Source organism: Aeromonas piscicola (assembly GCF_000820005.1).
GTDB classification, from domain to species: Bacteria; Pseudomonadota; Gammaproteobacteria; order Enterobacterales; family Aeromonadaceae; genus Aeromonas; species Aeromonas piscicola.
On sequence record NZ_CDBL01000052.1, the window covers coordinates 1 to 56,101 of the forward strand.

Here is a 56,101-nt window from a genome sequence, read left to right on the forward strand (position 1 = left end):
GATACCTCAGGTTCATCTGCGCAGCCGCTCCCATTTTCCCTTCGCTGTATCAATTCAACTTCATTCAAGAGCCCTTGGCGTCCCCTTCTTATCCACCTCAGTAGAATACGCAGAGCCAGACAGTGGTCATGTCGGGGTGAGTCCACTCCACCCTGTGTTTTTGGCGGGCGGGAATATTGATGTGATCGCCCGGGCCCAGTTGTACCGATTGCTGCTCCTGAGTCTGCGGATCGATGAACAACTGGCTGGCCTCTCCCTGCACGACCAGGACCCACTCATGTTCATCCTGATCGTACCACTCTCCCGGTGCCGTCTGATGGCCGTGGGAGAGAATACGCTCGATCCTAAGGTAGCGGTACGTGTGGTCATCGACTGATGGGATCAAGGTCTGTAAAGATGCAAAAGAAAGGCTATGTCCCAATTACGTGTTGCATGGGGCGCCCCCGCCCCAGCGCCTCATGCAAACAATCCCTGATTCCCACTCTCTTACCGTAGCGCTCCAGCATCCTGCGCCAACCCAGGTAATCCCTCAGGCAATGGGTCGCCACGCCATGGAACCGCTCCATCCACTCTTTCAGCCGACTGTGATATCCGTTCACGTGCTGGATGTGGTGTGCCCCCATAACTCGTTCACCTTGACGATTACGCACTATCTGGTGAGTTACACCCTGTAACGTGCTGAAACTGGCATATACCCCAGCGCCATCACTACAGAGCACCGCATCTGGGGCGATGAGGGGGGCCAATACCGCCTTGACCATTTGGACATCCATCTTATCCAGTTGGAAGTCCGCCAAGTGGCACGCCCTGTCTTGCACCACCATCACCGGGATATAATCCGGGCCGGTCCCACGGGTTCGCCCTTTACCACCACGATGCCTTGCCGGGCTGTCCCTTGAACGATTCGAGGAAGAAGGTTTCATCTACTTCCACAATCCCCTTCTCTCGTGTCGCCTGATGAGTGGCCATGGTCTTCAAAAAGCGGTGGCGCCACTGTTCTTGCAGACTCCGCAGCGAATGGCGCCTGACGGACGGTGAGCCCATCGATGAGTGCCTGGGCATAGTCTTCCCTGCACTCGGCCTTGCACAATCTGGCCAAGAGGGTGTTGGTGAGGATAGAACTGATGCGCAAAGACTATTTGCAGCGGTAGCGACGCAGCCCTCGGCTCCAACCCTGGGGGTTAAGTGGACCGGCTTGGCTTGACAGTGGGGGCAGCGGGTAACTGAGTGGCCAGGGAGGTCATGGGGTGTGGTGCCGTGAGCACATGCTGAGGCACACGCGCTGGCGTAAGGTAAGTAATGGGAAGAGAGACAACAGGTGTGGAAAGGCTTGGGCATCCATGATGGAGGCCCTCAAGGTGATGACTTACCTCGAGATTAGCCTTTCAGCACATAATTGGGACAGCGCCAAAAGAAAAGGGGACGGCAGTTGCCGTCCCCTCAAGTCATCTAGTCCAGTCCATGAACTGCAACGCTCCCTGCAATCCCTGACTTTATCCTGATCCTTCGGAATATCCCCTTCCCAATCCGTTGAGGTGTCCTGTGGCCATCCTAGCCTGGCAATCGATCCTGATTGCTGCACTCTCTCCATCCTGGAGGTGTCCGTTACCACATCCCGTGGTGTTCCTTGCGTCGTCCTGACAGATAACCATCCGGGTTATCTCGCTTCATCCTGAAGCTGTCCTGCTCGCATCCGGCGAGGTCCGGTTCTTCCTGAAGAGCCGTAATCCGTACCGCTCTGCCTCATCCCTAGGTGTCCACAACCACATCCTGTGGCGTCCTGTTCAATCCGTTTGATAACCTTCCCGGTTACCTGCCCCATCCTGAGGTGTCCCTGACCACGTCCTGTGGATTATTCCCTGCTTATGCGCTGTTCCTGCATCCTGCCGGACCAGCTCGTCCTTGTGAGACCCATATTAAGGGAACCGCATAGCGGAACAAGGGAGGCTGGGTGGTTATCGGCATGACCCTGCTTGGTTCAACCCAGCCATTAACAAGATAAATTCATACTAATCATTACCTTAGTTTGTTTCATTGGAAAGCACATGGATTCAAAGATGGCTTCGCGTACGGCTCGACACAGTGGCCTCTTACAGCGGCTATGGCGGATCTCTCACACGCAAAAACAGGGGGAAAACGATGGTACAAAGCGGCTCAATTAAGCGGGCAAGAGTTAAAAATTAGTTGAATAAATATGCTCAAAAAGAATACAAAAAAGCCGAGGCTGGGCTCGGCTTTTTTGGGGTTAGCTGACTCGGCTGCCAGGCGTGGGATATGCCTTTCGCAGCGATTCTGGCGCCAACACTTCCAGGTTGCCGCTCATGTTGTTCAACCAGGTGCGAAACTCCGGGGTGTCCTGCACTTCGGTTTCCACGACTACGCTGCGTTTATCGTAGCGGGTCATGCGCGGGTTGTGGCCAGGGATCTGTCCATCGACCAGAGTCGGGCAGTTGGCATCGATGCGGCCGACGAAGCGGATCGGGCCGCTGACATCCTGGTAGCCCTGATCGCGGATCAGCTTCTGGATATTGAAGTCCTTCGGCTGGGTTGCGCTGAAGTTGGTCAGTTCCACACCCTTGATGTGATCGAACGGTATGCCGTACACCTTGGGATCCAGCTCGGACAGGGTGCAGAGCAGGGTCGGACCGTCGGCTTGATTCAGGATGCCGAGGGGATTGATGCGGTCATAGCAGAGCCATACGGTACGCTCCTTGATGACACGCTGGATCTCGGCACTGAACTTGCGACCGCGCCAGAGGGCATCGCGGATCAGGGTACTGCGACGGATCTCAGGGTTGCCAGCAAACGGCCGCGGTGACTGATGCACGCTTTCGAGCCAGCGTTCGGCCAGTTCACTTTGGCTGTCGCGGATTACCTGGCTGGCTTTGTCGACCAGTGGGTTCAATTCGGTCAGCACACTTGCCGGCAGCAGTTGGCTTGCCTGATCACTCCAGGTTTTCAGGGCCACCGCCAGCGACAGCGGCATTATGTTGGCGAAGTCGTTGAGGCCATGGCGCTCAAAGCACCAGCCGTGGGGTTTGCTGCGTTCATCCGAAGTGAGGTCGAACAACCCCATGCCGGACATCTCCTCCAGGTCCCGTTGCACGGTACGCAGACTGACGTGTATGCCTTCCTCTTCCAGTTTTACCTGGAGTTGGCTGGCGGTCAGCTTGTAAGGGCGGTGCGGGATGCAACGCGCCAAGGTCAGTTGTCGTAACAGCTTCTTACTCATGGTGCATGCCTTCACTGGTTTAGCGTTGAGTGTATCCTAGCCATGGCATGCGACAGTCTATGTCGCAAGTTTTGCTGCGACAACTGTCGCCATTTTCATACAAATTGATTTAACTGCATGATATCAAAGCTAATACATGTTTTGGTGGGTAGCAATCGAGGCTTTTAATTGATGAAGAAATCGCAAATGAAAGTGCTGCCTTGCGGTTTTTGGGGAGAGGAAAAAATAAAAATGGCAGTAAGAGGCAGAAGATGATGTGGAGGGGCTCGTCCCCTCCACCAGATGGCTACTTGTTATCAGGCCAGCCAGGACCAGGCGGACTTGGTGATGGCGGCTCCCACCATGTAGCCGAAGACGGCCAGCGCGGCAACACCGGCCACCAGCTTCTGGTTGCGGGCCGGTCGCTTGAGCGCCATGACGCCGAGGCCTATGTAGACCACCAGTGCGATCAGCTTGGCCATCAGCCAGGGTTGCTGGCCCGGGCTCATCTGCAGCGTGACCGCCAACAGCACCCCGAACAGCAGCAAAAAGGTGTCGTTGACGTGGGGCGCTATCTTCAGCCAGCGCTGTTGCAGACGCGGGCTGCCATTGAGAGAGAGCATCCAGCGATAGACAAACAGCAGCAGGCTGACGACAGCCAGGGTCATGTGCAGATGTTTGAGCATGGGGTAATAGGCAATCATATTGCTTCCTTGTCGTTGTCGGGCAGACCGCTGTTCCAGTTGTGAGCGTGAATGCGCTCCTGTCCTTCCTGATCGTCTTGCAACAGATCGGAGAGGATATCCCGGTATTGCAGGCTCTTGTTGATATAGGTGTGTTCGTCGTCCAGGTAGTTGACCTGCTCCCGCAGCAACCAGTTGTCGTGCTGTTTGAAGGTCTGTCCTGCCCGCCAGGCCTGGTTGGCTCGAAATCCCAGCTGGGTCAGGGCTTCCACTCCCAGATCCACGGCGGAACCCAGGGTTTCCCGATACACGCTGCCCACGCCATGGCGCAGGATCTCGTGAGCGTGAGGTCTGTCCTGGGCTCGCGCCAGTATCTTAAGGTGCGGAAAGTGTTTCTTCACCATTTCAATCACTTCGAGCGAGGTGGCCGGATCGTTGATGGAGAGCACCAGCAACTTGGCCTTGTGGGCGCCGGCGGCATGCAGCAGGTCGAGCCGGCTGGCATCGCCGTAGAACACCTGGTAGCCGTACTTGCGCAGCATCTCTATCTGACTGGCATCCTGCTCGAGTATGGTGGTGCCTATGCCGTGGCCGTGCAGCAGACGTCCCACTATCTGGCCGAAGCGGCCGAAGCCGGCGATGATGACGGGGTGTTCCACCAGCTCCGGCTGTTCGTGTTGCGGTGTGTCGCTGTGGGTACGGTAATCGAACCAGGGCTGGATCACCCGATCGTTGAGGATCAGCAAGAGCGGCGTCAGTGCCATGGAGAGCGCCACCACCAGTGTCAGCAGCGAGATGGTGTCGCCGGGCAGCACCTTGTTCTGGGCGGCGAACGAGAACAGCACGAAAGCAAATTCCCCCCCTTGCGCCAGCGCCAGTCCGAAGGTCCAGCGTTGGCTCGGTGAGATGCGAATCACAAAGCCGAGCGCCATCAGCACCAGCCACTTGAGCGCCATCAGGCCGACCACCAGAGTCGGGATGAGCAAGGGGTGTTCGGCAAACAGGCTGAAGTTGATGCCGGCGCCCACCGACATGAAGAAGAGGCCAAGCAGCAACCCCTTGAACGGCTCTATGTCCGCCTCCAGCTCGTGGCGGTATTCGCTGTCGGCCAGCACCACGCCGGCTAGGAAGGAGCCAAGGGCGGGGGAGAGCCCCACCGACTCCATCAGCACTGCGATGGCGATCACCAGCAGCAGGGCGGCGGCGACGAAGATCTCCCGCATGTGGGATTGGGCTATGGCCCGAAACACCGGCCGCATCAGGTAGTGGCCACCCAGCACTATGCCGGCGATGGCCGCCACCACCAGCAGGCCGTGCTGCCAGCCGGCCAGCTCAGAGCCGCCATTGCTGGCCACCGGCGCTATGGCGAGCAGTGGCAGGATCGCCAGTATGGGAATGACGGCAATATCTTGGAACAGCAGCACCGCAAAGGCGGAGCGGCCGCTCTCGCTCTGCATCAGCTTGCGCTCCTGCAGGCTCTGCAGAACGATGGCCGTGGACGATAGCGCCAGGATGAGACCTATGGCCAGCCCCTGTTGCCAGGGCAGACCGATGAGATGAGCCACCCCGGTCAGCGCCCCCGTGGTGAGCAGCACCTGCAGGCCGCCGGTGCCGAGTATGGGTCCCTTCAGTTGCCACAGCAGGGCCGGGCGTAGCTCCAGCCCGACCAGAAACAGCATCAGCACTACCCCGAACTCGGCGAAGTGCATCACATCCTTCTGCTCTCCCACCAGCCCCAGCAGGAAGGGACCTATGATGATGCCCGCCAGCAGGTAGCCGAGCACGGAACCCAGCCCCCAGCGCTTGGCCAGCGGCACGGCGATCACCGCCGCAGAGAGGTAGATAAGCGCATCAAACAGTAATCCGTGACCCATCAGCCGGCCCTCCGTTCGCATGTCTGGCCTGACTCACAGGGTCGGCAAAATGACAGGCAGTGTTTCATGAGAGTACCTCCAGCAGATCCCGCAGATAGGGGCTGCCGCCGAGCTGGGCCGGGGTTAGCTGCTCGTCGCGCAGGGCGCACAACAGCTGGCGATAATCCTGGCCACAGCGGCGCAGCGCCTCCGGATCCTTGATCTTGTGAAAGGAGTGCAGAACGAACGGTGGCAGCCAGCTCATGCCGCACAGCTGTGCCGTTTGCTGGAACGGCAGCAGGAAGTCGAGCAGCGGGCGGCGGTTGTAGCCTTCGCTGCAATAGGAGTCGGGGGCGCCCCCCGTGGTGATGGCGCTCAGCCACTGCTTGCCATTGAGGGCGTGTGCCTCGGGGCCGTAGGCGTAACCATACTCCAGCACCAGATCCATCCACTCCTTCATGATGGCGGGGCAGGAGTACCAGTAGAAGGGGTGCTGAAAGACGATGATGTCGTGTTCCGACAGCAGGGCCTGCTCCCGCTTCACGTTGATGAACATGTCAGGGTAGTGCTGGTAGAGGTCGTGCACCGTGACCCCCTCCAGATCGGAGACGGCCTGCAGCAGCTGCTTGTTGGCCCGGGAGCTCTGCAGGGCCGGGTGTGAAAAGATAACCAGAATGCGTTTCATGAAGTCATAACCTGAAGATGGGCCTGATACCGGTGAAAAGAAGATGCATTGAGTTGCGACGTTATCAAGAAGCGCAATAGCCCGCCAGTTCCGGGATCAGATCGCGCAGCGCCGGATTCAGGGTCTGATGGGCGGGATAGCAGAGTCCGATGCGCCGAAACATCCGCGGCCCGTTCACTGCGACCGTGCACAGGCCGGGTTCGTCGTCCACCAGGCCGTCGGGCAGGAAGCTGATGCCGACGCCCGCCAGCACCAGCGCCATCACCAGCCCCTTGCTTTCGGCTTTGGCCACCAGGTTGAGGGTGAGCCGGTCGCAGGCCAGCAGGCCTATGGTCTGCTGATGGGCCTCACAGGGCGGGCACTCAATAAAATCATAATGTTGCAGCTCAGTCAGCGCGATGCGGGCACGGCTGGCGAGGGGGTGGTCGGTGCGCACGCACAGCACATAGTCCTCTTCCCACAGGGGCAGGAAGATCTCGTCCTCCCGGCGCAGCGCATCCAGGGTCAGCCGACAGTCGGCGGGGCTGGTGTAGTCGGAGAGGGTGAGATCCAGCTCGGGCAGCACGCCCTGCACCCGCTGCAGCAAGCCGGCCAGCCGGTGGCGGCTCAGATCCGGCATGATGGCCATGTTGAGTCGTGCGCGCGTCGCCTTCTGGCGAAACAGCTCCGGCAGGCGGCGTGCCTCTTCCACCAGCTTGACCGCATGGGGATAGAGGTAATGGGCCGGATCCTTTGCCTCAACCCCCTTCTTGCCCCGGGTGAAGAGGCTGTCGCCGAGCGCCTCTTCCAGCTGGCGCAGGCCGGCCGAGAGGGAGGGTTGGCTGACGTGGCAGCGCAGTGCCGCCGCCGTGATGTTTTTCTCTTCATAGATGGCGATGAAGAAGCGCAGCAATCTCAGATCCAGCATGAGCTCAACCATAGTTTTTTCAGATGATAACCAGCGGAAAACAATATTTATCACTGATGGATGCAGCGACTATAGTGACTGAGTTCCGTGCTGGCCAGCCGCTTGTGTGATCCCGTTTCTCATCGAATCAAAAGGAAATACCATGTCCAAGTCCCTCGTCGTGATCACCGGTGCCTCCGCCGGGATCGGTGCCGCCATCGCCCGTGCCTTCTCGGCTGCCGGCCATCCGCTCTTGCTGTTGGCCCGCCGGGTCGAGCCCATGCAGGCGCTGGGTCTGCCCAACGCCTTGTGTGTCAGCGTCGATGTGACCGACACGGCCGCCATGAAGGCCGCGGTCATGCAGGCAGAGACCCGGTTCGGCCCTGTGGGTTGCCTGGTCAACAACGCCGGTGTCATGTTGCTGGGGCAGGCCGATGTGCAGGATCCCGCCGAGTGGCAGCAGATGCTCAACATCAATGTGATGGGGGTGCTGAACGGTGTTCATGCCGTGCTGGCCGGGATGAAGGCTCGCCGCAGTGGCACCATCATCAACATCAGCTCCATCGCCGGTCGCAAGACCTTCCCGAACCATGCGGCCTATTGCGCCACCAAGTTTGCGGTGCATGCCCTGACCGAGAATATCCGGGAAGAGGTGGCCGACGTCGGCGTGCGCATGGTGACCATAGCCCCTGGCGCGGTCGAAACAGAGCTGCTCAGCCACACCACGGACGAGAGCATCAAGGCCGGCTATCACGACTGGAAGGATCAGATGGGCGGCGTGATCGCGCCCGAGGTGATCGCCGAGGCCGTGCTCTATGCCTGGCATCAGCCTGCCAACGTCTGCGTACGCGAAATCGTGCTGGCGGCCACCCGTCAGCAACCCTGATCCGGGCTGGCCATGAGGGGGAGGGCTTGACCCTCCCCCTGGGCCAAGGGTTACCATAGGGCTCCTCTGATCAATGAGTCATGTCATGGTTCTGACCCGTCGCCAACTTGCTCGCGCCCGCCGCTGGCTCCCCCTGTGGAGTCTGCTGATGGTGCTGATGTCGTTTGGCAGCCGGGCGGCGACCGATCTCTGTACCCTGACGCCCCATTGCAGCCAGAGCGAGCGCACCCTGGAGAAGGCCATGCCATGCGGCAGCTTCACCTCGGCGCTCGCCATGACGGTGCTCACCAGCGACAGCCTGACGGTGGCCGTGCTGGAACCCGATAGCCCGCAGTTTGTTTCTCCCTCCCTGTTCACGCCGGACGCGCCGTTCGAACGGCTCGAGCGTCCTCCCCGTCATCCAGATTGAGTCGAGTTCCCCTGTTTTTTTGGGTATGTCTTCTTATCTGAGGTGAGTTATGTACAAGTCCCTGTTACTGGCCCTGCTGGCCGGTACCGTCAGCGTCTCCGCCCTCGCGGCCGAGCAGATGACCGTCTACAAGTCCCAGTATTGCGGCTGTTGCAAGACCTGGATCAAGCACATGGAAGAGAACGGCTTTGAGGTCAAGGTCGTCGAAACCGAGCAGCTCGATCCCATCAAGCAGCAGTACGGCATCACACCGCAGCTGGCGTCCTGCCACACGGGCGTGGTGAATGGCTATGTGGTGGAGGGGCATGTACCCGCCGCCGACGTGCAGAAGCTGCTCAAGGAAAAACCGGCGATCCGCGGTCTGACCATTCCGGGCATGCCCCAGAGTGCGCCAGGCATGGATATTCCGGGTCAGCCCTACCAGGTGCTGAGCATCAGCAATGAGGGCACGACCAGGGTCTGGTCGAGCTACTCCGGCTGACGCAAACTGGCCATGAGCAGGCACGACTCCATCATGTGAGGCACACCTGAGCGAACCTGTGTCGCTCATGGTCAGGTTTGAGGGCCGCTATCGCGAGATAGCGGCCCTTTTACCTGTTCTTGCGGGTTTTGCAGGGTGATAACTTGCAACTGGGGGCGACAAGGGGCAGATTGATCCCCTATCCAAGGAGCCAAGGCTCAGGTCTGCTAACCCTTTTGAAGCGCAAAGGATGCGACATGTTCACCTTTCCCCGAGGGCTTCTGCTGCTGGCTTGCCTGGTTGCCGTTCCCTGTTCATATGCCAATGATGAGTCCGCCATGCCCACAAGCGACACCCTTATCCAGCCTCCCGTGGCCACCAAACACCCTCATACCATCAAGAAACACGGAGACGTCCGGGTCGACAACTACTACTGGCTGCGCGATGACGAGCGCCAGAAACCCGAGGTACTGGCCTACCTGGAGGCGGAGAACGCCTATACCGAGGCCATGCTCAAGCCGACCAAGCCGCTGCGCGACCTGCTCTACCAGGAGATGGTGGCCCGCATTCCCCAGCAGGATGAGTCCGTCCCCTATGTGAAGAATGGCTACCGTTACCAGACCCGCTATGAGCCGGGCAAGGAGTACGGCATCTACTCCCGCAGCAAGGTGGAAGGGCCGCAGGAGCCCGAGCTGATGCTGGACAGCAACCAGCGCGCAGAGGGGCACGAGTTCTATTCTCTTGGCGCCCTGGAGGTGAGTCGCAACAACCGCTGGCTGGCGGTGGCGGAAGATTTCCTCTCGCGCCGTCAGTACCAGATCCAGTTCCTCGATCTGGAGAGCGGCAAGTGGGCCTCAGACAAGCTGGAGAACACCTCCGGCAACCTGGTGTGGGCCAACGACAGCAAGACGGTGTTCTACGTGCGAAAGCACCCCAAGACCCTGTTGCCCCATCAGGTCTATCGCCACGAGCTGGGAACAGATCCTGCCAAGGATCAGCTGGTCTATGAGGAGAAGGACGACACTTTCTACGTCAGCCTCTATGCCACCACCTCGGAAGATTTCATCGTCATCGCCCTCTCCAGCACCACCACGGGCGAGGCGCGCCTCATCGACGCCAACGTGCCGACTCAGGCACCGAGGCTGTTCCTGCCCCGTCAGGTGGATCACGAATACAGCCTGGATCACTACCGCGGTCGCTTCTATGTGCGCTCCAACAAGGATGGCAAGAACTTCGGCCTGTACGAGACCAAGGAGAGCCCGGTCGAGCGCTGGAAGGCGGTGATCGCCCCCAATCCGGACGTGTTGCTGGAGAGCTATGCCCTGTTCAAGGAGTGGCTGGTGCTGGAGGAGCGCAATCAGGGGCTGACCCGGCTACGCCAGATCAACTGGCAGAGCGGTGACGAGAAGGAGATCGTCTTCGACGATCCCGCCTATGTTACCTGGCTCGCCTACAATCCTGAGCCGGAGACCAGCCTGCTGCGCTACGGCTACTCCTCCATGACCACCCCCTCGTCCACCTATGAGCTGGATATGGCGAGCGGCAAGCGTACCCTGCTCAAGCAGCAAGTGGTGGCGGGCTTCAAGCCGGAGCTGTATGCCAGCGAGCGGCTCTGGGTGACCGCCCGTGACGGGGTAGCCGTGCCGGTGTCGCTGGTCTATCGCAAGGATCTGTTCAAGAAAGAGAGTGCCGGGTCGCCAAAAAATCCGCTGCTGGTCTACGGCTATGGCTCCTACGGCGCCAGCATGGATCCCGATTTCAGCACGGCTCGCCTGAGCCTGTTGGACCGGGGCTTTGTCTATGCCATCGCCCATATCCGGGGGGGCGAGGAGCTGGGCCGCCACTGGTATGAAGATGGCAAGCTGCTGAAAAAACAGAATACCTTCAACGACTTCATCGACGTGACCGAGGCGCTGGTGGCACAGGGTTATGGCGCCAGGGATCAGGTCTACGCCATGGGCGGCAGTGCCGGCGGCCTGCTGATGGGGGCCGTCATCAATCAGGCGCCCCAGCTCTATCGCGGCGTGGTGGCCCAGGTGCCCTTCGTCGACGTGGTCACCACCATGCTGGACGAGTCCATCCCCCTCACCACCGGGGAGTACGACGAGTGGGGCAACCCGAACCAGAAGCGTTATTACGACTACATGAAGGCCTACAGCCCCTACGATCAGGTCAAGGCGCAGGCCTACCCGAACATGCTGGTGACCACAGGGCTGCATGACTCCCAGGTACAGTATTGGGAGCCCGCCAAGTGGGTGGCCAAGCTGCGCGAGATGAAGACGGATGATAACAAATTGTTGCTGAATACCGACATGGATGCCGGCCACGGCGGCAAGTCGGGTCGCTTCAAGGCTTACGAGGATATCGCGCTGGAGTTTGCGTTTATCCTGGATCTGGCCAAGCCGAAAGCATAAGTCACCAAGGTTGCAGCCCTTGCCAGTCAAGGGCTGCAAAAGAATCTTGTCTCTGCCCCCCGCCTGCCAACCGGTAGCACACTCCAATTAATCTCTGATCAGTAAATTAATGATCGGCTTCAAATTTCTCGTCATCCATATCCATCATTTTGTGTTTTTGTTTGATTTATGTTGGCGCCATGTGCTTAATCGAAGCCGTTATGACGCTTTGATTGGTCCCTTCCGGGCCAATTATCTTCGGTTGGCATGAAGCCGACTGTCTCACCACAGGATGCTGGTGGCTTTTTGGGGAACGCTCGCCGTTCACCCGATTCCTCATATCGAGGTCATGGATGACCACCGACGCAGAACGGTGGTTTGTCCGGCATTCGCCCGTGGAACGGGCGAGCTGAATCAATCAAAAAGGATGAACAACATGAAAGGATTATCCCTGGCGTGTGCCTTGTCGGCTGCACTGGTCGGTGTCTCGTTTGGTGGTCCGCTGCAGGCGCAGGAGCGCTTCGTGACCATAGGCACAGGCGGTCAGACCGGCGTCTACTACGTGGCGGGCCAGTCCATCTGCCGTTTCCTCAATCGCGGCGCCGCCGATCACCAGATCAAGTGCAACGCCCCGGCCAGCGGTGGCGGTGTGGCCAACGTCAACGGCATCCGCAGCGGTGAATTCAACTTCGGCATCATGCAGTCCGACCATCAGTTCAAGGCGATGAAGGGGCTGCCGCCGTTCCAGACCGAAGGGGCCATGGACGACATGCGCGCCGTCTTCTCCCTGCAGAGCGAGGTGTTCACCATACTGGCGCGCCGCGATGCCAAGATCGCCAGCTTCGACGATATGAAAGGCAAGCGCGTCAATATCGGCAACCCGGGCTCGGGCCAGCGTGACACCATGGAAGAGATAATGGCGGTCAAGGGCTGGAAGAAGAGTGACTTCGGTCTGGTCTCCGAGTTGAAACCGGCCGAGCAGGCCTCGGCGCTCGGCGACAACAACATAGACGCCATGAGCTACTTCGTCGGCCACCCGAACGGTGCCATCCAGGAGGCCTCCACTACCACAGACGCCGTGCTGGTGCCTGTGACCGGTGCCGACATCGACAAGTTGCTAGCAGAGAAGAGCTACTACACCAAGGCCGAGATCCCGGGTGGTATCTACAAGGGCAGCGGCCAGCCGACCCCGTCCATCGGTGGCAAGGCGGTGCTCTCCACCAGTGCCAAGGCCGATCCGGAAGTGGTCTATCAGCTGGTTAAATCCGTGTTCGACAACCTAGATCGTTTCAAGCGCCTGCACCCGGCCTTCGCCGACCTGAAAGAGGCCGACATGATCAAGGTGGGGCTCTCGGCGCCGCTGCATGAAGGGGCCGCCCGCTACTACAAGGAGCGCGGCTGGCTCTGACTGACGGCCCAAGGGCCCAGGTCACTCTCTTCGACACCCGTCAGCCGCTGCCCGGTTGCGGGGGCGGGTGTCGCTCTTGTTGTACTCGTTGGCACAAGTTAACCCTATGCAAGATAAACAACTCTCTACCGAGGAACTGATCGCCCAGGACGTGGGCGCTCGTCTGCCGTTCGGCCTCATGGGCGGGCTCATTACCACACTGGCGCTGGCCTGGTCCCTGTTCCAGCTCTGGATCGCCTCGCCGCTGCCCTTCATGCTGGGCTTTGGCGTGCTCAATGACACCGAGACCCGCGCCATTCACCTCACCTTCGCCCTGCTGCTGGCCTATCTGGTGTTTCCGGCGTTTCGTTCATCGCCACGGGATCGGGTGCCGCTCGGCGACATCGCCTTGGGGCTCATCGCCGCCGGGGCCGCCAGCTACCTGTTCGTGATGTACCAGGCGCTGGCCCTGCGGCCGGGCAGCCTGACCACAGAGGATCTGATCACCGCCTGCATCGGCATTCCGCTGCTGCTGGAAGCGGCGCGGCGCGCCCTGGGGCCGGCGCTGGCAGTCATCGCCCTGCTGTTTCTCGCCTATAGCCTGGCGGGGCCCTGGATGCCGGGCCTGCTGGCCCATCGCGGGGTGAGCTTCACCGCGCTGGCCAACCACCAGTGGATCACCACGGAAGGGGTGTTCGGGATTGCCCTCGGCGTCTCCACCAGCTTCGTGTTCCTGTTCGTGCTGTTCGGTGCCCTGCTGGAGCGGGCCGGTGCCGGCCACTACTTCATCCAGCTCGCCTTCAGCCTGCTCGGTCACCTGCGCGGCGGCCCGGCCAAGGCGGCTGTGGTGGCCTCCGGCCTGACCGGCCTCATCTCCGGCTCCTCTATCGCCAACGTGGTCACCACCGGCACCTTCACCATTCCCATGATGAAGAAGGTGGGGTTCAGCTCGGAAAAGGCGGGGGCGGTGGAAGTGGCCTCCTCGGTCAACGGCCAGATCATGCCGCCTGTGATGGGGGCGGCCGCCTTCCTGATGGTGGAGTACGTGGGCATTCCCTACGTCGAGATCATCAAGCACGCCTTCCTGCCGGCGACCATCTCCTACATAGCGCTGCTCTACATCGTCCATCTGGAGGCGCTGAAACTGGGCATGCAGCCCATAGGTGGTCATCAGCCCAAGCCCTGGCTGCGCCGGTTGACCGGCTTCGCCTTCGGCGCGGCCCTCATCAGCGGGCTGTCGATGGCGGTCTACCATGGTCTGGGCTGGCTCAAGCCGGCGCTGGGTGACTACGCCCTGCCAGGCATTGCCCTGCTGCTGGCCATCACCTATCTGGGCCTGCTGAAGATAGCGGCCAGCAACGAACCGCTGGCGGCGGAGGATCCGGACAAGCCGCTGCTTGAGTTGCCCAACACCCGCGCCGTGCTGCTCTCCGGCCTGCACTTCCTGCTGCCGGTGGTGGTGCTGGTGTGGTGCCTGATGGTGGAACGGCTCTCGCCAGGGCTGTCGGCCTTCTGGGGAACCGTCATGCTGGTGATCATACTGCTGACCCAGCGGCCGCTGCTCAACTGGCTGCGCAGCGATGGCCAGCACGACTACGGCACCTTCAACGATGGCATGGTCGATCTGCGTGAGGGGCTGGTGGCCGGTGCTCGCAACATGATCGGCATCGGTATTGCGACCGCCACTGCGGGGATCATAGTGGGCGCCGTCTCCCAGACCGGGGTCGGTCTGGTGCTGGCAGATCTGGTGGAGATGCTCTCCATGGGCAATCTTCTGCTGATGCTGCTGCTCACCGCCCTGCTGAGCCTTGTTCTCGGCATGGGGCTGCCCACCACCGCCAACTACATAGTGGTGTCCAGCCTGCTGGCGCCCGTGGTGGTGACGCTCGGGCAGCAGAACGGCCTGATAGTGCCGCTCATCGCCGTGCACCTGTTCGTCTTCTACTTCGGCATCATGGCGGACGTGACCCCGCCGGTGGGGCTGGCTTCGTTCGCGGCGGCGGCCGTCTCCAAGGGCGATCCCATCAAGACCGGCATCACCGCCTTCTACTACAGCCTGCGCACCGCGGCGCTGCCCTTCCTGTTCATCTTCAACACGGATCTGCTGCTGATAGACGTGGACTTCGCCCACGGGGTGCTGATCTTTATCGTGGCCACCGTCGCCATGCTGATCTTTGCCGCCGCGACCCAGGGCCATTTCCTGGTGAAGAGTCGCTGGTACGAGAGCGTGCTGCTGCTGCTGGTGGCCTTCACCCTGTTCCGCCCCGGTTTCTGGATGGACATGGTGCACGATCCCTATCGTGACACTGCGCCGGCCCAGCTGGCCCGGACCCTGGGCGAGGTGGAGGCGGAGAGCACACTGCGGCTGCGCGTCCAGGGTGAAGATGCGGTGGGCAAGCTGCGTCAGTCGACCGTGCTGATCGGGGTACCGGCAGGGGAGGATGGGGAGGCCCGTCTCGCCAGCCTGGGGCTCGCACTTTATGAACAGGATGGCAAGACCCTGATCGACAGCGTCACCTTCGGCAGCCCGGCTGCTGTGGCCGGCATGGAGTTCGATCAGGAGATCCTCTCCGTCAAGGCGCCCACCGAGCGCTGGCGCAAGGAGCTGATGTGGTTGCCTGGCTTCCTGCTGTTTGCGCTGATCGTCGGGTTGCAACGGAGACGGGCGGTGCGAGCATAACAAGGGCCAATAAAAACGGCGCCATCGAGGCGCCGTTTTCATCTCCCCGGTCGGGGCTTATTCTTGCGGATCCTGCTCCTGCAGCAGGCTCAGGATCTGTTGCTCCACCGGACTCAGGCCCAGCTATTCGCAGGCTTGCTCGAAGCTGATACCTAAGTGGCACATCATGATGTCCATACCGGGAGGGCTTATTCCGGCCCTTCCTGCTCCTGCAGCAGGCTCAGGGTCTGTTGCTCCACCGGGCTGAGGCCAAGCTGTTCGCAGGCCTGCTCGAAGCTGATCCCCAGATGACACATCATGATATCGATGGCGGGCAGATAGTTTTTCATTGCTTCTTCCATGGTGATCCTCCAGACCCGTTCCTTATGCCCCAGCGAGGGGGGCAGGGCAATTAGACTTTAGGCGTAGGCTGCTCATTTGCTGAGCGCCCCTGCCACTGGGCGTGGGAATTTGTTACTCTGCTTGTCAGCAAGAAGATGTTGCCGTATGACTGCGAGCAACACGTGAGGAGCAGGGCATGTTATTGAGTTTCTTGATCATCGCATCGGGCTGGTGGCACATTCGCGCGGCCTATGGCTCAGACTCCCGTCAGTTCTACATCAGCAAGCCGTTGACCATGCTGCTCATCATAGCGCTGGCGTTCGGCTATCAGGGCTATGACCACGACGGCTCCCACGCCTGGATCCTGCTCGGCCTCTGCCTGTCGCTGGCCGGTGACGTACTGCTGATGCTGCCAAGCGATCGTTTCATTCAGGGGCTGGCGGCATTTTTTGTCGCGCACCTCTGCTACATAGTTGGTTTCGCCCAGGGACCGCTGGTGCTGAACCTGGTGGATGGCTTGCTGTTGCTACTGGTGGCTGGCATGGTGTTCGGTCTGTTGTGGGGCAAGCTCGGGGAGATGAAGATCCCCGTACTCTGCTACATGCTGGTGATCATCGGCATGGCCTGGGTGGCCGCCGGTGCCTGGCACGCCTCCTTGACCGCAGGCAGTGCCGCCGCCCTGGTGGGGGCGCTGATGTTTCTTTTCTCGGACAGCATGCTGGCGCTGGACCGTTTCCGCCGTCCCTTCCCCCATGCAACGGCCTGGGTGATGAGCAGCTACTTTGCCGCCCAGTTCCTGATCGCCGCCTCGCTGGCGGGGTGAAGAGGCGTCGCGGTCTTTCAGCGCTCGAACCAGAATCCTGTACTTCGCCGGCGGGTGAAGAGCAGCTGCAAGAAAAATGGGCCTGTTGGCCCATTTTTTATGTCTGTTTTCAGCGCTTTGCTATGCCTCGATCGGCTCGGCGTCGGCGGCCCTGGGGGCCGGCTGCTTGAGCAGCAGCATCAGGGCGCTGGCGATCAGCAGGAAGATGCCCATCACGTAGAACACCTGGTTGTAGGCCATGATGGCCGCTTCGCGGCTGATGGTGTTCGACAGCATGGCCTGGGCCTGCTGCTGAGCCAGTTCGGGACCCGAGCCCTGCGTCATCATGGTCTGGGCCAGCTGCAGCAGATAGCTTTGCCCCTCTATGCTGCTGGCGGCCAGGGTGCTGCTGATCTGGCTGACATGGACGCGGGTGTCGTTGTCGATCAGGGTCGCTATGATGGCGATGCCGAAGGCTCCCCCCAGGTTGCGCAGCACGTTGAGCAGGGTAGAGGAGGAGGGGATCTCGTCATGGGTCAGGCTGGCGGTCGCCACCAGCGACAGCGGCACCATGATGAAGGGCTGGCCCAGCGCCCGCACGATCAGCGACTGGATCAGCTGGGGGCCTGCGTAGTCGGCACTCATGTTCATGTTCATGAAGCAGCTGATGGCAAACACCAAAAAGCCGAAACTCACCAGATAGCGCGGATCTATTTTGTGGGTCAGTTTGGGTACCAGCGGCAACACCAGCAGCTGTGGCAGCCCCATCCACATCAGTACCTCACCGATCTCCAGCGCGTTGTAGTTGTGGATCTGTGCCATGTAGAGCGGCAGCACATAGATGGAGCCCATCAATGCCATGCCGAGCACCAGATAGGCGAAGCAGGCCAGCGCGAAGCGCGGGTTGTGCAGCAGCCGCAGGTTGACCAGCGGATGACGTCTGAGCAGCTGGCTGATGACGAAGAACACCAGAGACACCACCGAGATGACGGTGAGCCGTACTATGAAGCTGGAGCCGAACCAGTCCTCCCGGTTGCCCTCTTCCAGCACCACCTCCAGCAGGCCCAGCCCCATCGCCATGGTGACTATGCCGATGAGGTCCACCCGCTTGATCACGGCCCAGTCCACCGGCTTCTTGTCCAGACCGTGGGCCAGCATGGCCATCACCAGCAGGCCCGGTGGCACGTTCAGATAGAAGATGTAGTGCCAGGAAAGCTGCTCCGTCAGCCAGCCGCCCAGGGTCGGGCCTATGGCGGGGGCGAAGGTGGCGCACAGGCCGAACAGCGCCATGCCGGTGGCCCGCTTGTGCAGCGGCAGCAGGCTGACGATGAGGGAGAAGGCCATGGGAATGAGCGCGCCGCCGGTGAAGCCCTGCAGCGCCCGAAAGACGATCATGCTGGTGAGGTTCCAGCTGAACGAGCAGAGCACGGAGGCGACGATGAAGGCCCCCGTGGTCCACAACAGGTAACGACGCACGCTCAGACCCCGGCTGAGCCAGCCGCTCAGAGGGATGGCGATCATCTCCGCCACCAGGTAGGAGGTGGAGATCCAGGAGCTCTCGCTCAGGGTGGCCGACAGGGCCCCCTGAATGTCCTTCAGGGAGGCGTTGGTGATCTGGATGTCGAGGATGGCCATGAAGGCACCAATGAGGCCCCCCATGACCGCGATCCAGTTGCGACGTGGAATGGGTTCCATCAGTGGGCGGCGACCAGGGGCTCGGGATCCCGGGTATCCACTATCACCTCGGTGGAGAGGCCCGGCAGCAGCTTGCCTGCCAGGGGGCCCGGCGCGGGGATGCGGATCTTGACTGGCACCCGCTGCACTATCTTGGTGAAGTTGCCGGTGGCGTTTTCCGGTGGCAGCAGGGCGAATCTGGCGCCGGTAGCGGGGGCCAGGCTGTCGATGATCCCCTCGACCGGTTGATCCGGATAGGCATCCAGGATCACCTTCACCTTCTGGCCCGGCTGCATGTGGAGCAGCTGGGTCTCCTTGAAGTTGGCCTCGACCCATACCTGTTGCAGCGGCACCAGACTGGCCACCTGCATGCCGGACTGCACATAGAGCCCGGCCCGCAGACTGCGCTTGCCTATGATGCCGTCGGCCGGTGCCCGTAACTCGGTGTAGCTCAGCTCAAGTTTGGCCTGCTCCAGCTGGGCGGCGCTCAATGCCAACCTGGCCTGGTTCTGCTTGGCTTCGGCGTCCAGCACCAGCAGCCGTTCACGGGCGGCTTGAAGGGCGGCTTTGGCCTCCTGCTCCTGGGCCTGATTGACCTGCAGGCCGGCTCGCACCTCGTCCAGGCTGTCCTGCGAGCTGTAGTGGCGCTGGTTGAGCTGGCTGACGCGCTGCACCTGTTGCCGGGCGCGCACCTGCTCGGCATTGGCAGAGCTAACCTTGGCCTCGGCCTGACGGATCAGGCTCAACTGCTGGGTGCGGGTCGCGGCCAGATTCTCCGCCGTCGCCTGATTGAGGCGCAGGTCAGCTTCGGCCTCGGCTACCTTGGTCTTGTACTCCCGATCGTCCAGCCGGGCGATTAGCTGACCGGCCTTCACCGCCTGGTTGTCGGTGACCAGTACCTCGCTGATGTAGCCCGGCAGCTTGGAGCCGATCCCGGTCACCTCGCTCTGCAGGTAGGCGTTGTCGGTACTCTCGAAATAGCGGCCATGCAGATACCAGTAACCGGCGAACAGCAGACCGAGCAGAGCCAGCACCATGGCGGCCAGCAAAGGGATCTTCTTGTGTTGACTCATTTTGGGGGGGGATTCCTGAACTTAAGAGACGCAGGCTAACACTGGCCAACTGTTTCGATTAGTATCCATTTATGAGATATACAGTTTCACTGGTGCAACAATGGATCTGAACGCTGCATTGATTTTAGTGCGGATCGTCGACAAGGGCTCTTTCACCGCGGCCGCCCAGGAGCTGGGCATGACCAAGGCGACCGTGAGTCGCCGCATCGCCGAGCTGGAGCAGCGCCTCGGCGTACGGCTGCTCTACCGCTCCACCCGGCAGCTTACCCTGACCGAGGCCGGAGAGCAGTATTATCTGCGCTGCAGCAAGGCGGTGGATGAGCTGGCTCAGGCCGAGCTGATGGTGAGTGCCAGCCAGCAGGAGGTGACAGGTACCCTCAAGCTGGCGGTGCCTATCGAGACGGGGCAACTGGTGGTTGGTCGGCTGGTGGCCAGATTCTTGCAGGTCTATCCGGGTCTGCAGGTTGAGCTGGAGCTGACCAATCGCATCGTGGATCCCATTAGCGAGGGGCTGGATGCGATCGTGCGCATCGGCGACATGAGCGACTCCAACCTGGCGGCGCGGCGGCTGTGGAGCACGGAACGGCTGCTGTGTGCCAGCCCGGATTATCTGGCGCGCAGCCCGGCCATCACGCGGCCGGAAGATCTGCTTTTACACGAGCGGGTGGCGGTGAGCAGCGGTTTTCTGGCTTCTCACTGGTGCTTTGAGCGCGAGGGCAGAGAGGTGCTGGTTGACCCTCCCTCCCGCTTTCGGGTTAATAATATAACCTGTGCCAGGGAGGCGGCGAAGGCGGGGCTGGGACTGGCCTCTCTGCCTGCCATGCTCTGCCATGAGGAGCTGGCCAGCGGGGCGCTGGTGACCCTGCTGCCCGAGTGGCAGCAACCCAAGGTGCCGATTTATCTGCTGTTTCCGGAGCGGCGACTGATGCCGCGCAAGTTGCGGACCTTTATCGATTTCATGGTGGCGCAGGGGGCCGATTACGGCATCGACAACCTGTTGTGACAGATGGATAGGAAAAAGGGAGTCCTGGATCAAGGGATCCTGGTTCGATCCCGAGGATGGAAGAGGGGCATGGTGCCGGCTATAGGTGGCATCGACAACCGGTTGCAGGGGGATGGCATGGATCAATGGATCAATTTTTATCGGGCTTCCCATTCGCTGGAGGCCCATGCCCTGAAGGGGGCGCTGGAAGTGGAAGGGGTACTGGTACGGCTCAACGGGGAGGCGCTGTCCGGCGCCCTGGGTGAGCTGCCGGTGGATCTGTTGCAGGTGACCCTGATGGTGCGCGAGCAGGATCGCAGCAAGGCGGGGCGAGTCATAGAGCGTTATCAGCAGCGGCAGGGCAATGGCTGGCTTTGCGGTCAATGCGGGGAAGAAAACGGCGCCAACTTCGAGGTCTGCTGGCGCTGTCATCACGATCCCCACGATAATTAATCGCTCACCCGGCCTCAGCGCAGGGTGAAGTCGATATCCTCCCCCGCGCTGGCGTCGTAATAGGTCGCCAGATCCAGCTCCTTCTCGCTGCGGGCGATCAGCACGGACACCAGAATATCGCCGGAGACGTTGACCGTGGTGCGCGCCATGTCGAGGATCCGGTCGATTCCGGCGATGAGCGCCACCCCTTCCAGCGGCAATCCCACCGCGGTCAGCGTCAGCGTCAGTAGCATCAATCCGGTGCCCGGTGTGCCCGCCGTGCCGATACTGGCCAGGGTGGCGATGCTGATGATGGTCAGGTAATCCACCATGTGTAAATCCACGCCGAAGGCCTGTGCCACGAACAGGGCGGTCACTCCCTGATAGAGGGCTGTGCCGTCCATGTTGATGGTGGCGCCTATGGGCAGTACCTTGGCGGTGATGGCGGGGGAGACCCCGAGCCGGCGCTCGGCGCAGGCCAGGCTGATGGGCAGAGTGCTGCTGCTGGAGCTGCTGGTGAAGGCCACGGCCTGGGCATCGACGATGCTCTTGAAGTAGTGCAGCGGGTTCAGCCGGGCCAGCAGGATCAGCAGGCTGCTGTAAACGCCGAGCACGTGCAGCAGGCAGCCGAGATAAACGGCGCCGATCACCTTGAGCAGCGGCAGCAGCAGGCTCACCCCGTATTTGCCCGTCATCCAGGCCATCAGGGCGCAGACGCCGTAGGGGGCCAGTGCCATCACCATCTGGGTCAGTTTGAACATCCCTTCCGCCAGCGAAGTGAAGAAGAGGATGGCGGGGCGGCCGCGCCGGCCGGTGGCGTTGAGGGCGAGGGCGAGGGCGACCGCGAACACGATCACCTGCAGTATCTTGCCATCCACCATGGCCTGCACCGGGTTGCGCGGTACCAGATGGCTCAGCACGCTGGCAAGGGTCGGCTGTTCCAGCATACCGATGCGCTCATAGGGGTCCATATTGGCACCCATTCCGGGTTCCAGCAGCCAGCCCATCATCAGGCCGATGCAGATGGCGATGGCGGTGGAAAAGAGATAGAGGCCGATGGCCTTGCTGCCGATCCGATCCAAGCTCTTGCCTTTGAGCAATGAGGTGAGGCCGGCGATGACCGAGCAGAAGATGAGGGGCACCATCAGCATTTGTATGGTGTTGACGAACAGGACGCCAAGGGGCTTGAGCTGCAATGCCTGTTCACTGAAGCCGAGTCCTAGTCCGATCCCCGTCAGCATGCCGATCAGGGTCTTCAACCAGAGGGGACGGCGGGTCCAGATCCGCCAGGGCTTGAAAGCCAATCCATGGAACAGCATGACGCCAATGTCCTTATAGTCGGTCTGCGATGGCAAAAAGGGGCGTTAGTGTAGCCATCCCCTTGTCAGGTTGCCACATTATCGGCAAAGCACTCCTCACAACCAGCTCGACCTGAGGGAAATCGGCAATTTATTGGCCTATATCAAGGTCGTCAGCGGCGGTGCGGGATTTAATGGACATTAAATATGTTTATTAATGAGGTTTGCAATGACTCAATCGGTACACGGTCACGAGGTGATGGAGATGATGCTGGCGCAGGGTGGTCAATTTACCCGGGCCAGCCTCAAGCAGGCGATCGATGAGCGCTTCGGTGCCGACGCCCGTTTCCATACCTGCAGCGCCAGCGAGATGGATGCAGATGCGCTGATCGCCTTCCTGGCCCAGCGCGGCAAGTTCATCGAATCGGAGCAGGGTTTCCAGACCCACGCCGACAAGATCTGCAACCACGGGTGATCCCCTGCGGCGAGCGGCCTGTGACGCTCGCCGAATCCTGCCGCCTTTGGTATATTTCGCCCTCTTTCCCCTCCTAGTTGAAGGCTTAGCCTGGGCGTTGTATGGACACTTTCTCCGCTGCCGTCATGTTGTTTCTGATCATGGATCCGCTGGGCAACCTGCCGGTCTTCCTGTCGATCCTGCGTCATATCGATCCCAAGCGGCGGCGCAAGGTGATGATGCGGGAGCTGTTGTTTTCGCTGGCCATCATGATGGCCTTCCTGTTCGCCGGTCAGCAGATCCTGAATTTCCTCAATCTGCGCCAGGAGGCGGTCAGCATAGCGGGCGGCATCATCTTGTTTCTCATCGCCATCAAGATGATCTTCCCGAGTGAAGGTGGTGTGACCGGGCTGGCGGCGGGCGAAGAGCCCTTCCTGGTGCCCATGGCCATTCCCATGATCGCCGGCCCCTCCATTCTCGCCTCCCTGTTGTTGCTGGCCAACCAGGAGCCGACCCGGATGGCTGACTGGTCGCTGGCCCTGCTGATGGCCTGGGGCGCCAGCGCCGTGATCCTGATGTTCTACGAGGTATTCAACAAGCTGCTGGGTGAGCGAGGACTCACAGCGGTGGAGCGGCTGATGGGTATGCTGCTGGTGATGATCTCGGTGCAGATGCTGCTGGACGGCGTCCACCACTATCTGGCGGTGACCGGTCAGGGCTAGGTGCCAGGGTTGTTTGCCAACCCCGGCTTCCAGCTTGCTGATGCCGAGGATGTAGAGTGTCCTCCGCTGCCAGCCGCATGATCAGGGTTGTTCGAGGGGGGAGGGTTCCAGCTTGCTCATGATGAGGGCGAGCAGGGTTTCCCGCAGCCAGCGGTGGCCCGGATCCTCCTCGTGGCGCTGATGCCAGATCAGCAGGTGGGAGATGCTGTCTAGCGCTATGGGCAGCGGCAGCGGCACCAGTGGATAGACCTGGGTGGCGTGACGGGCATAGAGCCTGGACAGGGTCACTATCATGTCCGAGTGCATGCCCATCCGCAGTGCCGCCTCGAACGAGGGCACGGTCGCCTCGATCCGGCGGTAGAGATCCATCCCCGCCAGCTTGTGATCCAGCATCCAGCGGTCTCGCCCCTCGCAATAGGTCTGCACATGGGGATAGGCCAGGTAACGGGCGAGGTCCCACTCGGGCTCGTGCAGAGCCGGGTGATCGTGCTGCACCAGACAGGTGAGGTCATCGATGGCGAGCAAGCGCTGGCAGATGGCGTTGGGCAGGGTGTCGAGCCGAAAATCTGAGCTGATGCAGTTCTCCCGCACCGTGAAGGCGATGTCCACCTGGCCCTGGCTCATCTCGGTCAGGCTGTTCTCGGTCCACTCCTCGTAGCGCAGCCGTATGCCCGGTGCCTGCCGTTTCAGCTCGCTCAGGTAGAGCGGGGCGAACAGGGTGAAGGCGCTGTCCATGCTGGCGATGACGAACTCCCGTTCGGTATTGGCCGGCTCGAAATCCGGCGGCTGGATCAGGTTGTCCAGCGACAGCAATATGGGTTGCAGTTGCTGCTGCAGCGTCAGGGCGCGGGCGGTGGGTTCCAGCCCGTAGGCGGAGCGCACGAACAAGGGGTCATCGAAGGTTTCCCGCAGGCGGCCAAGGGCCTTGCTGACGGCAGATTGGCTCAGGTGCAGGCGGCGGGCCGCCCGGCTGCCGTTCCGCTCTTCCAGCAAAACTTGCAGGATAATCAATAAATTGAGGTCGATACGCCCCAGCTGTTCCAGCAACATGATATGAATCTCCTTCAATTCTTAGATGAATTTATACCATTTGTTTTCATATCTTGGCGAACCTATGCTCGAACTGTCTCTCGCCTTCGATGGCGGCTGGTACAGGATGTAGTGGTTGAGGGGACAAGTAGCATCAAGTAATACGGCGACCCTGGGTCGCCGTATTTTTTGCGTGATTTATTTGCAAACTTGCACCTGCCTTGATTTTGCCCAACAATCTTTGCGCCTTCTTTTGATACAAATAATCGGTATCTATCAGTCAGGAGCATCCCTATGGGACTCGGTGGAATTCATATCTGGCATTTGTTGATCCTGCTCGTGGTCGTGGTCGTGGTGTTTGGCAGCAAACGCCTGGCCAGCGCCGGTGAGGATCTGGGCACCGCCATCAAGGATTTTCGTAAAGCCTTGCGTGACGATGAAGTACAGCCGAAATAAGTGGGAGTTGAGTGATGTCTGTAGACGAGAAAGTCGAATTGAATGAAACCTGTGACAGCTGCGGCTGTTTCGCCGAGATCGGCACCATCATAGGTGAAGGTGACGATGTAATGGATCTGGTGATCGAGGCGGCGGCAGAAGCCGATGCCCGCGCCAAGCTGGCCGCTTATGAGGCGCTGGCCAAACAGGTAACCGCCGAAGCCAGCATCAGCAGCGAGCTGAGTCAGGGCGCCAACGGCGTGATCCTGAAAGCCCGCCTGCAATTCACCTGCACCGCCGAAAAATTGATTTTCGAGATGCGTGCCCGCTCTATCTGAGCCCAGTGATGACACGGCGGGTTTGCCTGCCGTGTTGACCCTTCTGCTGTGGGTCTGCGTTCTATAGTTAGTTATCCCACAGACGGTTTTGCCCGACGCGAGTCGGCCAACAGAAGGCGACCACATAATGAGGCTGCGATGGATCTGGGGCCTGCTGGCCCTCTGGTGTCTTCCTCTGCTGGCGGCGGATCTCAAGCCACAGCGCCTGCCCCAACCCGGGGACCTCGAATCTATCCTGCAAAAGAAAGAACTCAGGGCCCTGGTGGTCTATGAGCGGGGCTTCTTTTTCCTCGACAAGGGGACTCAGCACGGCATCCTTGTCAATCAGCTGCAGGGGTTCGAACGCTGGCTGAACCAGACCTATCTCGCCAAGGAGAAGATCAAGCTCAAGATCATCTACATACCCGTGCGTCAGGACAAGCTGCTGGACTACCTCAGCGAGGGGCGCGGCGATCTGGTGGCAGCCAACATGACGGTGACACCGACCCGGCGCGAGCAGGTGACCTTCTCGGATCCGGTGATCGCTCCCATCGAAGAGTGGCTGGTGAGCCAGCATTCTCTGCCGACCTTCAACCGCATCACCCAGCTCTCCGGTCGGCGGGTCTGGGTGCGGGCCAGCTCCAGCTATTACGAGAGCCTGCGCCAGCTCAACTGGCTGTTTCGCGAGCTGGGGTTGCCGCCCATCTACATAGAGACGGTGCCCGAATATCTGCAGGACGGGGATCTGCTGGAGATGGTGGCGGCCGGCATCATACCGCTCACGGTAACCGACAGCTTCAAGGGGCGCATCTGGCTCGGCATGATCAGCGGCCTGAGAGCTCACAAGCTGATCCCGCTGCGGGACAAAGGCCGCAGTGCCTGGGCGCTGCGCAACAACAGCCCCGAGCTGCTCAAGGCGGTCAACGGTTATCTGGCCGATGCGGGCAAGCGCACCCTCTACAGCGACATGACCCTGCGCCGCCTGCTGGCCCGCAGCGATCAGATGAGCAATATTCTGGCGCCGGATCCTCTGGGGCGGCTGTCGACCATCCGCAAGGTGCTGGAGCAGCAGGCCGACAAGTACCGGCTGGACTGGCTGATGCTGGCGGCGCTGGCCTACAAGGAGTCGGGCCTCAATGCCGGCGTGCGCTCAGAGCGGGGCGCTGTGGGGATCATGCAGCTGTTGCCGAGCACGGGGGGCGAGGTGGGCATTCGCGGTGCCAGGCTCGCCAGTCTGGAGGGCAATGTGGAGGCGGCCTGCCGCTACATGCGGCTGATCCTGGATACCTACTTCAACGATCCCGGGCTGGATGTGCTCAACCGCCACCTGTTTGCGCTGGCGGCCTACAACGCCGGCCCGAATCGGGTGCAGGCGATCAGGGCCAAGGCGGAGGCCGCCGGGCTGGATCCGAACGTCTGGTTTGGCAACGTGGAGCAGCTGGTGGCCAACGAGATCGGTCAGGGGCCCATCAACTACGTCAGCACCATCTACAAGTACTACGTGGCCTATCGCTTCAGCCTGCCGCAGCTGGAGGGCAAGGCGGCCGCCATAGAGGCGGTAGCCCAGCCCTGATGTTCTCTCGCCCGTCTAGACAGGCTGGGCGGGCGGCGCAAAGGGTTCCCAACCCTGATCCCTGTGCTGCAGATACCAGGGGGCCAGCTGGCTGGTCGGCGAGGGATCCGGCTGACTGGCTTGCGGTCGATGGCTGATGGCGGGGCGATCCGTGAGTTCCATGGTAAATTCCTTCATCCACATTCCAACGAGGCCTGTAGCCAGTGTTATGCCATTTCCCCATGACAGGCAGATGACGCCATGATCCCCGGCGAATTTGCACTGATTGATCAACCCGAGCTGGCGCTCAAGGTGCGCTGCCAACTGATCCGCAGCGCCCGCTGCCGGATCCAGGCCCAATACTACAGCTGGGAGGAGGACAGCAGCGGCAAGCTGCTGTTGTCCGAGTTGCTGCATGCGGCCCGGCGCGGGGTTCGGGTACAACTGCTCATCGACGACCTCTATGCCGGCGACAACCGCTTCCTGGAGATGGTGGCCCATCAGCCCGGCATAGAGGTACGGCTGTTCAACCCCTTCTGGCTGCGGGGATGGCGTCCGCTGACCCTGCTGCTGGAGGGGATGTTCAGCTTTCGCCGCATCAATCACCGCATGCACAACAAGTTGCTACTGGTGGATGGCCACCAGGCGGTGATCGGTGGCCGCAACATAGGTGACCGCTACTTCGGGCTGGGCGGTACGCCCCGATTCGTCGATCTGGATCTCGCCTGCCGTGGCCCGCTCTGCCAGCAGGCTGAACAGGGCTTCGATCAATTCTGGCGCAGTCGCTGGAGTCACCCGATCCGCCGCCTGCTCCGTCGTCCCTTGCTGCGGGCCGAGGTGACGGCGGTGAACGACTTTCTGCTCACCCTGACCGAGCCAGAGGTGGCGGCCGTCTACGATCTGCCAGCCAGCCTGTTTGACGCCGAGCCTGCCTCCCTGAACTGGCATCCGGGACAGGCGGAGGTGTGGTTCGACCGGCCTGGCAAGGGGCTGGTGTCACGGCCGACCACGGCGCCCCTGCTTTGGCGCAAGCTGGCCGACAACCTGGGGGGGCTGAAGTTGGTGAGCCCTTACCTGATCCTGACCCGGGGGCTGCGCCGTCGGCTCAGGCAGCAGCGCCAGGCGGGGGTGAGCATAGAGATTCTTACCAACTCCTTGGCCAGCACGGACGTGCCTCTGGTGTATGGCGCCTACCGGCGTCATCGCCCCTGGCTGATACGGCAGGGGATAGCGTTGTCAGAGCTGGAGGGAGAGGCGCTCAGTCTGCACGCCAAGCTGATCCTGATCGGGGAAGGGGAGGCGCTGCTCGGCAGCTTCAATCTGGATCCCCGCTCCCTGATGCTCAACACTGAGCTGATGCTGCACCTGGAGTGCCCCGCGCTCTGCGCCGAGTTGCAGCTGTGGCTGTCGGGGTGGCAGCAGCGGTCGTCCCATTCCGTTGCCGCGCCTCAGTCGACCCTGCGTCGACTGCTGGCCAGGGTGAGCGACTGGCTGCCGCTGCAGCGCTGGCTGTGAGTGGGTCATTCTTTGTGCGAGATCTCGCAAAGCCTTGTGCGCCTTCGAGGATAACGTTTGCCATCCAAAGGCGATGAATTTTTTTATCGTATTGTTTTTAATCAATTTGTTCAGATGTAGGAATCCTCGGATCGTCCAGTCACTTGCATACACCAATGAATAAAACGGTTTTTTATTTTATTTAACTGCGTAATATTTCAGTTGCAAGGACAAACACGGTGGCTTGTCTGCCGTGTGGAAGAGGGTTGTGAAGGGTACTGGCCGACTGGATCGCTCCAGCAGGCGCCTGCTTCGGATGGGTAGCGGAAACTCAGGAAACAGGACAGGCACCCGGCAGGGCCGGATTCCAATATGGAACATGCTATTTGCGAGGGGGTGACATGGAAATGTCACCCCATTTTTTATGGCCCGCTGGCTGAGTTGCGCCCGGAAAAAGACCGCCGGTGGGCGGTCTTTTTCTCTGTTCAGCCCGACGGCTCTTGGTCAGGCGATGCCTGCCAGCAGCCGGCTCCAGTTGCGCTTGCTGGCAACGAAGCCATCGTGCAGGTTGCGATACTCCAGCTGCAGCTTCAACTTGTCATAGCGGGCCAGTGCCTTGCGCTTGCGCTGCTCGAGCAGGCGTTTGCGGCTGGCGTAGTAGTGCTGCAACTGCTGGCTCAGCTTGTCGTACTCCTCCTGCAACAGCGCCTGCCACAACTCTCTGTCTTCCTGCTTGCGCAACTTGGCCTGCGCCCGCTTGAGCTGCATCTCCAGTCTGGCCTGTTCGATCAACTCTTCCGGACAGGATCTCAGGTCCCGGGTCAGCCCGCACCAGGAGGCGCTGCGGATCAGCCACTTGGTGGGATCGAACTGCCACCAGTGGATGCCGTTGCGATAGTCGTTCTCGAACAGGTGGTGGAAGTTGTGATAACCCTCGCCGAAGGTGAAGAAGGCCAGGATGCCGTTGTCCCGCGCCGTGTTGCGGTCGGTAAACGGCTGGCTGCCCCAGATGTGGGCCAGGGAGTTGATGAAGAAGGTGGTGTGGTGGGTCATCACCATGCGCAGTACCCCGGCCAGCAGCAGCATGCCGAGCAGATCGCCGTGGACAAGTCCCAGCAGCAGCGGTATCCCCAGGTTGGTGGCCAGGGTCAGCGCCAGATAGTGTTTGTGCTGGAAGACGACGACGGGGTTGTTCTGTAGATCCCGCACGTTGCTGTAATCGTTGTAGATATCGCGCTGGTACTCGCGCAGCATCCAGCCGATGTGGGAGTACCAGAAGCCGCGACCAGCGCTGTAGGGATCCTTCAGGTTGTCGTCCACATGGCGATGGTGGCGACGGTGATCGGATGACCAGTGCTGGGCCGAGTTTTGCAAGGCGAGGGCGCCGCCGATGGCGAAGATCCACTGCAGGATCGGGTGGGCCTTGTAGGCCTTGTGCGACCAGAGGCGGTGGTAGCCGGCCGTGATGGAGATGCCGCTGTAACAGAACAGCAGCAGGAAGCAGCCCCACTGCCAGAGGTCATAGCCATGGGTCATGCCGTACCAGGGCACGGCGATCAGTGCGGTCAGCCCGGAGAGGGCAAACAGCAGGGTATTGGTCATGATGATCGGTGGGCGTTCCATCTCACTCGGTTCCTTTCAGCGAACAGCTGTGCGCCATTCTCCACGCAGCCAGAATTCGGGTCAATGGTAAAAAAGTAGGAGACAAACCTGATCCCGGCTCGGCCTTCGGGTTATCATTTGGCCTCGATAACCTGAAGGTGACTGTTTTCGTGGGTATTCGCGCGCAACAAAAAGAAAAAACCCGGCGTACTCTGATCGATGCGGCGTTCAGCCAACTGTGCGCCAATCGTAGCTTTTCCAACCTCAGCCTGCGGGAAGTGGCGCGGGAGGCGGGCATAGCGCCGACCTCTTTCTATCGTCACTTTCGCGACATGGAGGAGCTGGGGCTGACTCTGGTGGATGAAGGCGGCCTGACCCTGCGCCAGCTGATGCGCCAGGCGCGCCAGCGCATCGCCGGTGGCGGCAGCGTCATCAGCACTTCGGTGCAGACCTTCATGGAGTTTGTCGAGAACAATCCGAACATCTTCCGGCTGCTGCTGCGTGAGCGTTCCGGTACCTCGGCGGCATTTCGGCAGGCGGTGGCGCGGGAGATACAGCACTTCATCGCCGAGCTGACCGATTACCTCGAAGCCACCACGGGGGCGCCGAGGGAAGAGGCCTACATCCAGGCCGAAGCCATGGTAACCATCGTCTTCAGCGCGGGTGCCGATGCCCTCGACATGACCAGCGAAGAGTGCCGGGCCCTGTCCGAGCGCACCATAAGCCAGCTGCGCATGATCGCCATGGGCGCCGAGGTTCAGAACCAGAAGCGCCGCCAACCTCTTTCTTAAATCAAGGATGGACACTTCCATGCATGATCAGAATCCGATCCCGAAGAAACCCCTGCTGCTGGCCCTGCTCATCGGCATCTGTGGGGATGCCTCCCTGACGGTGTTGTCAGAGTCGGTGGTGCCCTTCTCCTTCTTCCCGATGATCGCCTTCGTGCTGGCAGCCTATCAGCTCTACCAGCACTACCGTCACGTCTCGCTGGAGGGCAATACACCGCTCTGCATGCTGCTGTGCCTCTTCATCGGCGGCTTTGGCCACTCGGCGCTGGTCAAGGTGCAGTACCCCGAGCTTGGCAGCAACTTCTTCTCGCTCATCATGATGTTGCTGCTGCTGGCCGTGCTGTCGATCAAGCTGGGCATCAGCGTGGGGAAAAAAGAGAAGGAGTGACGCGCACTCCTTCCTGATAAATCATGACAGAGCCGGGATCACCCGGCTTTGTTGTCTGTGCCGCGCTGCTTGGTGTCCACTATGGCCTGCAGTCGGGCCCGGATCTCCACCATGCCGAACACGCCGAACACCAGCACCTGGATGAATTCAATCCGGCTCACCGCGAAGTAGGGTTTGCAGGCGGCCTTGACCATGCTGGCCTGTACCCAGTGCATCAGGATCACGATCACGCCGCAGACCGGCAGAAAACCGTTCAATTTGCCTGGCAGGGGGGCGAGCAGACTGACCAGCACGCCGAACCAGAAGAACAGGATCAGCCCCATCGCCAACAGATTAAATACCCGCTTCATCGTTTACCTCCCGCAGATAGAGTTGATAGCAGACCTGGCCTGCCTGCTTGTCCTTGAGCAGTTGCCAGCTGGCAGGGAGTGCCAGATCGGCCATCTCCTTCTCCCGCTCCAGATAGATGAGGGCATTCGGTGCCAGCCAGCCGCGCTGCTCCAGCAGCTCGCATACCTGGGGCAGTAGCTCGCGCCGAAACGGCGGATCGAGGAACACCAGATCGAAGGGGGTGGCAGGGCCTTGCAGCCAGCTCACCGCATCGGACTGGATCACTCGGCCCTGATTGCTGCCGAGGGCGGCCAGATTCTTCTTGATCTGGTCGGCGGCGCTCTTGTCCATTTCGATCAGGGTCACCTGCTCGGCATAGCGCGACAGCGCCTCCAGCCCCAGGCCGCCGCTGCCGGCGAACAGATCCAGACAGCGGGTGCCACGGACATGGGGGGCCAGCCAGTTGAAGATGGTCTCCTTGACGCGATCCGTGGTGGGTCTGAGCCCCTCCACATCCTTGACCGGCAATTTGCGGCCTCGCCACTGGCCGCTGATGATTCTGACAAAGCCTGATTTCCCCTGTGGGGCTGGGCTCTTGCTCGGGCTGTTATGGCTGGATTTCACTCTGGGCATCGCGTTTCGTCGTCAGAAAATAAAGTGGTAGTATAAGGCGGTTCATTTTTATGCCGACCCGCCGAGGGACGGCTATCTTAGCAGTCAGCCAACGAAGTGAGTATTTTTTAGATGGCAAAAGGTTTGTTTTCCTGGCTGGGTTTCGGCCGCAAGAAAGAAGAGGCTGAGGCTGTCCAACCACAGACACCCCAAGCCACCCCCATTATCGTTGAGCCTGAGGTCGTCGCTCACTCCGCTCCCGTTTCCGATACTACGCCGGTAGTGCCCCCTGAATTGCCCGTCAGCGCACAGAATGATCTCCTGCCCGCTGGCGCTGCGCACGATGACGATTGCTGCGCCCCCACCGATCTGGACGCGGGTCCGCTGGTGGTGGAAGAGTGTGCCTCCGAGCTGGAGCCCGTCATCGTCAATGAACTGCTGATCGAGCAGGAGAGTGTCGAGGCGCAGGCTGCGGAAGCCGCTCGTATCGCCGCCGAGGCAGAGGTTGTCGAAGCTGCTCGCATCGCTGCCGAGGCACAGGCTGCGGAAGCTGCTCGTATTGCTGCCGAGGCGCAGGCTGCCGAAGCTGCCCGTATCGCCGCCGAGGCACAGGCTGCGGAAGCCGCTCACATCGCCGCCGAGGCGCAGGCTGCCGAAGCTGCCCGTATCGCCGCCGAGGCACAGGCTGCGGAAGCTGCTCGCATCGCCGCCGAGGCTCAGGCTGCGGAAGCTGCTCGTATTGCTGCCGAGGCACAAGCTGCGGAAGCCGCTCGTATTGCTGCCGAGGCTCAGGCTGCTGAAGCTGCCCGTATCGCTGCTGAGGCACAGGCTGCGGAAGCCGCCCGCATCGCCGCCGAAGCGCAGGCTGCCGAAGCCGCCCGTATCGCCAAAGAAGCCCAGAGAGCGGAAGATCTTCGCCTGGTCGCCGAGATGGAGGCTGAGGCCGCCGCACTGGCTGCCTTGCCACTGGCCGCCAAGGTGGATGACGATACCCAGGACAAGCCGCAGCGGGAGGGCTTCTTTGCCCGCCTCAAGCGCAGTCTGGTGCGCACCAAGGAGAATATTGGCTCCGGTTTCTTCGGCCTGTTCAGTGGCAAGAAGATCGACGATGAGCTGTTTGAAGAGCTGGAAACCCAGCTGCTGACCGCCGATCTGGGCGTCGATACCACACGCCGCATCATAGATGGCCTGGTGCAGCATGCGGATCGCAGGCAGCTCAAGGATGCCGAGGCGCTCTACGGCCTGCTCAAGCAGGACATGGGTGCCATGCTGGCCCAGGTCGAGCAGCCGCTGGTGATCGACACCAGCAAGAAACCCTACGTGATCCTGATGGTTGGCGTGAACGGCGTTGGCAAGACCACCACCATCGGCAAGCTGGCCAAGCAGTTCCAGGCCGAAGGCAAGAGCGTCATGCTGGCCGCCGGCGACACCTTCCGCGCCGCTGCGGTCGAGCAGCTGCAGGTATGGGGTCAGCGCAACAACATCCCCGTGATCGCCCAGCATACCGGCGCCGACTCCGCCTCCGTCATCTATGACGCCATCGAGGCCGCCCGCTCGCGCGGTGCCGACGTGCTGATCGCCGACACCGCCGGCCGCCTGCAAAACAAGAGCAACCTGATGGAAGAGCTCAAGAAAGTGGTGCGGGTGATGAAGAAGCTGGATGAAGAGGCGCCCCACGAGGTCATGCTGACCCTAGATGCGGGCACAGGCCAGAACGCCCTCAGCCAGGCCAAGTTGTTCAGCGAGGCGGTGGGGCTGGACGGTATCGTCCTCACCAAGCTGGACGGGACCGCCAAAGGCGGCGTCATCTTCGCGGTGGCCGACAAGTTCCAGATCCCGATCCGCTATATCGGGGTGGGCGAGGGGATCGACGATCTGCGCCCCTTCGTCGCCAACGACTTTATCGAGGCACTGTTCAGTCGCGATGAGTAAGCTCAGGCGCCACGGTAAGCGCCACATGCCCCGACCCAGGTCGGGGCTTGTCACTGTCAGGGATCCGTTATGATTCGTTTCGATAAGGTCAGCAAGGTATACAGCGGCGGCCATCAGGCGTTGCAGAAGGTCAGCTTTCACCTGCGCAAGGGAGAGATGGCCTTCCTGACCGGACACTCGGGGGCGGGCAAGAGTACCCTCTTGAAGCTTATTAGTGTGATGGAGCGGCCGACCGACGGGCGTGTCTTCTTTCACGGCGACGACGTCAGTCATATCAGGCGGGGCGATATCCCCTATGTGCGCCGCCAGATCGGCATGATCTTTCAGGATCACCGGCTGCTGATGGACAGAACCGTATTCGACAACGTGGCGCTGCCGCTGGTGATCGACGGCTACAGCCATGCCGACATCAACAAGCGGGTGGCAGCGGCGCTGGACAAGGTAGGGCTGCTCGGCAAGGAGCGCTACCAGCCGCGCATGCTCTCCGGTGGTGAACAACAGCGGGTCGGCATCGCCCGCGCCATCGTCAACAAGCCGCCGCTGCTGCTGGCGGATGAACCGACCGGCAACCTGGATCCCCAGCTCTCCATGGACATCATGCGGCTGTTCGAGGAGTTCAACCGCTTCGGCGTTTCCGTGCTGATTGCCACCCACGATCTGGGGCTGATCGCCCGCATGCGCTATCGCACCCTGACCCTCAAGGCAGGGCGCATGTATTCGGCAGGGGAGGAGCTCTGATGGCTATTTTCCGTCACAAGCAGCCACCACAGTGCCGCTTCATGCTGGCGTGGGTTGAGGATCCGGCCCGCTCTTTGCTCGCCAGACACTTGCCAGGGGAGATGTTCTGATGGCTATTGTTCGTCATAAACAACCGCCGCTGCGCCGGTTCATGATGTACTGGGTCGACCATGCCCGTCAGGCTTTCTCCAGCCTGGGCGAGCTGTGGCGCAATCCGCTCGCCTCCCTGATGACGCTGGCGGTGCTTGGCGTCAGCCTGGCGCTGCCCTCCTGCTTCCACGTGCTGCTGAAAAATGCCGAGGTGGTGGAAGGGAGCTGGCAGACCAGTTCCCAGATCTCCCTCTATCTGCGCAAGGATCTGCCCGAGCAGAGCATTCTCGACATGAAGCAGCGGATCCTGCTCTATCCCGAGGTGGAGTCCGTCACCTACATGAGCCGGGATGAGGCGCTCAAGGAGTTTCGCGAGATCTCCGGTTTCGGCGATGCGCTCGATTACCTCGACAGCAACCCGCTGCCGCCTGTGCTGAGCGTCATTCCCGATCCCCGCTGGCAGAATCCGGAAGGGGCAGCCGAGCTGCTCAACAAGCTGAACAACGAGGATGGCGTCGAACAGGGCAAGCTGGATCTGCAGTGGCTGACCCGCTTGCAGGGGATCATGAACCTGCTGCGCCACACCATCACCGGCATAGCCGTGCTGCTGCTCTCCGCCGTGCTGCTGATCGTCGGCAATACCCTGCGCCTGAACATCCTCAACCAGCGATCCGAGATCGAAGTGCTCAAGCTGGTGGGGGCGACCGATGCTTTCATTCATCGTCCTTTTCTTTATACCGGCATCTGGTTCGGGGTCATCGGCGGCATGCTGGCCTGGTGGCTGACCGAGGTGATGGTGATCTGGAGCGAGGGTGTGGTGAAGGAGCTGGCCGGGCTCTACAACAGCAATTTCCGGCTGGTCGGCATGGGGGCGGTGGATGGGATTAATCTGATTCTGCTAGGGGCTCTACTGGGGCTGATCGCCTCCTGGTTCTCGGTCCATCGCCACATTCGCGACATAGAACCATCCTGATTGATTTATCAGCGTTTTAAAGCGCTGGATTTTGAGACACGGATCAAGTAAAAGAGGGGCCGTTTCTGGCACGGCCAGCGTTCAGAGAGTAATCTGAACGATACTGATCTTCGGGATCTTCTCTGGATCCTGTGAACCTTCTGATTTATAAGCAGTCTACAAGTGCTGAAGAACTTATACGGGTGTGGCCCCTCTGCCTTGCTCGTCTGACTTGGCAAGCATGTGAAGGTTGCGAGCTCCGCAACAATGGACTTAGCATGCTACTTTTCGGGGGTCCTTGATTGTGACCCCCTTTTTTTGACTGTTCATTCATGATTCATCCTGCCGGCCTAAGATAACCCCGGTTCAGACATGCTCACTATGTTTGATGCAGGCCGCAGAATGGCGTCCGGTCAGTAGACAGACCCTCTCAGGGTGTTAGACTGATTCGATTGAAAAGAAAGAGGTAGAACATGGGAACTTCATTGCAGCGCACTATGGCTCTGATTCCGCAAGGTAGTCTGGAAGGCTATATTCAGGCAGTTAACTCGATTCCTGTGCTGACCGCAGAGGAAGAGCGTGAGCTGGCTGAGCGTTTGCAGCAGGGCGGCGATCTCGAGGCTGCCCGTCAGCTGGTCATGTCGCATCTGCGTTTTGTCGTTCACGTCGCCAAGAGTTATGCCGGTTACGGTCTACCCCAGGCTGACCTGGTTCAGGAAGGCAACATCGGCCTGATGAAGGCCGTCAAGCGCTTCGACCCGACTGTCGGGGTGCGACTCGTCTCCTTCGCCGTGCACTGGATCAAGGCCGAGATCCACGAATATGTCCTGCGCAACTGGCGCATGGTCAAGGTGGCGACCACCAAGGCCCAGCGCAAGCTGTTCTTCAACCTGCGCAAATCCAAGAAGCGTCTGGGCTGGTTCAGCCATGATGAAGTGCAGGCCGTCGCCGCCGAGTTGGGGGTCTCCCCGACCGATGTGACCGAGATGGAAGCACGCATGAGCAACTACGATCAGGCGTTCGATCTGGTCGGTGATGATGAAGATGAAGGCGGTTTCGCCCCGGTTCATTATCTGGAAGACAAGTCTTCCGATCTGGCGGCCACCATAGAGAACGACAACTGGGATGATCATGCGACCCGTCGCCTGAGTTCGGCCCTCGCCACTCTGGATGAGCGCAGTCAGCATATCATCCGTGCCCGCTGGCTCGATGATGACAGCAAGACCACCCTGCAGGAGCTGGCCGACACCTATGGTGTCTCTGCCGAGCGGGTGCGTCAGCTTGAGAAAAACGCACTCAAGAAGCTGAAAGATGCCATGGAGGCCTGATGCCTCCCCAACAAAAACAGGGCCTGATGGCCCTGTTTTTGTTTCATGAGCAGCTGGTCGGCCTTGCCTTGGTTACCCTTGTCTATGTTATGTTGCCGCCACTGCCACAGTAGGGAGAGCAGATAGTGAAACTGTTGAACGACCTGTTTACCAACAACCGCGAGTGGGCGGAACGGATCAAGGCCGAGGACCCGAATTTCTTCGCTACCCTCTCCGCCCAGCAGGCCCCCGAATATCTCTGGATCGGTTGCTCCGACAGCCGGGTTCCCGCCAACCAGCTGATGGGCTTGCTGCCGGGGGATGTGTTCGTCCACCGCAACGTCGCCAACCTGGTGGTGCACACCGACTTCAACTGCCTCTCGGTGCTGCAATACGCGGTCGAGGTGCTCAAGGTGAAGCACATCATCATCTGTGGCCACTATGGCTGCGGTGGCGTCAAGGCGGCGATGCAGAACCAGGAGCTGGGGCTCATCGACAACTGGCTGCGCAACATCAAGGATGTCTACTTCAAGTATCGCGAACAGCTGGATGCCATCGAAGATGAGCACGAGCGTTTCGACTACCTGTGCGAGCTGAACGTGGCCGAGCAGGTAGCCAACGTCTGCCACACCACCATCATCCAGAATGCCTGGCGCAAAGGGCAGGAGCTGGCGGTGCACGGCTGGATCTATGGCATCAAGGACGGTCTGCTGCACGATCTGGATCTCTGCATCAGCGGGCCGGATCAGATCCCCGATGTTTACCGCGCCTGGCCGGACATGCGTCCGCCCCACCGCCGTCGCTGAGGAACCTGCCGTTGGCGCCAGCCCTCTATCTTCAGATCAAGCAGCACATCCTGGACGGGATCCGCGAACGCCACTATCAGGCGGGGGACAGGATCCCGACCGAGGCAGCTCTGTGCGAGCTGTTCACCGTGAGCCGGATGACGGTCAACAAGGCGCTGCGCGAGCTGGTGGCCGAGGGCTGGCTGGTGCGCACCGCCGGTTCCGGCAGCTTCGTGGCGGACAGGCGCACCGAATCGCCGCTGCTGGCCATTCGCAACATAGCTGACGAGATCGCCGAGCGAGGCAGCGAGTACAGCGCTCGGGTGATCCGGCTGCAACGCCAGGCCGCCGACGAGAAGGTAGCGGTCCAGCTCGGGCTGCGGGTCGGCGCCCCCATCTTTCACAGCCTCATCGTCCATCAGGCCGATGGGGAGCCGCTGCAGCTGGAGGAGCGCTTCGTCGATGCCGAGCGCCTGCCGGACTACGGTGAGCAGGACTTCACCCAGCAGACGCCAAACCGCTATCTGATGGAGGTCTGCCCCCTCTCCGAGATGGAGCACGTGGTGGAGGCCGTGCTGCCGAGTGCCGGTGAGGCTGGTCTGCTGCAGGTGCGGGTCGATACCCCCTGCCTGTTGCTGCACCGCCGTACCTGGTCGGAAGGTTATCTGGTCTCCTACGCCCGCCTGCTCTCGCCGGGTTCCCGCTACAAGCTGAGTTCCAAGACCAGCCTCAATTAATTGTATATACATATTGTTTTGACAGAGCCCACCTCATGGTGGGCTTTTTTGTGTTTAAACTCTAATCACAGCGCTGTTATCAAGATGTGAATTTGATCCTTTCTTTCCTGGCAGAGATCGGATATAAATTAATGTATATACATTTAGAGGTCGGTATGAACAAGGAACTGTTGAACTGCGAGCGGGTCTGGCTCAACGTGACACCCGCCACCCTGCGCCCCGATTTGGCGGACTACGGTCTGCTGGAACCCCACGCCCTCGGCGTTCATGAAGGCAAGATCCACGCCCTGGTGCCCATGCAGGATCTCAAGGGCCCTTATCCCGCCCACTGGCAGGACATGAAGGGCAAGCTGGTGACGCCCGGCCTCATCGACTGTCACACCCATCTCATCTTCGCCGGCAGCCGGGCCGAAGAGTTTGAGCTGCGCCAGAAAGGGGTGCCCTATGCCGAGATCGCCCGCAAGGGTGGCGGCATTCTCAGCACGGTACGGGCTACCCGTGCCGCCAGCGAGGAGCAGCTGTTTGAGCTGGCACTGCCGCGGATCAAGTCGCTGATCCGGGAAGGGGTCACCACGGTGGAGATCAAGTCCGGCTACGGCCTCACGCTGGCGGATGAGCTCAAGATGTTGCGGGTTGCCCGCCGGCTGGGGGAGGCGCTGCCGATCCGGGTCAAGACCACCCTGCTGGCGGCCCATGCGGTGCCGCCCGAATATCGCGACGATCCTGACTCCTGGGTCGAGACCATCTGCCAGGAGATAATCCCGGCGGCTGCCGAGGCCGGTCTGGCCGATGCGGTGGATGTCTTCTGCGAGCACATCGGCTTCTCGCTGGCCCAGACCGAGCAGGTCTATTTGGCCGCGGATCAATACGGTCTGGCGGTGAAGGGCCACATGGAACAGCTCTCCAACCTGGGGGGCAGTGCGCTCGCCGCCAACTTTGGCGCCCTCTCGGTGGATCATCTGGAACATCTGGATCAGGAAGGGATCCAGGCGCTGGCCCACCGTGGCGTGGTCGCCACCCTGCTGCCCACCGCGTTTTATTTCCTGAAAGAGACCCGGCTGCCCCCGGTCGCCGCCCTGCGCAAGGCCCACGTGCCCATGGCGGTCTCCTCCGACATCAACCCGGGCACGGCCCCCATAGTGTCGCTGCGTATGGCCATGAACATGGCCTGTACCCTGTTCGGTCTGACCCCGGTCGAGGCCATGGTCGGGGTGACCCGCAACGCCGCCCGCGCGCTCGGCGAGCAGGAGCGTTTGGGGCAGTTGAGAGTGGGCATGCTGGCGGACTTCCTGGTCTGGAACTGCGGGCACCCGGCCGAGCTCAGTTACCTCATCGGCGTCGATCAGCTGGTGAGCCGTATCGTCAACGGCGAGGAGACGCTGCATGGATAAGTTCAGCCTGCCCCATATGTCGGTCTGGCAGGGGCGCCAGGATCCGGAAGATGGCGAGCTTGCCCTGCGCTGGCACGACAAGGTGCAGGCATGGCCGCTGATCGGAACAGCCGAACCCGGCGTCGCCCTGGTGGGCTTTGCCTGCGACGAGGGCGTGCGCCGCAACAAGGGGCGCGTGGGAGCGGCCGGCGCACCGCTGGCGATCCGCAAACTGTTGGCCAACAGTGCCTGGCATCTGACCCGTCCCGTCTTTGATAGCGGCGATCTGTGCTGCGATGACGGCGATCTCGATGCCGCCCATGGCCGGTTGGCCGAGCGGGTAGCTAGCCTGCTGGATGAGGGTCATTTCCCGCTGGTGCTGGGGGGCGGTCACGAGGTGGCGTTCGGCAGCTGGAGCGGCCTCAACCGCCATCTGGCCGGTCAGGGTCGGGTCGGCATCATCAACTTCGATGCCCACTTCGATCTGCGTCGCAAGGTGGATCAGGCCAGCTCGGGCACCCCCTTCTTCCAGATCGCCGAGCAGTGCGCCGCCCAGGGCACAGGGTTTCATTACGCCTGCCTCGGGGTGGCCGAGACCGCCAATACCCAGGCGCTGTTTGCCCGCGCCGATCAACTTGGGGTCTGGTATGCGCTGGATGAGGCCATGACCCAGGCCGCACTGCCCGAGCTTCTGAACGGACTGGATGGCTTTATCGCCCGCTGCGATCACCTCTATCTCACCATAGATCTGGATGTGCTGCCCGGCGCCGTGATGCCGGGGGTGAGCGCTCCCGCCGCCCGCGGCGTCGAGCTGGCCGTCATAGAACCCCTGATCGCCCATATCCGGGCCAGCGGCAAGCTGCGGCTCGCCGATCTGGCCGAGTACAACCCGAACCTGGATCAGGATAACCGCAGCGCCCGCGTGGCCGCCCGGCTGGTCCATCAGTTAACCAAGTAGCGGCCTGCCGAGCAGGTCGCCATGCTGCTGCATTGATAAAACAAGGAGTGTGTATGTCTGAGCAACACCTGGATCCCCGTCAGGATCCGAGCCGTGTCATCCGTGCCTCCCGTGGGACCACGCTGACCGCCAAGAGCTGGCTCACCGAGGCGCCGCTGCGGATGCTGATGAACAACCTGGATCCGGAAGTGGCCGAGCATCCCCAGTCGCTGGTGGTCTATGGCGGTATCGGCCGCGCCGCCCGCAACTGGGCCTGCTACGACAAGATTGTCGAGGTGCTGACACGGCTCGAGGAAGACGAGACCCTGCTGGTGCAATCCGGCAAGCCGGTCGGCGTGTTCCAGACCCACAAGGATGCGCCTCGGGTGCTGATCGCCAACTCCAACCTGGTGCCGCACTGGGCCAACTGGGAACACTTCAACGAGCTGGATAAGAAAGGCCTCATGATGTACGGCCAGATGACGGCCGGCTCCTGGATTTACATAGGTACCCAGGGGATAGTACAGGGCACTTACGAGACCTTCTTCGCGGTGGCCAACCAGCACTTCAACGGCGAGCCTGCGGGCCGCTGGATCCTGACTGGCGGTCTGGGCGGCATGGGTGGCGCCCAGCCGCTGGCAGCCACCATGGCCGGCTTCTCCATGATCGCCGTCGAGTGCGACGAGACCCGCATCGATTTTCGCCTCAAGACCCGCTACGTCGACAAGAAGGCGCACAGCCTGGATGAGGCGCTGGCCATGATCGAGGAGGCCAAACGCAGCGGCACAGCCGTCTCCGTCGGCCTGCTCGGCAACGCCGCCGATGTCTTTGCCGAACTGGTGACCCGCGGTATCACGCCGGACGTGGTGACCGACCAGACCTCGGCCCACGACCCCATCCACGGCTACCTGCCCCAGGGCTGGAGCGTTGCCCAGTGGCGCGAGCTGCAAAAATCCGCCCCCCAGGAAGTGAACCAGGCCGCTCGTCACTCCATGGCCCGTCAGGTGGAAGCCATGCTGACCCTGCAATCCCGTGGCGCCGCCACGCTGGATTACGGCAACAACATCCGCCAGATGGCGCTGGAGGAGGGGGTCAAGAATGCGTTCGACTTCCCCGGCTTCGTGCCCGCCTATATCCGTCCGCTGTTCTGCGAGGGGATCGGCCCCTTCCGTTGGGTGGCGCTGTCCGGCGATCCGGAAGATATCTACAAGACCGACCAGAAGGTCAAAGAGTTGATCCCGGACGATCCCCACCTGCACAACTGGCTCGACATGGCCCGCGAGCGCATCGCCTTCCAGGGCCTGCCGGCGCGGATCTGCTGGGTCGGGGTCAAGGATCGGGTACGCCTGGGCCTGGCTTTCAACGAGATGGTGAAAAATGGCGAGCTGAAGGCGCCCGTGGTCATCGGCCGCGATCACCTGGACTCCGGCTCTGTGGCGAGTCCGAACCGGGAGACCGAATCCATGATGGATGGCTCGGATGCCGTCTCCGACTGGCCGCTGCTCAACGCCCTGCTCAACACGGCCGGTGGCGCAACCTGGGTGTCGCTGCACCACGGTGGTGGTGTGGGCATGGGCTTCTCTCAGCACTCGGGTGTGGTGATCGTCTGCGATGGCACCGATGACGCCGCCAGGCGGGTCGGCCGCGTGCTGCGCAACGATCCGGCGACTGGCGTGATGCGCCATGCGGATGCGGGTTACGAGATTGCCATCAACTGTGCCCATGAGGCGAAACTGGATCTGCCGATGCTGACCGCAACGGACAAAGGGGTTAAATAAGATGTTTGAACTCAATCTGTTACCGGGCAAGATCTGCCTCAACACCCTGCGCCGCGTCAGCCGCGAGCCGGTCCATATCAGCCTGGATCCTGCCGCCCTGCCGGGGATCCACGCCTCCGCAGCCGTGGTCACCAAGGTGATCGAGCAAAACCGGGTGGTGTATGGCATCAATACCGGCTTTGGCCTGCTGGCCAACACCCGCATTCCGGTGGAGCAGCTCGATGAATTGCAGCGCTCCATCGTGCTTTCCCACGCCGCCGGCATCGGTACCTACATGGATGACGCCACTGTGCGGCTGATGATGGTGCTCAAGGTCAACTCGCTGGCGCGGGGCTTCTCCGGCATCCGCTTGACTGTGCTTGAGGCGCTGATGACCCTGATCAACGCCGAAGTCTATCCTGTGGTACCGAAGAAGGGCTCCGTCGGCGCCTCCGGCGATCTGGCGCCGCTGGCCCATATGAGCTGCTTATTGATTGGTGAAGGCAAGGCTCGCCACAAGGGCGAGCTGATGGACGCAGCCACGGCGCTGAAGATCGCGGGTCTCGAGCCCATCTCTCTGGCACCGAAGGAGGGACTGGCGCTGCTCAACGGCACCCAGGCCAGCACGGCGTTTGCGCTGGAAGGCCTGTTCCACGCCGAGGATCTGTTCGCCGGCGCCATCACCATAGGCGCCATGAGCGTGGAGGCGGCGCTGGGCAGTCGTCGTCCGTTCGATGCCCGCATCCATGAGGTGCGCGGTCAGCGTGGCCAGATCGATGCCGCCGCCTGCTATCGCCACCTGCTGGTGGATGGCAGCGAGATCGGCATGTCCCACCACAACTGCGAGAAGGTGCAGGATCCCTACTCGTTGCGCTGCCAGCCCCAGGTGATGGGGGCCTGCCTGACCCAGATCCGTCAGTCTGCCGAGGTGCTGGTGTGCGAGGCCAATGCGGTCTCCGACAACCCGCTGGTGTTCGCCGAGGATGAGGAGATCCTCTCCGGTGGCAACTTCCACGCAGAGCCCGTGGCCTTCGCCGCCGACAATCTGGCGCTGGCTATCGCCGAAATCGGGTCGTTGTCAGAGCGCCGCATGGCGCTGCTGATCGATTCCCGCATGTCGGGCCTGCCCGCCTTCCTGGTCAACAACGGCGGTGTCAACTCGGGCTTCATGATCGCCCAGGTCACCTCGGCGGCGCTCGCCTCCGAGAACAAGAGCCTGGCTCATCCCGCCTCGGTAGACAGCCTGCCCACCTCCGCCAACCAGGAAGATCACGTCTCCATGGCCACCTTCGCGGCTCGCCGACTGGCGGACATGGCGGAGAACACCCGTGGCATACTGGCCGTCGAGCTGCTGGCGGCGGCGCAGGGGCTGGATTTCCGTGCTCCGCTGCGCACCACAGCGCTGCTGGAGCAGGCCAAGGGTAGGCTGCGGGCAGAGGTCAGCTTCTACGACAAGGACAGGTACTTCTCGCCGGACATTGAAGCCGCAGCCGAGTTGCTGGCCAGGGCGAGTTACAACGACCTGATCCCGGCCGGTGTGCTGCCCAGCCTCTAATCCCCATTCGTTTCATAGCAAAAGACCGCCCTCATGGGCGGTCTTTTCGTTGCTGCGGTAGCGTGATCCGTTATTCGTGCTCAAACATCAGGAACAGGTAAACCACGAACAACACCAGGTGGGTAGCACCATGCAGCACATTGGTGCGGCCGCTGCTGAAGGTCACTTTGCAGACCATAAGGGTGGTGACGAGCAGCACCATGTCGGCGGCGGAGAGGCCGAGACGCACCTCCTGGCCCAGCATGGCGCCGATGAACAGCACGGCCGGTACTGTCAGGGCTATGGTAGCCAGCACAGAGCCGAAATAGAGGTTCATGGCCCGTTGCAACTGGTTGTTGAAGGCTGCCTTGATGGCACCGACTGCCTCGGGGGCCAGTACGATACAGGCCACGATAAAGCCACCCAGCGCAGGAGGCGCCGCCATGATCTTCACGCCGAAGTTGATGGGCACGGCCAGGGTCTTGGCCAGCAGGATCACCACCACCAGATAGGCGAGCAGCAGTATGGTGTGATAGACGTTGCTGCGCAGCGGGCCGTGGTGCTCCTCGTAATCCTCGTGGTCGCTGTCGACGAAGAAGTGGCTGTGGCTGCGGGTCTGGATCAGCAGGAAGATACCGTAGAGCAGGATGGAGATGATGATCAGCATCCAGGACATGGGGCTCGACATGCTGCCAATGGTGCCGCCCCGGGTGAAGTTGGGCAGCACCAGGCAGAGCAGGGCCAGCGGTATGATGGCCACCAGGTAGGATTTGACACCATCCAGATTGAAGCTCTGGGTGTGGTAGCGCCAGCCGCCAAACAGCAGGGTGAAGCCCACCAGGCCATTGGTGACCAGCATCACCACGGCAAACATGGTGTCACGGGCCATCACGGGATTGGGGTCGCCGGTCAGCATGACGGAGGAGATCATCACCACTTCCAGCGAGATGACGGAGAGCGTCAGGATAAGGGTGCCGAAGGGTTCACCCAGCTTGATGGCGAGGGCATCCGAGTGGCGTACCACAGAGAAGATGGCCCAGGTGACGATGGCAAGCAGCGCCGCCGAGACAGGCAGATAAATCCCGAGCGGAGTGGCCTCTGTCAGCAGGTCACTGCCCAGCGTCTTGAAAAACAGCAGGGTCAGCAGGCCAACGGGCAGGGCAATCTCTTGCCGGATAAATGACTTCATAGGCAATGGTTCTCATCTCGGGGCGGCCTGGGCCGACGGGGTATGGAGGCAAAACGCGCCGCCACGGGTGTGGCAAGCCTGCTAATGATAAAGGGAGTTGTACTGCCTGGGGAAAATCATTTTGTTGCAAGATGTAATTTGCCGCAGCCGCCCGGTCGAGCCGGGATATAGATAGGTATCAACCCGGTTACTGCGTAGCATGGGGTCATGCCGGTCGAATTCATGCTTCTGTGGGTCTGGCTGCATCCCGACCAGGGACTCCCATGTCTGTTGTGCGTCTGCGTTATCACACCATAGAGTTTGGCGAACTCGACATCCACCTGCGTACTTTGCGCGACAACCAGCAGTTCTCCGATGACGAGGGGGAGGCAGAGGCGCTCGGCATCTCCTCGGCGTTCTGGCCGCTGTTTGGCATCGTCTGGGACTCCGGCAATGTGCTGGCCCATCTGATGGTGGAGCACGAGGTGGCGGATCTGCGGATCCTGGAGGTGGGGTGCGGCATAGCCCTGGCGAGTCTGGTGCTCAACCACAGGCTGGCGGACATCACGGCCACCGATTATCACCCGGAGGCGGGGGCCTTTCTGGCGGCCAACGTGCTGCTCAACAAGGGGGCGCTCATCCCCTTCATCCGTACCGGTTGGGAAGATGCCGTCACCGAGCTGGGCCGCTTCGATCTCATCATAGGCAGCGATCTGCTCTATGAGCGCGGCCAGGTCGAGACCCTGGCCGGTTTTATCGAGCAGCATGCCAAGTCGCACTGCGAGGTGATCCTGGTGGATCCGGGCCGTGGTCAGCAGGGCCGCTTCAGCAAGCGGATGATGAGCCTGGGTTATGCGCACAGCCAGTACAAGCCGCTGGATGTGAGCTATCTGAGCCAACCCTTTCGCGGCCAGATACTGCAATACCGGCGTTAACCTTTCTCACCGGCATGGTTCTGTCGCCATGCCAACTGCCAGATCTGCAGCTGGGTCAAGGCCATGGGCCTGGCATACACATAGCCCTGGATCAGATGCACCCCGTGCTGGTGCAGATAGTCGACCTGTTCCCCCGTTTCGACCCCCTCGGCGATCATCTCCATGCCGGATCCGTGACCGAAGGCGATGATTGAGTCCAGCAGCGTTCGCTTGAGGTCGTCCGTGCCTATGGTGTCGACGAACATCTTGTCGATCTTGATCTGGCGGATGCCGAGTCGCTGCAGGTAGGCGAAGCCGCCATAGCCGGTGCCAAAATCATCCAGCTTGAAGTGATAGCCCAGCTGCTGCAGTGCCGTGATCTCCCTGATCGCCGCCTTGATATCGGTGATCGGCTTGCGTTCGGTCAGCTCGAAGGTGAGCCGGGTCGGGGAGGGCCAGCCGTGTCGCTGCAACAGGGAGCGCAGATGGGGTTGCTCCAGGTGGGTGGCCACTATGTTGACGCTGACCCACTGCGCCGGTGCCAACCGGGGAAGATCCGTCATGATCCGCTCCAGCAGCTGTTCCGTCATCGGCAGGATCAGCCCCTGCTCCTCCGCGTAGTCGATGAAGGCGCCGGGCGGCACCAGCTCGCGCCCCCGCTGCCAGCGCAGCAGTGCCTCGAAGCCAACCACCTGCTGACTGCGGCTATCCACTATGGGCTGATAGAAGGGGACAAATTCCCGTCGGGTCAGCCCGGCTTGCAGCAAACCCTTAAGGGAGCGCCGATAGTTGCGCAGCCCCCAGTAGGCGGCCACCAGCAAGACCCCCAGCGCGCCGCCATACCCGAGCCCATAGTGCCGTGCCTGCTGCCGGGCATAGCGCTCCAGCGCCTGGCCCGCCCACAGGGTCTGCCTTATCTGATTCTCGGGCTCAAGAAAGCTCAGGCTCTGGCTGCCCTCTTCCTGTTTGATGGATTTGTTTCCTCGGGGGAAGAGCGAGGCCAGCTTGCCCGCATTTTGCTGGCTGAATTCAAGGTAGAAGCAGTCGGCACAAGGGGTTTGCAACAGGGCATGGCTCCAGCTGTTGTTCAGCACCCAGTAGGCGGTGTTGCCGTTGTGCCGGAAGTAGGCGACCAGCTCCTGCTCGGTATTGAACTGAGCCGGCGTGGCTGCCACCCCGAATTGCTCCTGCGCGGAATAGGGCGGCAGTTCGGCAGTGGTAAAGGGGATAAGGAACCCCAGGCTGGAGCAGTTCGCCCCGGAGGCCAGGATGAGGCCCTGCAGGCGAATATGGAGGTTATAGAAGCGGGGACCCCGAAGCAGTGCCATGTCCTCGGGTCCGCAGTCGAAGGCGAACTGGGACAGCTGTGTGCGGATACTCTCATCCAGCGCCTTGTGACGCTCTGTCAGCGCAGCCTCTATCTCCTCCCGTTTCTGTTGCAACATATGGCGTGCCAGCGGCTTGCCGAGCAATTGGCTGAGGGGCAGACACGCCAGCACGGGCAAACAGAACAGCAGCAGACTGATCCAGAGAGGGGAAATTCGTCGCAAGGTACACCTGCCTGATGGGGAGATGGGATGTATATGAGCTGCAATATCATAGTGCATTAGCTACATCGATTTGAGCTGCTCATTCCTCACTCGCAACGACAAATTATAACAACATGATAAATAAAGACTTTGTTAAATCAGGTGATGAAGATTCAATCGCTTACCTGTCATAAATGACAATTGTCCAGCTTATCTGAAGCGGCTAGAGTAGCCGTGCGGTTTGACTCACCGTGTGTTCAATACTCCTGTATCTGTTTTTTTGTCAGTAGCACAGAGTGTTAGTTTTGATATGAGTGTTTCTTTCGGTCCCCTTAGTGGGACCATTTTTCTGCCTGAAATTCCCTGATCCTGTCGCCCATCTTCCGTTTCCTGCCCCTGTGGTCATTTTTCACGACCGGCTCGCCGTCAGGCTTGGTGTTCCGGTGCCCATTTGGTTATGCTCGCCCGCTTAATTCCAGAAGCGGGATCTTCGTCCATAGGCGCGCTTCGGCGTTGGCTGATACGATGAAGCCACATGGATGTTGTCGGGCATACGGAAAAGCACATGAAACTGACTACTCAGCTTGTCTCGTTTATTACCCTGTGCGTGATCGCCGCCATGGCTATGGTACTGCTCGGCGGGGTATTCAGCTTTCGTGAACTGGGCATGGAGCTGCAGCAAAAGAAGGTCAACTCCCTGGTCGAGATCATCGACAAGCAGCTGGAGGTGGCTGACGACCACCAGGATCTCACCCGCTGGCTGCCGACCCTGCTGCGTTCGGCCCATGTGGTGGAACTGGAGATCCGGCAGGGCAAGCAGCGGGTCTACTGGTTTCGCGACGTGCAGCAGCAGACCGACGAGAGTCTGCTGATCCCCTATAGCCAACCCATCTCCCATCAGACCGGCATGCAGGCGGACTTCAAACTGGAGCGGCCGTTCAAGGAGTTTGAATACTCCATGCAGGCCATGTCCGGCATCTCCCTCGGCGTCTTCATCGTCATCTTCGGACTCTGGTACTCCATTCGCTGGCTGCGGTTGCAACTGCGGGGCGCCGAGCTGCTGGCCGAGCGCGCCCAGCTGATCCTCGACAACAAGCTCACCAAGCTGGCGCACGATCCTGCCGATGAGTGGCCCGTCTCTGCCAGTCAGGCCATCGACTATCTGCTGGCCGAGCTGGCGGATGCCCGCAAGGAGCGCAGCCGTTTCGACAACTTCATCCGCAGCAACGCCTTCGTCGACAAGATGACCGGCATAGGCAACCGCCTGTTCTTCGACAACCGACTGGAGAGCGCCATCATGGAGGCGAGCGTGATGAGCGGCGGCGTACTGCTGATCGAGCTCGCCGGTCTGGAGGACCTGGATCCCGAGCTGAGCGGGCGCCAGAGCCAGGAGCTGCTGATGGAGGCGAGTGCCTCCATCGCCGCCTTCGTGCGCAAGCACAACGGCGCCCTGCAGGCCCGCTATGCCGGTCAGGTGTTCGCCGTGCTGCTGCCCAACATGTCCGAGAGCGAGATGGTGGACGGGGCGGGTCAGCTGCACAAGAGCCTGCAGCGGCTGCACTGGCCCGAGGCGGTCAATGTCGAGACCGCCGTCTACCTCGGCGCGGTCTGCTACCAGGCACAGGATTCCCTGCTCAAGGTGCAGGAAGAGGCCGAGCTGGCGCTCAAGAGCGCGCGGCTGCAGGGTCACACCGGCTGGTTCCTCTACGAGAAGCAGCTGGATGAGGAGCAGAGCAGCAAGGGCACGGTACGCTGGCGCACCCTGATCGGCCGCCGCATCGAGGAGCACGGCATCGACTTCTACGTACAGCCGGTGCAGCAGGAGCGGGATCAGGTGGTGTTGCAGCAGGACTTGCTGATCCGCATTCACGATGAGCAGGGGCGGGAGTTGCAGGCCGGTGTCTTCATGCCGATGGCCGAGAAGGCGGGGCTGCTGTTGCCGCTGGATCGGCTGGTGGCGGAGCAGACCCTGCGGCTGCTGCGTCAGCGCTCAGAGCAGAGCTGCCCCATCAGCCTGACCCTCTGCGCCCAGAGCCTGCTGCACCGCGAGTTTCAGCGCTGGCTCTTCTTCGATCTGTTCCAGCTGCCGCGCAGCACCAACGAGCGGTTGATCCTGCAATTATCTGAAGCTCAGGTGACTCGCCACTACGAGGCGCTCAAGCGGCCGCTGCGGGCGCTGCGCATGCTGGGCTGCCAGCTGGCCATCGATCACGCCGGTCAGGATGTGGTGAGTACCCAATACATCAAGGAGTTCGAGATCAACTTCCTCAAGCTCCACCCCAGTCTGGTGCGGGAGATCCACACCCGTCAGGTCAACCAGATGGCGGTACGCAGCCTGGTGGGGGGCTGCGCCAATACCCGCACCCGGGTCATCGCCGTGGGGGTGGAGAGTGGCGACGAGTGGAAGATGCTGCGCCACCTCGGCGTCCATGCCGGGCAGGGGCCCTGGTTCGCCGAACCGGAGCGGTTGGTGATGGAGCCGGCCGGCGCCTGATCCGGTGACCGCAGGGCAGCCTTCAGATCCGGCCCTGTTCTTTCAAACCCAGAAGCCCCTGCATGCCACCCGTGTGGATAAAGACTATCTTGCTGCCGCGGGGGATGTGCCCGGCCGCCAGTTCGCGAAACAGGCCCCACATGGCCTTGCCGCTGTAGATGGGCTCAAGCGGCAGGCCCGTCTCTGCACTGAAGGCTTGCACCCACTGCCAGAGGGCCGGGCTGAATTTGGCATAGCCGCCACCATGGTGATCCAGCGCTATCTGCCAGCCGGGAGTGGTGGCCGCGGCCGGGTGAAGGCGGCGCACCTCGTCGGCGATGAAGTTTGCCCCTTTCAGTACCGCGATGGCGAGGATCCGCTCCTGCTCCCGTTTGCCGGCGATGAGGCCAGCCAAGGTGCCGCCGCTGGCGCAGGGCAGCACCCAGAGATCCGGCGAGAAGGGCACCTCGCCGACCAGCTCGGCCACCCCGGGAATGGCGAGCGGGCTGCTGCCTCCTTCCGGCACTATCAGGGTATCGGGCGCCGTGAACTGGGCCAGCCAGTGCGGATCCTGCCGCCGCCGGTAACTCTGGCGGTCGACAAAAATGAGATCCATGCCCCAGTCTTTTGCCGCGCTCAGGGTGGAATTGCTGGCGGCATCCGGTTCACCGCGTATGATGCCGGTAGTGTTAAGGCCGGATTGGCACCCTGCCGCTGCCAGTGCATGGATGTGGTTGGAGTAGGCCCCACCAAACGAGATCAGGTGCCGTATGCCCTGCTCCTGGGCGTGTTGCAGCTGGTACTTGAGCTTGCGCCATTTGTTGCCCGAGATGGTCGGGTGGATCAGGTCATCCCGCTTGCACCAGAGCGTTACGCCATGCGCGGTCAGCAGAGGGTGCGAGATGGCCTGGAGCGGCGAGGGAAGCATAGTCGGTTGCAGGGCAAACGCCTGCGGGCGGGTCGAACTGGGTAACAATGAGTAATCCGTCATTTATCTGGAGGCTAATGCCCTGTTTATGCTAAGGTTTAATGCGTTTTATGCAGCCAGGTGCGGGTTTCAATGAAACAACTTTTCAGACGTTCGACCCCAAGCCGTCAGGTGGGGCTCCTGCTTGCCAGCGACCGGATCATGCTGGCCTCGCTGGGCAACCCCCCTGTCTTCGCCACCCGCGCCATCAACGGCCCGCAAGAGTGGCCGCTTGCCATGAGCGAGCTGTTCAGCCGCCATGGCCTCGCCAAGTCTAAGGTGCGGGTCGCCCTCGCCGCCAGCCTTTATCAGCAAGTCCAGATCGACAAGCCCGCCGTGCCCGAGGCCGAAATGGCCGGAGCTCTGCCCTGGGCGGTCAAGGATTACGTCAATGAGCCCGTATTGCAGCTCGCCATGGACTACGTGGATTTGCCCACGCCGCCAGCCGGTCGGCCGCGCATCAGCGTGATCTGCGTGCCCAAAACGCGGGTGCAGCAGTTGGCGGATGCGGTCAACGGCATTGCCATTCTGGATGCCATCGTCAGCGACGAGCTGGCCATGACGGCACTCTATGAGGCCGACAACGCGGTGCGCATGTTGCTGTGGCAGCCCAGGGGGCAGGATCTGCAATTGTTGGTATTCCATCAGGGTGGCCTTTGCTTCTCCCGCCAGTTGCGTGGCTTCACCGCCCTCACTGGCGAGCATGAGCCGGACAGCATGCTGCTCGACTCGCTGGCGCTGGAGATCCAGCGCTCCCTCGATTACCTGGTCGGCCAGCTCAAGCTGCCGGATCTGGGTCAGATGCAGCTCGCCATCGCCTCCTCCTTTATCGGCACCCTGGTGCGCCACATGGAACAGACCTTCGGCTTCGCCGTCTCCGCCATGGCCAACAAAGCTGTGTTAGCCGGGGTTGAATATCTCTCGGCCTATGCTGCCGCTATCGGGGAGGATGCCTGATGAAGCGTCAGATCAACCTCTATGGCGCCGAATTTCGCCCCAGACGCCAGTGGGCCAGCCTCAACCAGATGGCGCTGGTGTGGGGTGGCTGCGTGGCATTGCTGCTCTGCATGGCCGCCTTCTACGGCTGGCAGCAGCAAGGGGTCGGCCGTGAGCTGGCGCAGGTGCGCGCGGCATTGGAGGTCAAGCGTGGCGAGGCCCAACGGCTGGATGCCGAGTTGACTCGCCACCAGGCCAATACCCTGCTGCAACAGCAGCTGGTCAGCAAGCAGGAAGAACTGACCGCCAAGCAGGGGCTGATGCATCAGCTCGGCAGTCTGGCGTTGCAAAAATCCCAGGGCTACGCCGGCCTGATGGCCGATCTCTCCCGCATTCGGGACCGGCAGCTCTCCTTGCAGCGGATCGAGATCGCCGAGGGGCGCATCAATCTGTCCGGCTTTGCCGGTCGCAGCCAGGATGTGCCCGCCTGGGTAAACCGTTTCAAGCAGACCCCGTCGCTGGCGGGCAAGCAGTTTGGTGAATTGACCCTGAGCCGTGACAAGGAGGGCCGGCTGGCCTTCCAGCTCAGCGGCATCGAGCGGGAGAAGCCCTGATGAGCCTGAAAGCACAATGGCAGGCATGGGCGGACAAGATTGCCGCCCTCAGCCAGCGCGAGCGGGTATTGATCCTGTTGACCGGTCTGGTGCTGGTCTGTGCCGGCGCCATCTATGGCTGGCTGGATGGAGCCGTCCTGCGGCTGGAGCAGGACAGGGTGGCCTTGACCACGGCCCAGCGGGATCTGGAGATCATGGATCTCGAGAACCTGGGCAAGCAGGCCCGGCTGGCGCGGGATCCCGATCAGAACGTGCGCGATCAGCTGGTGCGGGTCGAGGGGGATATCGGCAAGCTGGATGCCGATCTCAAGGCCCAGACGGTGGACCTGATCCAGGCCCACGAGATGCCGGCTGTACTGGAGGCCCTGCTGTCACGTTCCGCCAATTTGCACATGCTGGCGCTGACCTCACTCGCTCCTCAGCCGTTGATGGCGGGGGATCAGCGCATCAACCTGTTCAAGCACGGTATCCGCCTCAAGCTGGAGGGCGGCTACTTCGATGTCTATCAGTACCTGAAGGCGCTGGAGGCACTGCCCCGGCACTTCTACTGGAAGCAGTTTGACTACCAGGTACAGGAGTATCCCAAGGCCGTGGTAGAGATGGAAATCTACACCCTGAGCACCAGCAAGGAGTTTATTCGTGGTTAGATGGCTGACGCTATTGTGTTGTCTGCTGGGCTCAGTGGCCCAGGCCGAGGTGCTGCAGGATCCCACGGAACCGCTGGACGGGATGAACAGTCAGGCGGGGGCCACCGCCAGCCAGAGCACAGGTTTACCAACATTGCAGAGCGTGATGCTGGGCAATGGCCCGGCACTGGCGGTGCTCAACGGGAAAAGTTACCGGGTGGGCCAGCAGATCGAGGGATATCGACTGGTGGCCATCAGTGCAGATGCCGTGGTGCTGGAGAAGGGGGGCAAGCGCCAGTCGCTGACCCTGTTCGCCAGCAAGGTCCGCATCTGAACGTGCCCCGCCCTGGATGGGTGGGACAAGGTTTGTCGAGTTTAATTGCAAGTCAGGGTGCACCCATTACATGAAAAAAAATCATCTCTGCCTGATCTCTGTGGCCGTACTGGCGGCAGGCTGTACCAGCTACCGGCACCCCGAACCCGTGCAGGCCAAGGACGCACTGAAACACGCCATGACCGAGCAGAACAAGGTCGGGGCACTGGCGACCGTGCCCAAGTCGGTACAGAGCGAACTGCTGCAGATGAACCGGCCGCCCCAGGCCCTCAGCATGCCGGAACAGCGGTTGCGCATCGCCGCTCACGATGTGGATGCGGTGGAGTTCTTCGGTTCCCTGTTCAAGGGTTCCCGCTACAGCGTGGCCGTGCATCCCGGCGTGGCCGGCCAGATCTCCGTCGAGCTCAAGGACGTGACCCTGCCCGAGGTGCTGGCGGTGGTGGGTGACATGTACGGCTTCGACGTGCAGCGCAAGGGCAATGTGTTCCACGTCTATCCGGCTGGGCTGCGCACCGAAACCATACCGGTCAACTACCTGATGATGTCCCGTCGTGGTCTGTCCCGTACCTCGGTCAGTACGGGCGGGGTGACCTCTAACGACAGCAACAACAGCAATAACAGCAGCTTCGACAACGCCAACGGCGGCAGTAACAACAGCAGTAGCAGCAATGCCTCCAACGGCAATGCCAGTTCCAATAACAGTAACGGCACCCGCATAGAGACAGACACCAACAGCGACTACTGGACCGATCTGCGCACCTCGCTGGAGATGCTGATCGGCAGTGGCGATGGCCGTGCCGTCATCACCAGCCCGCAGGCGGGTCTGGTCACCATCCGCGCCTATCCAAAAGAGCTTAAAGCGGTACGCGAATTCCTCAGCCAGTCCGAGACCCACCTCAAGCGTCAGGTGGTGCTGGAGGCGCGCATTCTGGAAGTGGCCCTCAACGAGGGTTACGAGCAGGGGGTGGACTGGAGCGGTCTCTCCGCCAGCTGGGATGGCAACAAGGGTATCACCGGCGGCGGCTCGTTGACGCCGAGCCCGATTGCCAACACCCCGAATCAGATCTTCAGTGCGCTGGGGGGCGGGGCCGGCTTCAAGATCTCCGACGGCAACTTCAACGTGGCGGTCAACCTGCTCAAGACCCAGGGCGATGTAAACACCCTCTCCAGCCCGCGGGTGACGGCGACCAACAATCAGAAGGCTGTGATCAAGGTGGGAACGGATGAATATTTCGTCACCAATGCCTCGACCTCTACCACCACGTCCACAGGGGCCGAGCCTATCGTGACCCCCAATGTGGAGTTGACCCCCTTTTTCTCAGGCATAGCGCTGGACGTGACGCCGCAGATCGATGAAGAGGGTCGGGTGCTGCTCCATATTCATCCTTCTGTTATCGATACCGAAGAGCAGAAGAAGATTATCAAAGTCGGTACGGCCGAGCCGCTGGAGCTGCCGCTCGCCAAGAGCTCGATCCGCGAGTCCGATACAGTGGTGCAGGCCAACAACGGCGACATCATAGTCATCGGCGGCCTGATGAAGACCGACAAGCAGGAGATCGTCAGCAAGGTGCCGCTGCTGGGGGACATTCCCTGGATCGGCGAGGCCTTTACCAATCGCCGCGAGAGCACCAAGAAGGTGGAGCTGGTGATCCTGCTCAAACCGACCGTGGTGGAGAAGGACACCTGGCAGAACGAACTGCAGCGCTCCTCCGATCTGCTCGACAAGTGGTATCCGCCCAAGGGCTAAGCCATGACACAGCACGCGGTTGGCCTTGTTCCATGCGGCCTGTGGCTCGGTGCCACGGCAGGCCCCCAGGCCGGTGACGACTCATGTACCTGAACCACTTCGGTTTGCAGGAGGCGCCATTCGGCCTCACCCCCAACACGGGTTTTTACTACGGGCTGCCCCCGCACGAGGAGGCGCTGCAGGTGTTGAACTGGGCACTGGCGCAGGGGGAGGGCTTCATCAAGGTGACCGGCGAGGTCGGCACCGGCAAGACGCTGCTCTGTCGCAAGCTGCTGAGCGAGCTGGGCTCGGAGGCCTGTCCTGTGCGTCTGGCCTGGCTGCCCAACCCGCACCTCAGCCCGGCCGAGCTGCGCACCGCGCTGGCACTGGAGCTGGGCTTGTCGGTACGCGAAGGCAACGAGCTGGATCTGACGGATCGCATTCATCGCCACCTTATAGGCCTGCATCGGCAGGGGAGCCGGGTGGTGGTACTGATCGATGAGGCGCAAGCCCTGCCGGACGAGACCCTGGAGGCGATCCGGCTGTTCGGCAACCTGGAGACGGAGTCGAGCAAGCTGTTGCAGATAGTGCTGTTCGGTCAGCCCGAGCTGGACACCCGGCTGGCCAAACCCCACCTGCGCCAGTTGCGCCAGCGGATCGGTTTTTCCTACTGCCTGCGGCCGTTGCGCTTTGACGAGACCCGCGCCTATCTGGAGCACAGATTGCAGGTCTCGGGTTATCGCGGGGCCCCGCTGTTCGGTGGTCGCGCCATGCGCCTGCTGTGGCGCGCCTCCCGTGGCATACCGCGACTCATCAACATATTGGCGCAGAAGTGCC

General features: G+C 61.3%; 53 protein-coding genes and 1 pseudogene (1 of these 54 cut by a window edge). 35 read left to right on the top strand and 19 right to left on the bottom strand.

Translation table 11 applies throughout. From position 1 onward, the window contains the following. Positions 1–97 precede the first annotated feature (97 nt). The 7 genes and pseudogenes from BN1128_RS10645 to BN1128_RS10675 all read right to left on the bottom strand — a co-directional run bounded on the left by BN1128_RS10645 (position 98) and on the right by BN1128_RS10675 (position 7,339). Positions 98–385 (bottom strand): cupin domain-containing protein, encoded by a 288-nt coding sequence (locus BN1128_RS10645; protein WP_042869330.1) that lies wholly within the window; start codon positions 383–385, stop codon positions 98–100. A gap of 25 nt (positions 386–410) precedes the next feature. Further along, positions 411–1,342: pseudogene (locus BN1128_RS10650) on the bottom strand (IS1595 family transposase). A 903-nt stretch (positions 1,343–2,245) separates the two neighbouring features. Continuing rightward, on the bottom strand, positions 2,246–3,232 hold the full coding sequence (locus BN1128_RS10655) for a helix-turn-helix transcriptional regulator (RefSeq protein WP_042868514.1): 987 nt from the start codon (positions 3,230–3,232) through the stop codon (positions 2,246–2,248). Positions 3,233–3,528: 296 nt separating this feature from the next. Further along, on the bottom strand, positions 3,529–3,915 hold the full coding sequence (locus BN1128_RS10660) for a SirB2 family protein (protein ID WP_042868516.1): 387 nt from the start codon (positions 3,913–3,915) through the stop codon (positions 3,529–3,531). Next, positions 3,912–5,768, bottom strand: coding sequence for a monovalent cation:proton antiporter-2 (CPA2) family protein (locus BN1128_RS10665; protein WP_042868518.1), 1,857 nt, complete (start codon positions 5,766–5,768; stop codon positions 3,912–3,914). The genes BN1128_RS10660 and BN1128_RS10665 overlap by 4 nt, the downstream gene beginning before the upstream one ends. 64 nt (positions 5,769–5,832) lie before the next feature. Then, positions 5,833–6,432 carry a glutathione-regulated potassium-efflux system oxidoreductase KefF gene (gene kefF, locus BN1128_RS10670; RefSeq protein WP_042868520.1) on the bottom strand — a complete coding sequence of 200 codons (600 nt, stop codon included), beginning with the start codon at positions 6,430–6,432 and terminating at the stop codon, positions 5,833–5,835. 64 nt (positions 6,433–6,496) lie between these two features. After that, on the bottom strand, positions 6,497–7,339 hold the full coding sequence (locus tag BN1128_RS10675; protein WP_042869332.1) for a LysR family transcriptional regulator: 843 nt from the start codon (positions 7,337–7,339) through the stop codon (positions 6,497–6,499). Between the two features lie 142 nt (positions 7,340–7,481). On the opposite strand from BN1128_RS10675, the gene BN1128_RS10680 reads away from it, so the two are divergent. The 6 genes from BN1128_RS10680 (at position 7,482) to BN1128_RS10705 (ending at position 15,533) form a co-directional block, all read left to right on the top strand. Continuing rightward, positions 7,482–8,204: an SDR family oxidoreductase gene (locus BN1128_RS10680; RefSeq protein WP_042868523.1), complete on the top strand. Its 723-nt coding sequence runs from the start codon at positions 7,482–7,484 to the stop codon at positions 8,202–8,204. Positions 8,205–8,289: 85 nt separating this feature from the next. Next, positions 8,290–8,613 carry a hypothetical protein gene (locus tag BN1128_RS10685; RefSeq protein ID WP_042868525.1) on the top strand — a complete coding sequence of 108 codons (324 nt, stop codon included), beginning with the start codon at positions 8,290–8,292 and terminating at the stop codon, positions 8,611–8,613. A gap of 49 nt (positions 8,614–8,662) precedes the next feature. Further along, positions 8,663–9,094 (top strand): DUF411 domain-containing protein, encoded by a 432-nt coding sequence (locus tag BN1128_RS10690; RefSeq protein ID WP_042868527.1) that lies wholly within the window; start codon positions 8,663–8,665, stop codon positions 9,092–9,094. A gap of 236 nt (positions 9,095–9,330) precedes the next feature. Further along, the gene (locus BN1128_RS10695) at positions 9,331–11,487 is read left to right on the top strand and encodes a S9 family peptidase (RefSeq protein WP_042868529.1); all 2,157 of its coding nucleotides are present in this window, start codon (positions 9,331–9,333) and stop codon (positions 11,485–11,487) included. Positions 11,488–11,902: 415 nt separating this feature from the next. Beyond that, entirely contained in the window at positions 11,903–12,874 is a 972-nt protein-coding gene (locus BN1128_RS10700; protein WP_042868531.1) for a TAXI family TRAP transporter solute-binding subunit, read from the top strand. A 106-nt stretch (positions 12,875–12,980) separates the two neighbouring features. Continuing rightward, positions 12,981–15,533 carry a TRAP transporter permease gene (locus BN1128_RS10705; RefSeq protein WP_042868532.1) on the top strand — a complete coding sequence of 851 codons (2,553 nt, stop codon included), beginning with the start codon at positions 12,981–12,983 and terminating at the stop codon, positions 15,531–15,533. Positions 15,534–15,721: 188 nt separating this feature from the next. Here the strand turns inward: BN1128_RS10705 and BN1128_RS25365 are convergent, their stop codons facing one another. Then, complete coding sequence (locus tag BN1128_RS25365) at positions 15,722–15,874, bottom strand: hypothetical protein (protein ID WP_156140201.1); 153 nt, start codon at positions 15,872–15,874, stop codon at positions 15,722–15,724. Between the two features lie 176 nt (positions 15,875–16,050). On the opposite strand from BN1128_RS25365, the gene BN1128_RS10710 reads away from it, so the two are divergent. After that, positions 16,051–16,677 carry a lysoplasmalogenase gene (locus BN1128_RS10710; protein ID WP_042868534.1) on the top strand — a complete coding sequence of 209 codons (627 nt, stop codon included), beginning with the start codon at positions 16,051–16,053 and terminating at the stop codon, positions 16,675–16,677. 120 nt (positions 16,678–16,797) lie between these two features. On the opposite strand, the gene BN1128_RS10715 is transcribed toward BN1128_RS10710, so the two are convergent. Together BN1128_RS10715 and BN1128_RS10720 are read right to left on the bottom strand one after the other, a co-directional pair. After that, positions 16,798–18,351, bottom strand: coding sequence for a DHA2 family efflux MFS transporter permease subunit (locus BN1128_RS10715; protein ID WP_042868536.1), 1,554 nt, complete (start codon positions 18,349–18,351; stop codon positions 16,798–16,800). Then, positions 18,351–19,403: an HlyD family secretion protein gene (locus BN1128_RS10720; RefSeq protein ID WP_042868537.1), complete on the bottom strand. Its 1,053-nt coding sequence runs from the start codon at positions 19,401–19,403 to the stop codon at positions 18,351–18,353. The genes BN1128_RS10715 and BN1128_RS10720 overlap by 1 nt, the downstream gene beginning before the upstream one ends. A gap of 100 nt (positions 19,404–19,503) precedes the next feature. Between BN1128_RS10720 and BN1128_RS10725 the strand changes: the two genes are divergently transcribed. Together BN1128_RS10725 and BN1128_RS10730 are read left to right on the top strand one after the other, a co-directional pair. Continuing rightward, positions 19,504–20,406, top strand: coding sequence for a LysR family transcriptional regulator (locus BN1128_RS10725; RefSeq protein ID WP_042868539.1), 903 nt, complete (start codon positions 19,504–19,506; stop codon positions 20,404–20,406). 117 nt (positions 20,407–20,523) lie between these two features. Next, positions 20,524–20,838: a putative signal transducing protein gene (locus BN1128_RS10730; protein WP_042869334.1), complete on the top strand. Its 315-nt coding sequence runs from the start codon at positions 20,524–20,526 to the stop codon at positions 20,836–20,838. A 14-nt stretch (positions 20,839–20,852) separates the two neighbouring features. Here the strand turns inward: BN1128_RS10730 and BN1128_RS10735 are convergent, their stop codons facing one another. After that, positions 20,853–22,136, bottom strand: a complete 1,284-nt coding sequence (locus tag BN1128_RS10735) for a dicarboxylate/amino acid:cation symporter (protein WP_042868541.1) — start codon at positions 22,134–22,136, stop codon at positions 20,853–20,855. A gap of 208 nt (positions 22,137–22,344) precedes the next feature. Here BN1128_RS10735 and BN1128_RS10740 point away from each other — a divergent pair, with 208 nt between their 5' ends. Together BN1128_RS10740 and BN1128_RS10745 are read left to right on the top strand one after the other, a co-directional pair. After that, entirely contained in the window at positions 22,345–22,590 is a 246-nt protein-coding gene (locus BN1128_RS10740) for a YecH family metal-binding protein (protein ID WP_042868543.1), read from the top strand. A 101-nt stretch (positions 22,591–22,691) separates the two neighbouring features. Continuing rightward, a complete protein-coding gene (locus BN1128_RS10745) occupies positions 22,692–23,291 on the top strand; it encodes a YhgN family NAAT transporter (RefSeq protein WP_042868544.1) in 600 nt (199 codons plus the stop codon). Positions 23,292–23,372: 81 nt separating this feature from the next. Here BN1128_RS10745 and BN1128_RS10750 read toward each other — a convergent pair whose 3' ends face one another. Next, positions 23,373–24,341 carry a LysR substrate-binding domain-containing protein gene (locus BN1128_RS10750; protein ID WP_042868546.1) on the bottom strand — a complete coding sequence of 323 codons (969 nt, stop codon included), beginning with the start codon at positions 24,339–24,341 and terminating at the stop codon, positions 23,373–23,375. A 273-nt stretch (positions 24,342–24,614) separates the two neighbouring features. Here BN1128_RS10750 and tatA point away from each other — a divergent pair, with 273 nt between their 5' ends. The 3 genes from tatA to BN1128_RS10765 all read left to right on the top strand — a co-directional run bounded on the left by tatA (position 24,615) and on the right by BN1128_RS10765 (position 26,645). Continuing rightward, complete coding sequence (gene tatA / locus BN1128_RS10755) at positions 24,615–24,776, top strand: twin-arginine translocase TatA/TatE family subunit (RefSeq protein ID WP_042868548.1); 162 nt, start codon at positions 24,615–24,617, stop codon at positions 24,774–24,776. 14 nt (positions 24,777–24,790) lie between these two features. Further along, the gene (locus BN1128_RS10760; protein WP_042868550.1) at positions 24,791–25,093 is read left to right on the top strand and encodes a YfcZ/YiiS family protein; all 303 of its coding nucleotides are present in this window, start codon (positions 24,791–24,793) and stop codon (positions 25,091–25,093) included. Between the two features lie 127 nt (positions 25,094–25,220). After that, the gene (locus BN1128_RS10765; protein WP_042868552.1) at positions 25,221–26,645 is read left to right on the top strand and encodes an MltF family protein; all 1,425 of its coding nucleotides are present in this window, start codon (positions 25,221–25,223) and stop codon (positions 26,643–26,645) included. Between the two features lie 15 nt (positions 26,646–26,660). On the opposite strand, the gene BN1128_RS25875 is transcribed toward BN1128_RS10765, so the two are convergent. Then, positions 26,661–26,807: a hypothetical protein gene (locus tag BN1128_RS25875; protein WP_167335807.1), complete on the bottom strand. Its 147-nt coding sequence runs from the start codon at positions 26,805–26,807 to the stop codon at positions 26,661–26,663. Positions 26,808–26,885: 78 nt separating this feature from the next. Between BN1128_RS25875 and BN1128_RS10770 the strand changes: the two genes are divergently transcribed. After that, positions 26,886–28,139 (top strand): phospholipase D family protein, encoded by a 1,254-nt coding sequence (locus BN1128_RS10770; protein ID WP_042868554.1) that lies wholly within the window; start codon positions 26,886–26,888, stop codon positions 28,137–28,139. A gap of 483 nt (positions 28,140–28,622) precedes the next feature. On the opposite strand, the gene BN1128_RS10775 is transcribed toward BN1128_RS10770, so the two are convergent. Beyond that, positions 28,623–29,741: a fatty acid desaturase gene (locus BN1128_RS10775; protein ID WP_042868556.1), complete on the bottom strand. Its 1,119-nt coding sequence runs from the start codon at positions 29,739–29,741 to the stop codon at positions 28,623–28,625. A gap of 149 nt (positions 29,742–29,890) precedes the next feature. On the opposite strand from BN1128_RS10775, the gene fabR reads away from it, so the two are divergent. After that, positions 29,891–30,511: an HTH-type transcriptional repressor FabR gene (fabR, locus tag BN1128_RS10780; RefSeq protein ID WP_042868558.1), complete on the top strand. Its 621-nt coding sequence runs from the start codon at positions 29,891–29,893 to the stop codon at positions 30,509–30,511. Between the two features lie 19 nt (positions 30,512–30,530). Beyond that, positions 30,531–30,896, top strand: a complete 366-nt coding sequence (locus BN1128_RS10785) for a YijD family membrane protein (RefSeq protein WP_156140203.1) — start codon at positions 30,531–30,533, stop codon at positions 30,894–30,896. A gap of 38 nt (positions 30,897–30,934) precedes the next feature. On the opposite strand, the gene BN1128_RS10790 is transcribed toward BN1128_RS10785, so the two are convergent. Together BN1128_RS10790 and rsmD are read right to left on the bottom strand one after the other, a co-directional pair. Further along, entirely contained in the window at positions 30,935–31,246 is a 312-nt protein-coding gene (locus BN1128_RS10790; RefSeq protein WP_042868562.1) for a DUF1145 domain-containing protein, read from the bottom strand. After that, a complete protein-coding gene (rsmD, locus tag BN1128_RS10795; protein ID WP_042868564.1) occupies positions 31,230–31,859 on the bottom strand; it encodes a 16S rRNA (guanine(966)-N(2))-methyltransferase RsmD in 630 nt (209 codons plus the stop codon). Before rsmD ends, BN1128_RS10790 begins: the two co-directional genes overlap by 17 nt. A 111-nt stretch (positions 31,860–31,970) precedes the next feature. On the opposite strand from rsmD, the gene ftsY reads away from it, so the two are divergent. The 10 genes from ftsY (at position 31,971) to hutH (ending at position 43,998) form a co-directional block, all read left to right on the top strand. Further along, entirely contained in the window at positions 31,971–33,770 is a 1,800-nt protein-coding gene (ftsY, locus tag BN1128_RS10800) for a signal recognition particle-docking protein FtsY (RefSeq protein WP_052445511.1), read from the top strand. Between the two features lie 69 nt (positions 33,771–33,839). Beyond that, the gene (ftsE, locus tag BN1128_RS10805; RefSeq protein WP_042868566.1) at positions 33,840–34,508 is read left to right on the top strand and encodes a cell division ATP-binding protein FtsE; all 669 of its coding nucleotides are present in this window, start codon (positions 33,840–33,842) and stop codon (positions 34,506–34,508) included. 109 nt (positions 34,509–34,617) lie between these two features. Continuing rightward, positions 34,618–35,571 carry a permease-like cell division protein FtsX gene (gene ftsX, locus BN1128_RS10810; RefSeq protein ID WP_042868569.1) on the top strand — a complete coding sequence of 318 codons (954 nt, stop codon included), beginning with the start codon at positions 34,618–34,620 and terminating at the stop codon, positions 35,569–35,571. Between the two features lie 452 nt (positions 35,572–36,023). Further along, positions 36,024–36,878 carry an RNA polymerase sigma factor RpoH gene (gene rpoH / locus BN1128_RS10815; protein ID WP_011899178.1) on the top strand — a complete coding sequence of 285 codons (855 nt, stop codon included), beginning with the start codon at positions 36,024–36,026 and terminating at the stop codon, positions 36,876–36,878. 125 nt (positions 36,879–37,003) lie between these two features. After that, a complete protein-coding gene (gene can / locus BN1128_RS10820; protein WP_042868573.1) occupies positions 37,004–37,663 on the top strand; it encodes a carbonate dehydratase in 660 nt (219 codons plus the stop codon). 11 nt (positions 37,664–37,674) lie between these two features. Further along, on the top strand, positions 37,675–38,379 hold the full coding sequence (gene hutC, locus BN1128_RS10825) for a histidine utilization repressor (protein ID WP_042868575.1): 705 nt from the start codon (positions 37,675–37,677) through the stop codon (positions 38,377–38,379). Positions 38,380–38,534: 155 nt separating this feature from the next. After that, on the top strand, positions 38,535–39,770 hold the full coding sequence (gene hutI / locus BN1128_RS10830) for an imidazolonepropionase (protein ID WP_042868576.1): 1,236 nt from the start codon (positions 38,535–38,537) through the stop codon (positions 39,768–39,770). Further along, on the top strand, positions 39,763–40,707 hold the full coding sequence (gene hutG / locus BN1128_RS10835) for a formimidoylglutamase (RefSeq protein WP_042868578.1): 945 nt from the start codon (positions 39,763–39,765) through the stop codon (positions 40,705–40,707). The genes hutI and hutG overlap by 8 nt, the downstream gene beginning before the upstream one ends. 53 nt (positions 40,708–40,760) lie before the next feature. After that, the gene (hutU, locus tag BN1128_RS10840; RefSeq protein WP_042868580.1) at positions 40,761–42,464 is read left to right on the top strand and encodes a urocanate hydratase; all 1,704 of its coding nucleotides are present in this window, start codon (positions 40,761–40,763) and stop codon (positions 42,462–42,464) included. Position 42,465: 1 nt separating this feature from the next. Then, positions 42,466–43,998, top strand: a complete 1,533-nt coding sequence (gene hutH / locus BN1128_RS10845; protein ID WP_042868582.1) for a histidine ammonia-lyase — start codon at positions 42,466–42,468, stop codon at positions 43,996–43,998. A 70-nt stretch (positions 43,999–44,068) separates the two neighbouring features. Here the strand turns inward: hutH and BN1128_RS10850 are convergent, their stop codons facing one another. Beyond that, a complete protein-coding gene (locus tag BN1128_RS10850) occupies positions 44,069–45,166 on the bottom strand; it encodes a calcium:cation antiporter (RefSeq protein WP_042868584.1) in 1,098 nt (365 codons plus the stop codon). A gap of 263 nt (positions 45,167–45,429) precedes the next feature. Here BN1128_RS10850 and BN1128_RS10855 point away from each other — a divergent pair, with 263 nt between their 5' ends. Next, a complete protein-coding gene (locus tag BN1128_RS10855; RefSeq protein WP_042868586.1) occupies positions 45,430–46,080 on the top strand; it encodes a class I SAM-dependent methyltransferase in 651 nt (216 codons plus the stop codon). On the opposite strand, the gene BN1128_RS10860 is transcribed toward BN1128_RS10855, so the two are convergent. Beyond that, positions 46,077–47,609, bottom strand: coding sequence for an EAL domain-containing protein (locus BN1128_RS10860; RefSeq protein WP_042868589.1), 1,533 nt, complete (start codon positions 47,607–47,609; stop codon positions 46,077–46,079). The two genes, BN1128_RS10855 and BN1128_RS10860, sit on opposite strands and share 4 nt — an antisense overlap. Positions 47,610–48,153: 544 nt before the next feature. Here BN1128_RS10860 and BN1128_RS10865 point away from each other — a divergent pair. Beyond that, positions 48,154–50,082 (top strand): EAL domain-containing protein, encoded by a 1,929-nt coding sequence (locus BN1128_RS10865; protein WP_042868591.1) that lies wholly within the window; start codon positions 48,154–48,156, stop codon positions 50,080–50,082. A 22-nt stretch (positions 50,083–50,104) separates the two neighbouring features. Here BN1128_RS10865 and BN1128_RS10870 read toward each other — a convergent pair whose 3' ends face one another. Beyond that, a complete protein-coding gene (locus BN1128_RS10870; protein ID WP_042868593.1) occupies positions 50,105–51,052 on the bottom strand; it encodes a 1-aminocyclopropane-1-carboxylate deaminase/D-cysteine desulfhydrase in 948 nt (315 codons plus the stop codon). Positions 51,053–51,121: 69 nt separating this feature from the next. Between BN1128_RS10870 and BN1128_RS10875 the strand changes: the two genes are divergently transcribed. The 6 genes from BN1128_RS10875 to BN1128_RS10900 form a co-directional block, all read left to right on the top strand. Continuing rightward, on the top strand, positions 51,122–51,985 hold the full coding sequence (locus BN1128_RS10875; RefSeq protein WP_042868595.1) for a type IV pilus biogenesis protein PilM: 864 nt from the start codon (positions 51,122–51,124) through the stop codon (positions 51,983–51,985). Next, positions 51,985–52,578, top strand: coding sequence for a PilN domain-containing protein (locus BN1128_RS10880; RefSeq protein WP_042868596.1), 594 nt, complete (start codon positions 51,985–51,987; stop codon positions 52,576–52,578). The genes BN1128_RS10875 and BN1128_RS10880 overlap by 1 nt, the downstream gene beginning before the upstream one ends. After that, a complete protein-coding gene (locus tag BN1128_RS10885; RefSeq protein ID WP_042868597.1) occupies positions 52,578–53,225 on the top strand; it encodes an MSHA biogenesis protein MshJ in 648 nt (215 codons plus the stop codon). Before BN1128_RS10880 ends, BN1128_RS10885 begins: the two co-directional genes overlap by 1 nt. Beyond that, the gene (locus tag BN1128_RS10890) at positions 53,218–53,538 is read left to right on the top strand and encodes a SctD/MshK family protein (protein WP_042868598.1); all 321 of its coding nucleotides are present in this window, start codon (positions 53,218–53,220) and stop codon (positions 53,536–53,538) included. The genes BN1128_RS10885 and BN1128_RS10890 overlap by 8 nt, the downstream gene beginning before the upstream one ends. Positions 53,539–53,608: 70 nt before the next feature. Continuing rightward, positions 53,609–55,285, top strand: coding sequence for a pilus (MSHA type) biogenesis protein MshL (gene mshL, locus BN1128_RS10895; RefSeq protein WP_042868600.1), 1,677 nt, complete (start codon positions 53,609–53,611; stop codon positions 55,283–55,285). Positions 55,286–55,368: 83 nt separating this feature from the next. After that, positions 55,369–56,101 carry the 5' portion of an ExeA family protein gene (locus tag BN1128_RS10900; protein WP_042868602.1) on the top strand. The gene runs 158 nt beyond the window's last position, so the window shows 733 of its 891 coding nt (coding positions 1–733); its start codon is at positions 55,369–55,371; the stop codon falls past the right edge of the window.

Bases quoted from the DNA above. Each gene is read 5' to 3' on its own strand.
- mshL (WP_042868600.1), top strand. From the start codon at position 53,609: ATGAAAAAAAATCATCTCTGCCTGATCTCTGTGGCCGTACTGGCGGCA.
- BN1128_RS10690 (WP_042868527.1), top strand. From the start codon at position 8,663: ATGTACAAGTCCCTGTTACTGGCCCTGCTGGCCGGTACCGTCAGCGTC.
- BN1128_RS25365 (WP_156140201.1), bottom strand. From the start codon at position 15,874: ATGGAAGAAGCAATGAAAAACTATCTGCCCGCCATCGATATCATGATG.
- BN1128_RS10695 (WP_042868529.1), top strand. From the start codon at position 9,331: ATGTTCACCTTTCCCCGAGGGCTTCTGCTGCTGGCTTGCCTGGTTGCC.
- BN1128_RS10680 (WP_042868523.1), top strand. From the start codon at position 7,482: ATGTCCAAGTCCCTCGTCGTGATCACCGGTGCCTCCGCCGGGATCGGT.
- BN1128_RS10720 (WP_042868537.1), bottom strand. From the start codon at position 19,403: ATGAGTCAACACAAGAAGATCCCTTTGCTGGCCGCCATGGTGCTGGCT.
- BN1128_RS10870 (WP_042868593.1), bottom strand. From the start codon at position 51,052: ATGACGGATTACTCATTGTTACCCAGTTCGACCCGCCCGCAGGCGTTT.
- BN1128_RS10660 (WP_042868516.1), bottom strand. From the start codon at position 3,915: ATGATTGCCTATTACCCCATGCTCAAACATCTGCACATGACCCTGGCT.
- rpoH (WP_011899178.1), top strand. From the start codon at position 36,024: ATGGGAACTTCATTGCAGCGCACTATGGCTCTGATTCCGCAAGGTAGT.
- BN1128_RS10735 (WP_042868541.1), bottom strand. From the start codon at position 22,136: ATGCTGTTCCATGGATTGGCTTTCAAGCCCTGGCGGATCTGGACCCGC.
- BN1128_RS10880 (WP_042868596.1), top strand. From the start codon at position 51,985: ATGAAGCGTCAGATCAACCTCTATGGCGCCGAATTTCGCCCCAGACGC.
- BN1128_RS10725 (WP_042868539.1), top strand. From the start codon at position 19,504: ATGGATCTGAACGCTGCATTGATTTTAGTGCGGATCGTCGACAAGGGC.
- BN1128_RS10750 (WP_042868546.1), bottom strand. From the start codon at position 24,341: ATGTTGCTGGAACAGCTGGGGCGTATCGACCTCAATTTATTGATTATC.
- BN1128_RS10665 (WP_042868518.1), bottom strand. From the start codon at position 5,768: ATGGGTCACGGATTACTGTTTGATGCGCTTATCTACCTCTCTGCGGCG.
- hutG (WP_042868578.1), top strand. From the start codon at position 39,763: ATGGATAAGTTCAGCCTGCCCCATATGTCGGTCTGGCAGGGGCGCCAG.
- BN1128_RS10700 (WP_042868531.1), top strand. From the start codon at position 11,903: ATGAAAGGATTATCCCTGGCGTGTGCCTTGTCGGCTGCACTGGTCGGT.
- ftsY (WP_052445511.1), top strand. From the start codon at position 31,971: ATGGCAAAAGGTTTGTTTTCCTGGCTGGGTTTCGGCCGCAAGAAAGAA.
- BN1128_RS10740 (WP_042868543.1), top strand. From the start codon at position 22,345: ATGACTCAATCGGTACACGGTCACGAGGTGATGGAGATGATGCTGGCG.
- BN1128_RS10775 (WP_042868556.1), bottom strand. From the start codon at position 29,741: ATGGAACGCCCACCGATCATCATGACCAATACCCTGCTGTTTGCCCTC.
- hutU (WP_042868580.1), top strand. From the start codon at position 40,761: ATGTCTGAGCAACACCTGGATCCCCGTCAGGATCCGAGCCGTGTCATC.
- BN1128_RS10760 (WP_042868550.1), top strand. From the start codon at position 24,791: ATGTCTGTAGACGAGAAAGTCGAATTGAATGAAACCTGTGACAGCTGC.
- BN1128_RS10715 (WP_042868536.1), bottom strand. From the start codon at position 18,351: ATGGAACCCATTCCACGTCGCAACTGGATCGCGGTCATGGGGGGCCTC.
- BN1128_RS10790 (WP_042868562.1), bottom strand. From the start codon at position 31,246: ATGAAGCGGGTATTTAATCTGTTGGCGATGGGGCTGATCCTGTTCTTC.
- BN1128_RS25875 (WP_167335807.1), bottom strand. From the start codon at position 26,807: ATGGAACTCACGGATCGCCCCGCCATCAGCCATCGACCGCAAGCCAGT.
- hutI (WP_042868576.1), top strand. From the start codon at position 38,535: ATGAACAAGGAACTGTTGAACTGCGAGCGGGTCTGGCTCAACGTGACA.
- BN1128_RS10745 (WP_042868544.1), top strand. From the start codon at position 22,692: ATGGACACTTTCTCCGCTGCCGTCATGTTGTTTCTGATCATGGATCCG.
- BN1128_RS10850 (WP_042868584.1), bottom strand. From the start codon at position 45,166: ATGAAGTCATTTATCCGGCAAGAGATTGCCCTGCCCGTTGGCCTGCTG.
- BN1128_RS10875 (WP_042868595.1), top strand. From the start codon at position 51,122: ATGAAACAACTTTTCAGACGTTCGACCCCAAGCCGTCAGGTGGGGCTC.
- ftsX (WP_042868569.1), top strand. From the start codon at position 34,618: ATGGCTATTGTTCGTCATAAACAACCGCCGCTGCGCCGGTTCATGATG.
- BN1128_RS10885 (WP_042868597.1), top strand. From the start codon at position 52,578: ATGAGCCTGAAAGCACAATGGCAGGCATGGGCGGACAAGATTGCCGCC.
- BN1128_RS10730 (WP_042869334.1), top strand. From the start codon at position 20,524: ATGGATCAATGGATCAATTTTTATCGGGCTTCCCATTCGCTGGAGGCC.
- BN1128_RS10765 (WP_042868552.1), top strand. From the start codon at position 25,221: ATGAGGCTGCGATGGATCTGGGGCCTGCTGGCCCTCTGGTGTCTTCCT.
- kefF (WP_042868520.1), bottom strand. From the start codon at position 6,432: ATGAAACGCATTCTGGTTATCTTTTCACACCCGGCCCTGCAGAGCTCC.
- BN1128_RS10685 (WP_042868525.1), top strand. From the start codon at position 8,290: ATGGTTCTGACCCGTCGCCAACTTGCTCGCGCCCGCCGCTGGCTCCCC.
- BN1128_RS10865 (WP_042868591.1), top strand. From the start codon at position 48,154: ATGAAACTGACTACTCAGCTTGTCTCGTTTATTACCCTGTGCGTGATC.
- BN1128_RS10705 (WP_042868532.1), top strand. From the start codon at position 12,981: ATGCAAGATAAACAACTCTCTACCGAGGAACTGATCGCCCAGGACGTG.
- BN1128_RS10710 (WP_042868534.1), top strand. From the start codon at position 16,051: ATGTTATTGAGTTTCTTGATCATCGCATCGGGCTGGTGGCACATTCGC.
- ftsE (WP_042868566.1), top strand. From the start codon at position 33,840: ATGATTCGTTTCGATAAGGTCAGCAAGGTATACAGCGGCGGCCATCAG.
- BN1128_RS10770 (WP_042868554.1), top strand. From the start codon at position 26,886: ATGATCCCCGGCGAATTTGCACTGATTGATCAACCCGAGCTGGCGCTC.
- rsmD (WP_042868564.1), bottom strand. From the start codon at position 31,859: ATGCCCAGAGTGAAATCCAGCCATAACAGCCCGAGCAAGAGCCCAGCC.
- BN1128_RS10785 (WP_156140203.1), top strand. From the start codon at position 30,531: ATGCATGATCAGAATCCGATCCCGAAGAAACCCCTGCTGCTGGCCCTG.
- BN1128_RS10855 (WP_042868586.1), top strand. From the start codon at position 45,430: ATGTCTGTTGTGCGTCTGCGTTATCACACCATAGAGTTTGGCGAACTC.
- BN1128_RS10675 (WP_042869332.1), bottom strand. From the start codon at position 7,339: ATGCTGGATCTGAGATTGCTGCGCTTCTTCATCGCCATCTATGAAGAG.
- hutH (WP_042868582.1), top strand. From the start codon at position 42,466: ATGTTTGAACTCAATCTGTTACCGGGCAAGATCTGCCTCAACACCCTG.
- BN1128_RS10655 (WP_042868514.1), bottom strand. From the start codon at position 3,232: ATGAGTAAGAAGCTGTTACGACAACTGACCTTGGCGCGTTGCATCCCG.
- tatA (WP_042868548.1), top strand. From the start codon at position 24,615: ATGGGACTCGGTGGAATTCATATCTGGCATTTGTTGATCCTGCTCGTG.